This window comes from Veillonella montpellierensis DSM 17217 (assembly GCF_000426745.1).
Lineage (GTDB): Bacteria > Bacillota > Negativicutes > Veillonellales > Veillonellaceae > Veillonella > Veillonella montpellierensis.
This window is the reverse complement of record NZ_AUFY01000008.1, coordinates 57,672-115,342: the sequence shown is the minus strand read 5'-3', so window position 1 is coordinate 115,342 and position 57,671 is coordinate 57,672. Positions and strand designations below refer to the sequence as shown.

General features: G+C 40.2%; 39 protein-coding genes (1 of these 39 only partly in view). 32 read left to right on the top strand and 7 right to left on the bottom strand.

Annotation, left to right across the window (positions count from 1 at the left end; all coding sequences use genetic code 11):
* Positions 1 to 420: 420 nt before the first annotated feature.
* Together K357_RS0104170 and K357_RS0104165 are read right to left on the bottom strand one after the other, a co-directional pair.
* Positions 421 to 2,052: a sensor histidine kinase gene (locus K357_RS0104170; RefSeq protein ID WP_244869374.1), complete on the bottom strand. Its 1,632-nt coding sequence runs from the start codon at positions 2,050 to 2,052 to the stop codon at positions 421 to 423.
* Positions 2,030 to 2,704 carry a response regulator transcription factor gene (locus K357_RS0104165; RefSeq protein ID WP_028257586.1) on the bottom strand — a complete coding sequence of 225 codons (675 nt, stop codon included), beginning with the start codon at positions 2,702 to 2,704 and terminating at the stop codon, positions 2,030 to 2,032. Before K357_RS0104165 ends, K357_RS0104170 begins: the two co-directional genes overlap by 23 nt.
* A 1,462-nt stretch (positions 2,705 to 4,166) precedes the next feature.
* On the opposite strand from K357_RS0104165, the gene K357_RS0104155 reads away from it, so the two are divergent.
* The 10 genes from K357_RS0104155 to K357_RS0104110 all read left to right on the top strand — a co-directional run bounded on the left by K357_RS0104155 (position 4,167) and on the right by K357_RS0104110 (position 15,720).
* Positions 4,167 to 5,885 (top strand): FAD-binding protein, encoded by a 1,719-nt coding sequence (locus K357_RS0104155; RefSeq protein ID WP_028257585.1) that lies wholly within the window; start codon positions 4,167 to 4,169, stop codon positions 5,883 to 5,885.
* Between the two features lies 1 nt (position 5,886).
* Entirely contained in the window at positions 5,887 to 6,855 is a 969-nt protein-coding gene (locus K357_RS0104150) for a succinate dehydrogenase/fumarate reductase iron-sulfur subunit (RefSeq protein WP_028257584.1), read from the top strand.
* Positions 6,855 to 7,727 (top strand): CoB--CoM heterodisulfide reductase iron-sulfur subunit B family protein, encoded by an 873-nt coding sequence (locus K357_RS0104145; RefSeq protein ID WP_028257583.1) that lies wholly within the window; start codon positions 6,855 to 6,857, stop codon positions 7,725 to 7,727. Before K357_RS0104150 ends, K357_RS0104145 begins: the two co-directional genes overlap by 1 nt.
* Before the next feature lie 846 nt (positions 7,728 to 8,573).
* Positions 8,574 to 9,416 carry an energy-coupling factor transporter ATPase gene (locus tag K357_RS0104140; RefSeq protein ID WP_028257582.1) on the top strand — a complete coding sequence of 281 codons (843 nt, stop codon included), beginning with the start codon at positions 8,574 to 8,576 and terminating at the stop codon, positions 9,414 to 9,416.
* Positions 9,407 to 10,372 carry an energy-coupling factor transporter ATPase gene (locus K357_RS08815; RefSeq protein WP_081658400.1) on the top strand — a complete coding sequence of 322 codons (966 nt, stop codon included), beginning with the start codon at positions 9,407 to 9,409 and terminating at the stop codon, positions 10,370 to 10,372. Before K357_RS0104140 ends, K357_RS08815 begins: the two co-directional genes overlap by 10 nt.
* A gap of 2 nt (positions 10,373 to 10,374) precedes the next feature.
* Positions 10,375 to 11,175 carry an energy-coupling factor transporter transmembrane component T family protein gene (locus tag K357_RS0104130; RefSeq protein ID WP_028257581.1) on the top strand — a complete coding sequence of 267 codons (801 nt, stop codon included), beginning with the start codon at positions 10,375 to 10,377 and terminating at the stop codon, positions 11,173 to 11,175.
* Between the two features lie 49 nt (positions 11,176 to 11,224).
* Entirely contained in the window at positions 11,225 to 12,022 is a 798-nt protein-coding gene (gene truA, locus K357_RS0104125) for a tRNA pseudouridine(38-40) synthase TruA (protein ID WP_028257580.1), read from the top strand.
* Positions 12,023 to 12,294: 272 nt separating this feature from the next.
* Complete coding sequence (locus tag K357_RS0104120) at positions 12,295 to 14,040, top strand: 2-oxoacid:acceptor oxidoreductase subunit alpha (RefSeq protein ID WP_244869373.1); 1,746 nt, start codon at positions 12,295 to 12,297, stop codon at positions 14,038 to 14,040.
* Position 14,041: 1 nt separating this feature from the next.
* Positions 14,042 to 14,914 (top strand): 2-oxoacid:ferredoxin oxidoreductase subunit beta, encoded by an 873-nt coding sequence (locus K357_RS0104115; protein ID WP_028257578.1) that lies wholly within the window; start codon positions 14,042 to 14,044, stop codon positions 14,912 to 14,914.
* A 560-nt stretch (positions 14,915 to 15,474) separates the two neighbouring features.
* Positions 15,475 to 15,720, top strand: a complete 246-nt coding sequence (locus K357_RS0104110) for a hypothetical protein (protein ID WP_028257577.1) — start codon at positions 15,475 to 15,477, stop codon at positions 15,718 to 15,720.
* A gap of 471 nt (positions 15,721 to 16,191) precedes the next feature.
* On the opposite strand, the gene K357_RS0104105 is transcribed toward K357_RS0104110, so the two are convergent.
* Positions 16,192 to 16,416 carry a hypothetical protein gene (locus tag K357_RS0104105; RefSeq protein ID WP_028257576.1) on the bottom strand — a complete coding sequence of 75 codons (225 nt, stop codon included), beginning with the start codon at positions 16,414 to 16,416 and terminating at the stop codon, positions 16,192 to 16,194.
* A gap of 466 nt (positions 16,417 to 16,882) precedes the next feature.
* On the opposite strand from K357_RS0104105, the gene K357_RS0104100 reads away from it, so the two are divergent.
* Entirely contained in the window at positions 16,883 to 17,503 is a 621-nt protein-coding gene (locus K357_RS0104100) for a hypothetical protein (RefSeq protein WP_028257575.1), read from the top strand.
* 19 nt (positions 17,504 to 17,522) lie between these two features.
* Entirely contained in the window at positions 17,523 to 17,951 is a 429-nt protein-coding gene (locus tag K357_RS0104095; protein ID WP_211218945.1) for a DUF805 domain-containing protein, read from the top strand.
* A gap of 416 nt (positions 17,952 to 18,367) precedes the next feature.
* Here K357_RS0104095 and K357_RS0104090 read toward each other — a convergent pair whose 3' ends face one another.
* Together K357_RS0104090 and bioB are read right to left on the bottom strand one after the other, a co-directional pair.
* Positions 18,368 to 19,633, bottom strand: a complete 1,266-nt coding sequence (locus K357_RS0104090) for an MFS transporter (protein ID WP_028257573.1) — start codon at positions 19,631 to 19,633, stop codon at positions 18,368 to 18,370.
* 640 nt (positions 19,634 to 20,273) lie between these two features.
* Positions 20,274 to 21,386, bottom strand: coding sequence for a biotin synthase BioB (gene bioB / locus K357_RS08810; RefSeq protein ID WP_081658399.1), 1,113 nt, complete (start codon positions 21,384 to 21,386; stop codon positions 20,274 to 20,276).
* A gap of 849 nt (positions 21,387 to 22,235) precedes the next feature.
* Between bioB and K357_RS0104080 the strand changes: the two genes are divergently transcribed.
* The 4 genes from K357_RS0104080 to gltB all read left to right on the top strand — a co-directional run bounded on the left by K357_RS0104080 (position 22,236) and on the right by gltB (position 31,887).
* The gene (locus K357_RS0104080) at positions 22,236 to 23,483 is read left to right on the top strand and encodes a metallophosphoesterase family protein (protein ID WP_028257572.1); all 1,248 of its coding nucleotides are present in this window, start codon (positions 22,236 to 22,238) and stop codon (positions 23,481 to 23,483) included.
* Positions 23,473 to 26,391: an ATP-binding protein gene (locus K357_RS0104075; RefSeq protein ID WP_028257571.1), complete on the top strand. Its 2,919-nt coding sequence runs from the start codon at positions 23,473 to 23,475 to the stop codon at positions 26,389 to 26,391. Before K357_RS0104080 ends, K357_RS0104075 begins: the two co-directional genes overlap by 11 nt.
* A 134-nt stretch (positions 26,392 to 26,525) precedes the next feature.
* A complete protein-coding gene (locus K357_RS09715; protein WP_156004890.1) occupies positions 26,526 to 26,801 on the top strand; it encodes a hypothetical protein in 276 nt (91 codons plus the stop codon).
* 508 nt (positions 26,802 to 27,309) lie between these two features.
* Positions 27,310 to 31,887 (top strand): glutamate synthase large subunit, encoded by a 4,578-nt coding sequence (gene gltB / locus K357_RS0104070; protein ID WP_028257570.1) that lies wholly within the window; start codon positions 27,310 to 27,312, stop codon positions 31,885 to 31,887.
* Positions 31,888 to 32,348: 461 nt separating this feature from the next.
* Here the strand turns inward: gltB and K357_RS09870 are convergent, their stop codons facing one another.
* Positions 32,349 to 33,083 carry a tetratricopeptide repeat protein gene (locus K357_RS09870; protein ID WP_211218944.1) on the bottom strand — a complete coding sequence of 245 codons (735 nt, stop codon included), beginning with the start codon at positions 33,081 to 33,083 and terminating at the stop codon, positions 32,349 to 32,351.
* A gap of 92 nt (positions 33,084 to 33,175) precedes the next feature.
* Here K357_RS09870 and K357_RS0104060 point away from each other — a divergent pair, with 92 nt between their 5' ends.
* The 13 genes from K357_RS0104060 (at position 33,176) to K357_RS09350 (ending at position 50,868) form a co-directional block, all read left to right on the top strand.
* Positions 33,176 to 34,126 (top strand): glycosyltransferase family 52, encoded by a 951-nt coding sequence (locus K357_RS0104060; protein WP_028257569.1) that lies wholly within the window; start codon positions 33,176 to 33,178, stop codon positions 34,124 to 34,126.
* Between the two features lie 31 nt (positions 34,127 to 34,157).
* Positions 34,158 to 35,204: an N-acetylneuraminate synthase family protein gene (locus tag K357_RS0104055; RefSeq protein WP_028257568.1), complete on the top strand. Its 1,047-nt coding sequence runs from the start codon at positions 34,158 to 34,160 to the stop codon at positions 35,202 to 35,204.
* Positions 35,205 to 35,208: 4 nt separating this feature from the next.
* A complete protein-coding gene (neuC, locus tag K357_RS0104050) occupies positions 35,209 to 36,348 on the top strand; it encodes a UDP-N-acetylglucosamine 2-epimerase (protein ID WP_028257567.1) in 1,140 nt (379 codons plus the stop codon).
* Complete coding sequence (locus tag K357_RS0104045) at positions 36,349 to 37,056, top strand: acylneuraminate cytidylyltransferase family protein (RefSeq protein ID WP_028257566.1); 708 nt, start codon at positions 36,349 to 36,351, stop codon at positions 37,054 to 37,056.
* Positions 37,057 to 37,060: 4 nt separating this feature from the next.
* A complete protein-coding gene (locus K357_RS0104040; protein ID WP_028257565.1) occupies positions 37,061 to 38,179 on the top strand; it encodes an efflux RND transporter periplasmic adaptor subunit in 1,119 nt (372 codons plus the stop codon).
* 397 nt (positions 38,180 to 38,576) lie between these two features.
* Entirely contained in the window at positions 38,577 to 39,476 is a 900-nt protein-coding gene (locus K357_RS0104035) for a DUF2156 domain-containing protein (RefSeq protein ID WP_028257564.1), read from the top strand.
* A 748-nt stretch (positions 39,477 to 40,224) separates the two neighbouring features.
* Positions 40,225 to 41,673, top strand: coding sequence for a GNAT family N-acetyltransferase (locus K357_RS0104030; RefSeq protein ID WP_028257563.1), 1,449 nt, complete (start codon positions 40,225 to 40,227; stop codon positions 41,671 to 41,673).
* A 55-nt stretch (positions 41,674 to 41,728) separates the two neighbouring features.
* A complete protein-coding gene (locus tag K357_RS0104025) occupies positions 41,729 to 42,604 on the top strand; it encodes an RluA family pseudouridine synthase (protein WP_028257562.1) in 876 nt (291 codons plus the stop codon).
* A 976-nt stretch (positions 42,605 to 43,580) separates the two neighbouring features.
* Positions 43,581 to 46,421, top strand: coding sequence for an isoleucine--tRNA ligase (gene ileS / locus K357_RS0104020; protein WP_028257561.1), 2,841 nt, complete (start codon positions 43,581 to 43,583; stop codon positions 46,419 to 46,421).
* 735 nt (positions 46,422 to 47,156) lie between these two features.
* On the top strand, positions 47,157 to 47,387 hold the full coding sequence (locus tag K357_RS08800) for a DUF362 domain-containing protein (RefSeq protein WP_051212096.1): 231 nt from the start codon (positions 47,157 to 47,159) through the stop codon (positions 47,385 to 47,387).
* Between the two features lie 110 nt (positions 47,388 to 47,497).
* Complete coding sequence (locus K357_RS0104010) at positions 47,498 to 48,082, top strand: DedA family protein (protein ID WP_028257560.1); 585 nt, start codon at positions 47,498 to 47,500, stop codon at positions 48,080 to 48,082.
* A gap of 11 nt (positions 48,083 to 48,093) precedes the next feature.
* Complete coding sequence (locus tag K357_RS08795) at positions 48,094 to 49,707, top strand: ArnT family glycosyltransferase (RefSeq protein WP_051212090.1); 1,614 nt, start codon at positions 48,094 to 48,096, stop codon at positions 49,705 to 49,707.
* Between the two features lie 96 nt (positions 49,708 to 49,803).
* Complete coding sequence (locus tag K357_RS09350; RefSeq protein WP_051212088.1) at positions 49,804 to 50,868, top strand: uracil-DNA glycosylase; 1,065 nt, start codon at positions 49,804 to 49,806, stop codon at positions 50,866 to 50,868.
* 382 nt (positions 50,869 to 51,250) lie between these two features.
* Here K357_RS09350 and K357_RS0103995 read toward each other — a convergent pair whose 3' ends face one another.
* Positions 51,251 to 52,516, bottom strand: coding sequence for an MFS transporter (locus tag K357_RS0103995; protein ID WP_028257559.1), 1,266 nt, complete (start codon positions 52,514 to 52,516; stop codon positions 51,251 to 51,253).
* A 1,313-nt stretch (positions 52,517 to 53,829) separates the two neighbouring features.
* Here K357_RS0103995 and cysK point away from each other — a divergent pair.
* From cysK to bioA, 3 genes are all read left to right on the top strand, one after another.
* Complete coding sequence (gene cysK, locus K357_RS0103990; protein WP_028257558.1) at positions 53,830 to 54,765, top strand: cysteine synthase A; 936 nt, start codon at positions 53,830 to 53,832, stop codon at positions 54,763 to 54,765.
* A 932-nt stretch (positions 54,766 to 55,697) separates the two neighbouring features.
* The gene (bioD, locus tag K357_RS0103985; RefSeq protein ID WP_028257557.1) at positions 55,698 to 56,378 is read left to right on the top strand and encodes a dethiobiotin synthase; all 681 of its coding nucleotides are present in this window, start codon (positions 55,698 to 55,700) and stop codon (positions 56,376 to 56,378) included.
* Between the two features lie 253 nt (positions 56,379 to 56,631).
* Positions 56,632 to 57,671: the 5' portion of an adenosylmethionine--8-amino-7-oxononanoate transaminase gene (gene bioA / locus K357_RS0103980; RefSeq protein ID WP_028257556.1), read on the top strand. It continues 298 nt past the right edge of the window; 1,040 of the gene's 1,338 nt are visible here — the first part of the coding sequence; the start codon lies at positions 56,632 to 56,634; the stop codon falls past the right edge of the window.

The following is a 57,671-nucleotide window of genomic DNA, read 5'->3' as shown; positions in this document are numbered from 1 at the left end:
CATGTAAGATGGGATACAGTAAAATAACATACCATTGATGCATGCAACCAATTGATGCATTAATGATTGAATTAGAGATACATTAGAGATATATGTATAGCAAGACAGAATATATTTGATACTAGCAAGATAGAACATATTGATACGTAAAAAGGCGAATCCATTTGGATTCGCCTTTTTCATGTAAGGGGAGTGTTAGTATTATATCAAATGAAAGTTTTTAATCAAGTGTCTGTAATATAGGGAAAAATTACAGACCGCTTGGGGGAGATTAAAAACAAACAATAGAAAATTAGATAGGGGGTCTAATCTTCTTTTTCATTTGATAGGCTCATTATAATGAGAAAATGTGAAATAAAAATGAATTAAGTAATAAAATTTTAAAAAATCGAGTAGCAATCGATACATGATAGATATACGTTATTCGCATGAAGGTAATCGAATTTCAAAAGTAGCTCCTTTACCAATCGTGCTTTGTACTGATGCAGTGCCATTATGAAGATGCACCACCTTGTTCACAAAATATAAGCCCAATCCCACACCTTGATTGTCTTTTTTACTGCGCGACGTTTCGGTCTGATATAAACGTTCCCAGATTTTATGGAGATTTTCTTTTTCAATACCAATCCCATTATCGGATACGGTAATCACAACTGTATTCGTATCGCGGCGAGCTTTCACTTGAATGGAATCAGTCGTAAATTTTATAGCATTGTCAATTAAGTTGCCAATAGCGCGACGTAAGGCCACACTCTGAGCCTCTACGACTAGATGAGGGGCTATGTCGAAATCAATAGTAATATGTTTTGTTGTACAAATGCGAAGATAATCTTGTTCCAATTCACTTAGCATAGACGATACATCGAGCGCTTCTAGTTGTAACGTTTTAGCGTGATCTAGGCGAGCAATATCAAGGAGCTGACTAATGAGCGATGTCATGAGGCGACTTTGTTCAAAAATATGATTAAATCCCTCTTTCGCCTCCTCTATGGTAGTGCTATATTTTTTCCCAAATTCACTTTCCGCTTGGATCACTGCAATGGGGGTTCGCAATTCATGGGATATATCGGAACTGAATTGCTTTTCCCGATTCGACATATCTTCAAGACTGTCAAGCATCGAATTTAACGTAATACTTAGCTCATAAATTTCATCTTTCGCCATCGTATCAGTGACTAATAAACGACGGGATAAATTATTTTCCGCACCAATATCGCGCGCCGTTTGAGAGATGGAGTGCAAAGGTCGTAACCCTCGTTTGATTAATAAGTAACCGCCAATAGAACCGACAGCTAGAAAGAGGAATCCTGCTAAAATCAGTCCATACATCATGGCCGCTGTTTTTTTAGTCAAGTCCCGTATCGGTGCTATACCGCGAAGCCAACCGTTAAACCCAGCAATTTGGAAAGGAGAATCATAGTAATAATAGGTACTACGATTGATGGTTATCTCCGTAATATGGTGAGGTGATAATGGCGCTTCCCCTGGAAATCCATCAGGGATGGCGCCTTTGATAATGCCCCCCTTGTCGGAATAAACGAGAAAAAATATACCATTAGAAAACGGTTTGAATTGATGAATGTCGTCGGCCATATTCACCGTAGTACTTTGCAAAGTGTCCTTTAATTGCGACGTTTCCCACCGCTGCGTAAATTGAAAGACGAATACAGATAGCAATATGACGATGAGACTTAGGAATATAGTGTACCACGCCATTAATTTGAACGTTAGAGGAAATCGATCATAGACCTTTGAAAGTCCGCTAAAGAGCATTTTTTCATAATCCCTTAACTTTGTATAGGTAATGCCTTTTGTATGGTGCGCATTCGGGTCACACTTCGCTACGGGAGTGCTCGTTTCACCTGGAGAATCTTTCATTGTGCTACGCTCACTAGTACTAGTAGAGGTGGGTGGGGACACTTTATTTATATGCTGCGCCGCATTGCTTTCTGTATCAGTCTTTGTCTCCACTGGTGATGCACTGTAGGATGATTCACCAAGAACTTTAGAATCTGGCTTTACCGGCGCATTATTCTTGCGTTTTGAAGACATAGCCAACTCCGCGCACAGTATGAATCAATTTCTGCTGGTCATCAATATCTACTTTTTTTCGCAAATCCTTAATATATACATCAATTAGATTGGAATAACTTTCATAGTCATATTCCCATACATGATCTAAAATTTGCTGACGGGACAATACGATATTTTCATTGCTAGCTAAATAATAGAGTAAATCAAATTCCTTAGTCGTTAATGTTACCGGTGTTCCATTATATGTTACCGTACGGCTTTGCGTATTAATCGTTAAGGGCCCTACGACTAAATCATTTTTAGCTTGTTGTTTGCTCCGTCGCACTAAGGCGTAAATGCGAGCAATTAATTCTTCAAACTCAAACGGCTTTACTAGATAGTCATCGGCGCCACTATTCAATCCAGTCACACGATCTTGCAACGTGTATTTAGCGGTTAATAATAATACAGGCGTTTTATTATTATCGTGGCGAATTTGTCGTAACACACTTAGACCATCAAGCTTTGGCATCATAATGTCCATAATAATGACATCATAACTAGAATTATTGATGTACTCTAAGGCTTTCTCGCCATCTAAGCACGTATCAACAGTCATATTTTCTGCCCGCAAATATTTAGCAGTAATATTAAGGAGCATTTCTTCATCTTCTACTAATAAAATTTTCATACAACCTCCTGCGTATACGCATATCTATATAACTACATCAATCGATTACTATGATATATGACAGTCACAATAGTATGATGACTATCTATCTTATATATCAACTATTATACATCTCATGAAAGTATCGTCTACTCTCAGTATATTCGTACGGCACTAGCCTAACTTAGTAATGTATCGTTTATCTCGATTACATCTGTACGTATTTCATTATAGTTATATAGTATATATTCATACACAATTATACACTAACATGATGGATGACTCCATGCATAATATTTTCTGAAAGTAGGCACGTATGAATAGATGGTAAGTCGGTGATAGGGACGTATGAGCAACATAGAGGAAAAAGTAGACCCTTACTGTATAAACATATTAAAGAAATAAAATTAATCATCGTAATGGAAACATGCTTGAAAGGTGTAGGCCTCACGTTATAAACCTATCAAAGACATAAAGAGTAAGGCTATGAACTTACTTGCCTTACCATAGATAAATCTAAATGCGGACCAACGCATACCGTTATGAATTTACTTTTATTTGTCGTAAGTGCATCCAAATGCGGACTAACGCATACTGTTGTGAATTTATTTTTGTTTGTCGTAAGTGCATGTAAACGATGGAAAAGGGAAATGCGATGAACTTACTATTATTCGCCGTAGATGAACTCATGATATGGACATCGTCAAATTATATGAGATGGCGCGCTCGACGTCATAGGATAGACTAGGCGTCGATAAGAGCCTAATAGCCACTTATACGTGGTATATTCTGTGGTAGTTTTTTGATTACACGAACATTACAAGTTTATTTTATATAAAATGGATAGTTTTTTTCTAGTATGATTATAGTTAGGAGTCATATGACTGTGTTAGAGATTGATAAGATGGTTATGAAAATCTTTCATATAGAAATATTTTTACTAACACTGATTACATTTAAAATTCCTCTATAGAATAGTAGGCCTTAGTTGAGTTTTATGCATAGATAACAGGTTTTTATAAATAGTCCAAAAAACGTCCAAAAAAATATTGAGAAACATTATCATGAAAAATATTTTATATAAAAAATAAGAGAGAATAATTGATGATAACTTTTAGTTATATACTAATCTTGAAAAAATACATTGAATATTATATATGTAGTAGCATATATGTGGTTTGTTGTGATTTTTATCTCTTTGCTTTGTGTAGTTATACACAAAAAAATACAATATTATACAAACATAATATAAGAAATATGTTTGTTAACCCTATTAAAATACATGGGAATTAGTAACTATTAATAAACGATATGTATTTTCAATAAATGAGCTATAAATTAATTATGCATAATTGGCTTTAGACAAAGGGCGTTAATAGAGTCTATAATTATAAGTAATCAAGTGGAGGTTACAACCCTTGTATAGAGGGGTTGTTGTTTGCTCTAAATAAATAGGTATATAGGTACTTATGAGGAGGTAACTATGGAACAGTTTGATGTTCTCATTGTAGGTAGTGGTGGCGCAGGTATGCGTGCCGCATTAGAAGTAGGCCGTCGTAAAGGTCTAACTGTAGCGTTAGCTACTAAAATTTTCCCAACTCGTTCAGCAACAGCCATGGCACAAGGTGGTGTTAACGGTTGTTTAAACAACGTAGCTAAGGAAGATACTATCGAAACACATACATTCGATACAGTAAAAGGGTCCGACTATTTAGGAGACCAAGATGCGATTGAATTCTTCTGTCAACGTTGTCCAGAAGGCATTTTAGAAATGGACCAAATGGGCGCTCCATTCTCTCGTACAGAAGAAAACAAAATTGCGCAACGTAACTTTGGTGGTCAATCCTATCCTCGTACTTGCTATAGTGCGGATAAAACAGGCCATGTTATTTTGCATACCACATATGAACAATGCTTAAAAGAAGGCGTTCACTTCTTACAAGAATGGTATTTACTTGATCTTGTAAAAGTAGATGGTCATATCTGTGGTGCCGTTATCTGGAACATGAAAGAAGGTAAAGTAGAAACCATCAAAACGAAGGCAATCGTATTAGCCACTGGTGGTTCTGGCCGTATTTTCTGGACTCGTACCACAAATCCATTCTTGTCTACCGGTGATGGTATGGCAGCTGCATTCCGTGCAGGGGCTGCCTTAAAAGATATGGAAATGGTACAATTCCATCCAACTGGTTTAGGTAAAACTGGTATCTTAATGTCTGAAGCTGTTCGTGGTGAAGGTGGTTACTTATTAAACTCCGAAGGCGAACGGTTCATGAAAAAATATGCACCGAATAAAATGGAATTAGCATCTCGTGACGTAGTAGCGAAAGCTATCGAAGTGGAAATCGCTGAAGGTCGTGGCCTTGGTGGATCTGGTCTAGACGCTTATGTAGTAGCCGACTTACGCCACTTAGGACCAGAAGTAATTATAGAAAAATTACATGGTATTCGTGACTTGGCGTTTTCCTTCGAACATTGTGATCCATTGGTACCACCTGTTCCAATTCGTCCTACTTGCCACTATATTATGGGTGGTATCGACGTAGTAGACTACAAAACATGTGCTACTGAATTACCAGGCTTGTTCGCTGCTGGCGAATGTTCTTGTATCTCTATCCACGGTGCCAATCGCCTTGGCGGTAACTCCTTAGCCGACGGTGTCGTATTTGGTCGTGTATCTGGTGCTGGTGCTGCTGATTATGCTGCCACTCATGAACAAGTGGAATGTGCCGCTCAATTAGAAGAAAAAGCAGCTGAATGGGAAGCTAAGTTCAAAGAAGTAACGGCTCGCAAAACTGGTCGTCCTGTTGTAGAAATTCGTGATGCTCTAGCAAATGCGATGTGGAATAAATGCGGTATCTTCCGTAATGAAGAAGGTATGACCGAAGCGTTAAACGAAATCAATCAATTGATTGAAGACTATAAAACTTGCTACGTTGGTGATGCAGAACGTACCTACAACATGGCGTTTGTTAACTACTGTGAAATCAACTCCATGTTGACAGTAGCGAAAGCGATCGTATCTGGTGCTTTATATCGTAAAGAATCTCGTGGGGCTCACTTACGTGAAGACTTTACGAAGCGTGATGATGTAAACTTCTTAAAACATAGTTTACAATACTTACAAGATGACGGAGAGTACAAATTAACAACCCGTGATGTAGTATTCACTAAATATGAACCACAAGAAAGGAAGTACTAAGATGAGACAAATTACTTATAATATCACCCGTTATAATGAAGGCCGTTCTTATGTACAATCCTTTACATTTGATTACGAGCCAGATCGCACTATCCTTTGGGGCTTACAAAAAATCAAAGATACCCAAGATCCTACGTTAACATTCTTAGCAGCGTGTCGTTCTGCTGTATGTGGTGCTTGTTCTGTAAGAGTTAACGGTCAAGCTATGTTGGGTTGCGAAGCTAAAATCGATGAAGTCACAGAACGATTCCATAGCGATACGATCGATATTGCTCCTATCGGTAATTTCCGTGTAATTCGCGACTTGGTCGTTGATTGGGAAGCTAAAGTAGATCGTTTACGTACAGTAGCTCCTTGGATTTTCTTAAAAGAAGAATTGGCAAAAAATGGCGTTCGTCAAACACCAGCCGATTTCAAAAAATTCGTAGCTGGTACAGAATGTATTCTTTGCGGTTGCTGTGCATCGGAATGTAATAAATTGACTGCCAACGAAGAAGACTTCTTAGAACCATATGTATTTACTAAGGCAAATCGCTTTGTATTAGATAGCCGTGATGATGCACCATTAGCTCATATTAATCCTGCCTTAGCTCATGGCTTATGGAAATGCGTACACTGCATGAACTGTATTTCTCGTTGTCCTAAACATTTGAAACCAGCTCACGATATTTCCAATATGCGTAAAGAAGCTACTAAAGCTGGCTTGTTCGGCGATGGTTTATCTCCAAAAGGTCCTCGTCATGCGTTAGCTTTCAAAGACGACTTGAAGAAAACAGGTCGCTTGAAAGAAGTATCCATGAGCTTGAAATCCGATGGTATTGTAGATTCTTCAAAACAAATGTTCTACGCATTACGTTTGATGAAACATGCTAAAATCAATCCATTGGAATTAATCGTTCCTCAAAAACCAGTCAATGGTATTGATGGCGTTCGTAAGCTTATCAAATTAGCAGAGGAGGCTAGCAAATAATGAAATACGCATTTTTCCCTGGCTGCGTACTTGAAAGTGCAGCAAAAGAAGACTATATGGCAACCAAAGCAGTTGCTAAAAAATTGGGTATCCAAATCGAAGAAATTGACGGTTGGACTTGTTGCGGTGCCTCCCATGTGCAAGACATCGAACCATTAACAACCTTGGCTACCAACGCTCGTAACATTGCTTTAGCAGAAGAACAAGGATTAGATGTATTGACTGTATGTAATACATGTACTCTTATGCTTCGAGAAGCCAAAAAAGAATTAGATGAAGATGTAACAAAACGGACACAAGTCAATAATATGCTTGCCCAAATTGGTAAAGAGTACAAAGGTACTTCGAATATTACTCATTTCTTATGGGTGTTAATTCGTGACTATGGTTTAAATAATTTGAAAGCAAAAGTAGTGAAACCATTAACTGGTTTACGGGTAGCTGAATATTATGGGTGCCATATTCTTCGTCCACAAGAAACAATGGACTTTGAAGATTACCAATTACCAACTAGCCTATTTGATCTAATTACCGCTATTGGTGCTACACCAATTGACTTCTCTCGCAAATTAGATTGCTGCGGTTTCCATGCCGTATATCCTGCACATGATTCAGTTATGGAAATGACTGGTTCCATCAATGCAGATGCTGCTAAAGAAGGGGCTGATTGCGTGGTAACACCTTGCCCTCTTTGCCAAATGCAATTGGATATGTTCCAAAAAGAAGCAGAACAAACTGTAGCGAAAGATAAAGATATGCCAATCTTACACATGTCTCAGTTGATTGGCTTGGCATTGGGCATTACTCCAGAAGAAATGGGTATGCCATCTCGTCACTTAACTAGCACTGCTCCTATTCATAAATATATCTAAGGAAAATATGAATGAGCTATATGGAAGTCGTAAGGACGACTTCCAGTACTAGTAAGTAGGATATGTATTATATGAGCCATAGGGATTATGTAACGGATAGTTGATTTATTAATCAACTATCCGTTATTTTTGTGTGTCCATCAATGGTAAGGTGCTAGTAGAAAATCGTAATAAATTGTGAGCGTGCGATTATGCAGCATGGTTCTATTTTGATTAGTGGACATCAACTGTTAGTGAACTAGTAGAAAAGAGTACTGCCTAGGGGCGTGATGCGCAGTGTGTTGCATGTAATAGTTTTCCTTACAATATATAGATGGTATGTGATTGGAAAGTTTCTAAATAGATAGCTATTACATACAGAAATACTACATAGGGATTCTATGATTACAAAAAGACGGTGAAAAATGTGATATATAAGAATGGCCTTCCATGTATATGACAGGTTCATAGATCCATGTGTGTAAGAATTAGTATATAAAGAAGTGTGTAAGGATCAATATATAAAGAAACAGAGGTCGTTTCGTATCCTTAGTGGCATGACGGAGAGAACCATGCGTGACAGATTATGATAGAGATGGGAATACTAATGATTGATGAGCTGTTTTTGTTATTTTATAGAGTGGTTAATATCGACATTTTTCTATTGTCAACATACATGAAATTGTTGTTGTTTACTTTTAAGTCCTTTGCTATACTTAGATGATGAGGTAGTAATGGCAATTATCTAATAGAGTAGAAAGTATGGACATACGTCAGCGGATAGACGTGTCTATGCACGCTGATGAGCGAGCGTAGTTGTACTTTCAGTATGGTATAGAAATTGACTGACTTAGAAGAGGTAAGTAGATGAATAAACAAGATGTGATGATTGAAGTGAAGAACTTGAGTCATGTGTACGAAGATGAAAATGGTAATCCCGTAGCGGCGCTAGAAGATGTGTCGCTAACCATTCATCGAGGAGAATTTGTGGCTATTATTGGCACCAATGGTAGTGGTAAAAGTACACTGGCGAAACATTTTAATGTATTGCTACAACCGTCATCGGGGGCGTGTGTGGTTGCGGGCATGAACTCGATGGAAGCGGAGCATATATGGGATATACGCCAACATGTGGGCATGGTCTTTCAAAATCCAGATAATCAAATTGTAGCCGCCATTGTAGAAGAAGATGTAGCCTTTGGCCCTGAAAACCTAGGCGTTGCACCAGAAGAAATTCGTAGGCGTGTAACAGAGTCATTGGCAGCCGTCAATATGAGCGAATTTGCACATCATGCACCGCACCTTTTATCGGGGGGACAAAAACAGCGCATTGCCATTGCTGGCGTGTTGGCCATGAAACCAGATTGCATTGTGTTGGATGAACCGACGGCGATGCTAGATCCGAAAGGACGTCGGGAAGTCTTGGAAACGGTACGTCGATTGAATACAAAGGAAGGCATTACGGTTGTGTATATTACACATTTTATGGAAGAAGCGGTTACGGCGGATCGCATTATTGTTATGAAACATGGCAAAAAATTACAAGAAGGAACTCCGCGTGAGATTTTTTCACAAGTGGATGTATTGAAAGAACTAGGCCTTGATGTACCGGTAGCAGCGGAAACGGCTGCATCGCTAGTCAAACATGGCTTACCACTTCCGCCTGGCATTATTACGAATGAAGAATTGGGGGATGCATTATGTCGATAGTATTAGATTCGATTACCTATACATATGGACAGGGTACGCCCTTTGAAAAGACTGCTTTGCACGATGTATCGCTTACTATCGAAGAGGGAGAGTTTGTCGGCATTATTGGTCATACAGGGTCTGGTAAATCTACCTTTGTACAACATTTAAATGGACTTTTACACCCTACTAGCGGTCAAGTGACTGTGAATGGTGTAGATCTTGTGGGAAAGACAGAGGAAGCCAAGAGAATGCGTCATCAAGTGGGGATGGTGTTTCAATACCCTGAACATCAGTTGTTTGAAGAAACGATTGCACAAGACATCGCTTTTGGGCCACGCAATTTAGGACTTTCTGAAAGTGAGATTGATGAACGGGTGCGAGAAGCCATGGCCTTTGTAGGGTTAGAGTATGATACCTATGCAGATCGTTCTCCCTTTCATTTATCGGGTGGTCAAATGCGACGCGTCGCCATTGCTGGCGTGGTGGCCTTACGGCCGTCTTATTTGGTGTTAGATGAACCATCAGCAGGGCTCGATCCTTTTGGTCGGGAAGAAATTTTTAGTCAGATTATGCGCCTTCATCAAGAACAAGGGGTGACGGTCATTCTTGTATCCCATAACATGGAGGACGTTTCACGCATGGCGTCGCGCGTTCTTGTGTTTGATAAGGGAACGGTTGTATTAGATGGCAAACCGTTAGACATCTTTAATCATCATCGTGAGGAGCTACAAGCGGCCGGCGTGGATATACCGCCCGTATCCTTAATGCTTGCAAGTCTACGGGAACGAGGACTGGCGGTCAGCGAGGATTGTTTATCCGTGGACGATGCAGTCGATGCTATTTTGGCGGTGCCATGCATAGAGGAACGCTGTCATAGCAATGCGAATCGTTCGCAGGCGATTTCATCTAAAGCGCGTCATCAGTCGGCTAGCGCTGGAGATAGTACACATGAGCGTGAAGAAGGAGGTGTCTAGGCATGTTGCAAAATATAACGATTGGTCAGTACTTTCCAGGTACATCGTTTCTCCATAAAATGGATCCGCGGGCTAAAATTGTAGGGACCACGCTATTCATTGTAGCTATCTTTTTAGCCAATACGGCCATCGCCTATGGCTTAGTAGCCGCTTTTACCCTATTATGCATGGGCATATCGCGCTTGCCAATTCGCCTCTTATGGACTTCTATTAAGCCCTTATGGATTATTATCGTGTTCACCATGGGCATTCATGTGTTTACGACACCGGGCACAGTGGTTTGGGAATATAGCTGGATTCACATTACCTATGAAGGCCTGTCGATGGGCTTTCAAATGGGAGCACGATTAGTATTTTTAATCTTGTTTTCGTCCCTATTAACCTATACCACATCGCCGATTCGCTTGACCGACGGCATTGAGCACTTGTTGACGCCGTTTAAACGCATTGGCGTACCAGCCCATGAACTAGCTATGATGATGACCATTGCGTTGCGTTTTATTCCTACCTTGTTAGATGAAACGGATCGCATTATGAAAGCCCAATCAGCGCGTGGTGCCGATTTTGTTACAGGCAGCATTGTAAAGCGAGCTAAAAATATGGTGCCTTTGTTAGTCCCTCTATTTATTAGCGCCTTTCGACGAGCCGATGAATTGGCCACTGCCATGGAAGCACGTTGCTATCGAGGTGGCGTGAATCGCACGCGGATGAAAGAGCTATCCATTACTTCCTATGATTATATTGGTGTGGGCGTTGTTGTGGTGATTACGATTATCTTGGCCGTTCTATGGTGGCTTTCATAGAAAGGCCGATGGACCTCTATGGATTTCTAGGACGATGAGTAGGTGAGATATGAGAAATATTCGGCTAATTGTAGCCTATGATGGCACAGAGCTAAAGGGATATCAAAAGCAGCCACCCAATAAAGGCATAACGGTGCAGGGCTGTTTGGAAGAGGCCCTCACTAAGGTGTGTAATGAACCGATTCAAGTATATGGCGCTTCACGCACCGATGCGGGGGTGCATGCCAAGTTTCAAGTGGTTACGTTTTTTACGACGGGCACGATTCCTACGGATAACCTAGTCCGCGCATTGATTGCCCATATGCCTAGATATATCGTGGTGAGAGAGGCTAAAGAGATTCCCTTAGATTGGAAACCGCGGTGGCGCATTTATGGCAAAGCCTATTCCTATCAAATTCATAATGGCCTCATTGATAATCCTTTAACACAACGCTATCATTGGCATGTGAAAAAGCCGTTAGATGTAAAGCGGATGCGAAGTGCCATTCCTTTCTTGCTAGGAACACATGATTTTACAACGTTGCAAGGTACTAATTCTACGCCGGCGAACCCCGTAAAAACTTTGTACGATATAGTGATTTTACAAGAAGGCGAGAGGATTACAATCCATGTGATGGGCGATGGATTTTTATATCATATGGTGCGCAATATGGCGGGCTTGTTGGTGGATATCGGATTGGGTCGTAAGGCCGTAGAGGATGTAGCTATATTGTTATTGGCAAAGGATCGAAGGCGTATTGGTAAGACCGCCCCTGCCCAAGGTCTTTGCTTAGAAGAAGTATTTTTTACCAAGGAACGATTAGAAACCTATCGAGATGCCTTACACCGTAGCGATAGGAGTCGCTAATCGATAGAAGAGTAGCGGTAGGTTCCTAGCACAGCGATAGGTATGACTGGAACTACAAATGGGGTGGACTTTCATGCAGAACGGGTATAGAAAGATGGCGAAATCATGCCTTGATTCGTTGAATTGTTATTGATGGATTATAGTGTACATGTTACAATTTATACAGTAAAAAGGCTGTGACAAAATAGTATATAGTTACAATGTTTATAGTCATGGATATGTATAGTACATAGTCTGTTAACGCTTAGTATATCCTAAGGAGGGTGAAACACTTGCGTAAAGATTTTATCTGGAAAATGGGTGGACAACAAGGTGAAGGTATTGAATCTTGTGGCGAAATTATGGCTACAATTCTTGCCAAAGAGGGATATTCTCTATATAGTCAACGTTTGTTCGCATCTCGCATTAAAGGTGGTCATACCACATTTGCGTTGCGTATTGCTTTAGAGCAAATTATGTCGATTGGTGAAAGCATCGATTTCTTGGTGGCATTGGATCAAGAAACTGTCGATATGCATGGCGGTGAAGTCCGTGATGGGGGCTTTATTATTTGTGATAGTAAAGTTAAACCTGATTTTTCTAAGTTTGAAGGATCGAAGGTACACTGCTTAGCGTTGCCAATTTCTGAAACTGCATTGAAACAAGGGTCCTTGTTAATGCGTAATATCGTGGCATTAGGTATGTCCGTAGCATTATTGGGATTTGATACGGCGCCATTCAAAGACGCAATCGCCGCTAAATTTGCTAAAAAATCACAAGATATTATCGATAAAAACTTACAAGCCTTTGCCGATGGACATGCATTAGTGATGGCCTCAAAAGGTGATGTAGAAGTGGATACCTTACCAGCACCAGGCAAGAAAGATCAAATGTTCTTGCTCGGTAACGAAGCGTGTGCGTTAGGTGCTATTGCAGCAGGGTCACGCTTTATGGCATCCTATCCGATTACACCAGCATCGGAAGTTATGGAATACATGATTAAACATATGGATGCCCTAGGGATGACAATCGTACAAACAGAAGATGAAATCGCGGCATGTATGACAGCCATGGGCGGTGTGTATGCAGGGGTTCGCGGCTTTACCTGTACATCTGGCCCAGGATTATCGTTGATGGCAGAATCTTTATCCATGGCATCCATGGCAGAATTGCCAATGGTTGTCATCGATGTACAACGGTCGGGTCCATCCACAGGGATGGCTACCAAAGTAGAAACATCGGATATTGATGCGGCTTGCTATAATGCACATGGGGATTATGCAAATATCGTTATTTCCCCAACTAGCATCGAAGAATGTTTCTATGAAATTCAAAAAGCTTTTAACTTGGCAGAACAATACCAATGCCCAGTTATTTTCATGCCCGATTTGCAACAAGGACTTAACAAACAATCTGTACCATCCTTCGATTTACATCGCGTACCGATTGAACGTGGTCAATTGATGAAAGAAGAAGACTTGCCGCCATTAGAACGTCCTCACTATTTCAAACGCTTTCAATTGACCGATAGTGGCATTTCCCCTCGTACTATTCCAGGTATGAAAAATGGCTTATTCCTATCTACAGGACTAGAACATAACGAAGAAGGTAAACCAGCAGAAGCGCCAACTATGCACGTGGCACAAACGGATAAACGCTTTAGAAAATTAGAAACCGTAGCCGATCACTATGACCCATTCTTGGTGAACTGTCCTCATAAAGAGGCGGATGTATTGATTGTGGGCATTGCCTCTAGTCGTGGCGCTTTGGAAGAAGCGGCGGCTGAACTTAATGCAGAAGGCGTGGCAGTCAACCATTTACAATTACGCTTGATTAAACCATTCCCTAAAAAACAATTGGAAGCGTATTATAATACCGCTAAAAAAGTTATCATTTGCGAACAAAACGCAACGGGCCAACTAGCTAATTTGTTTAAAATTCATATGGATGATAAAACTAAAATTTCTAGTTGCTTAAAATATGATGGTAATCCTTTCACAAAATCCTATGTGAAAGCGGCCATTAAGGAGGTATTATAATATGACAACAGCGAATGATTATAGAAACGATATTCGACCTAACTGGTGTCCTGGCTGCGGTCATTATGGTATTCAAGCAGCGATTACCGATGCGATGGTGCAACAAAATATTGCACCAGAAGAATTGGCCGTTATTTCCGGGATTGGTTGCTCCAGCCGTATTGGAGGATATTTCTATGCCTACGGTGCCCATACGACACATGGCCGCGCTTTGCCATACGCACAAGGCGTTAAATTGGCGAACCAAGACCTACATGTAGTATGTTGCTCTGGCGATGGTGATGCGTATGCCATCGGCATGGGACATACCATTCATGCGATCAAACGAAACGTAAATCTTACCTACATCGTTATGGATAACCACGTATATGGCTTGACGAAAGGGCAAACATCGCCACGATCGGACATTGGGTTTGTGACGAAAACATCACCACGTGGCTGTTTTGAAAGTCCTCTTTCCGTTTGCGAAACTGCCATTGCAGCAGGAGCTACTTTCGTAGCACAATCGTATATGATTAACCGCAAAGAATTGGTGGATTTAATTATTAAAGGGATGCAACATGAAGGGTTCTCGTTCATCAACGTATTTAGCCCTTGCGTAACTTATAATAAACAAAATAGCTTTGATTACTTCAAAGAAAACTTGACTACCTTACCAGACGACTACGACTATACCGATCGCTCCTTAGCGTTTAAAACACTTAGCGATACAGATGGGTTGGTAACTGGTCTATTGTACCAAGACAATCAAAAAGAATGCTTTGAACGCAGTATGGCGGCCGTTAATGGGGGTATGCATAAACGAGCATTAGTGCATGATGTGGTAAAACCAGATGCGGCACTATTCGATGAACTATGTGCGGCGTTTAAATAAAAAATTTGCACATACGAGGTATTTATATAGTCAGAGTGAATGGGTATGAGAAGGTGATATCCTAAGTAGCATCGCACGATGTATGGATGTACACTGTTAGCTATATAGTAGGAGAATCAGTGTAATTTCGTATAGGGTACTCTTTTGATGAGGGTATACGCGAGCACTGTCATAGGATATGAAACCGTTTAGCCCCTACACTAGGGTTTATATGGAATAGAAGAATACATTAGTATATGATACATAAACAGGCAAGTAGCACTTATGTGCTACTTGCCTGTTCGTGTGTATACTATGGCATACATAGAGCTAGAGTTTACATTACATGGTGAATATATAGCAGAGTACTTTTTACATAAATCTTTGGAAGTTCGTAGTATACATGTTTGATTTTGTAGAAATATTGTTTGTTGTGCAATTATCATCAATTGTAGCATGGTATGATTGATGATATTACTTAACAGTAAAAGAGGTGTGCGGGTCAGAGAATTTATTTAATAATGGATATTGTAAGGGGATACCAGTATAAATAAAGAGTATAAATTTTATAAGGAGATAGTATGGATTGTATAGAAGCTCATAAGTATTCTTTTGCAAATAAAACTATGCTTAAAAATGAGAAGAAGTGTGGTTGTTTTTATTGCTGTAAAATCTTTTCTCCAAATGAAATAGAAGATTGGCGTGAAGATGAACCAGATTGTACAGCTATTTGTCCGTATTGCGGTATTGACTCTGTGATAGAAGAATCTATTGGATACCTACTAACAAAAGAGTCGTTAGAAAAAATGCACAAAGAATGGTTTTAGTAAAATGAATTAGCTACATTTGTTGGCAAACATTAAGGTCTTACACATAATAAGTGTGCTACTGTTGCCATATAATCACGACTATTATGTATAATGCATCCAATTCTAATCTGAACATAATCATACTACTTGTATCTAGTTAATGATTACGGTCATTGTGGATGCATTCATAATTGCAATTTTACCATTTTTATTAATACTTTTAAAAGTGATTTATTTCTATTATATAGCTGTATAATTTGCTTTTTGAACGATTTACGAAAGTCCTTTTAAAAGGCTTTCGTCATACTAGACATCTCTTTCTTTGATTCTGTGGTTGTCGTATATCGGATGGATTTGTCGGTTTTGTGTGAGCGAGGTAAGGTGGTTTTAAAGGCGTTCGTAGCTGGACTATCATCATTAAAACACTGTTAGAACAGCTAGATAGCAAACTATTGTTAGCCTCTTACTAGATAGGGTTATTGTATGCATCTAGTTTCCATCTAGGGCTAATAAATTTTTTTTCATGGGAAACGCATAGCCTATTTTTTTCCTGCCTTCAGTTTCAAACTGTATGATGATAGAAGCATTTTCTATGGATATGACAGTACCGCGTCCAAAGAATGTATGGTGTATCTGTTTTCCTATTATATCATCAGGAATAGTCGAAGAAATATTGAGGACCGATGAGGGACGAACTAATTTGCACATTACCAAGATGTAATACCTCATATTCTTTGATTTTGGGCAATTATGGGCGGTTTTAACGTAAAATACTAGGCTTATACTAAAGTTGCATTTTAGTAATGGTTGAACATTGTATATTTATTTTAAAAGATAAATAAATACTTATAGGATAATTATTATATAAATAAATAAGTACATAAATAATTACGATAAAAGTATGCTCATACTATACGTATGTACTTGGTCTGTGGATGGGGTCAAGTTATGTGGGAGCGTAATGTGTAAGGGGCATAAAAAATCATGGACAGCACCATACAGGCAAGTTGATTATGAAATATAGCGTTTTTTAACAAAACGCATAATTTATATATAGAATAGGCATATCGGATTGATAGGATATAACATTTTAGCTATAATTTTTATTGAAAAAGATTAATATCATTTTTCAAGTTTGTTGTATGCAATGCGTTTGATAGCAGGTGCTAGGAGGAGTAGAATGGGTAGAATGGTAGAAGTAGAAGCAGAATGTGATATGCCACAAACGTTGAAACGGTTTAATTCGCTAGAGGTGAAAGCGACTTCCTTAGGTGGAGTTCAGAGGGTAGTGATGGCAGCGATTCCCTTTTATGATAGAGGAATCGATAGTACACTCGTTGTTTATGAGGATGGAAATTTAATGATTGAGCATACATCGGTACGCCGTTTCATTCATCATATGGCAAAAATGCGAGGATTACGGTTGAGTTACGTGCGCCAGATTGAAATGGGAGACCATATTCGTGGCTATACACTGCCCTTTACCATTGACCCGTTGCATACTTTTATTATGATGAAATGTCGCAATCATCCGATTGGGCGAGATCCAGCATATGGTTATTTCAATAGTTATCTATTATTTTCTGGTTTATTTGCGTCCACCACGACGAAAGAATCGGCCTTTGTGATTAATAGAACGTGGCAGATTCCTATTTATTTAGGCTTGCGAAGTATTCATAGTAAATTATGGCACGCCTATGAAAGTCATCGCGCGTATATATGCGATTTAAAATATATGTTAGAGTTGCCATGCAATAGTCATGTATGTCATAATTATGGTAATCAATATATACAGTCGTAATGATAGAAAGGGGTCTATTATGAACACTACGGATTATGATAGTATGTACCCGTATACGGGTGGCAATCAGTATTCTACTAAATTTTGGGAAAATTTTGTGTATGTCACAACGCATAAGTATGCTGATTTTCATGGACGTGCTTCACGAGGCGAGTTTTGGCGTTATACGTTAGTCGTATTCCTTATATCCGCCATTCTTCCTCTATTGGCGAGGGCCATTTTTAGTGATGGTGTTGGGGATGCGTTGTCGGTTATCATATCCATAGCTTTGTTCTTACCGTCGTTGGCACTATCGGTGCGTCGATTGCATGACATCGATAAATCGGGCTGGTGGGTATTGATTCAGATCATCCCATTATTGGGCGGTTTATATTTGTTATATTGCAATGTCCGTCGTGGCGATCCTCAAGCCAATCGATTTGGTCCAAATCCGATTCCAGAAGAATAACAAGATGGGTCTACGCGTAGCATCTCGTGTTATTGGCTTACTGAGTTACTATAGAAATACATGCATGTTGCTGATGTTGAAAGTCGGCAATATGCATGTTTTTTTATTGTAGCATGGAAGGTCATGGATATGACTTTCATCAAAAGTGGGCGCCTTATCATAGAAAAGAGGGCGTGCATAAGGTGCGTGTATGAGTGCCTTGGTAAGCGATGGATTCGTTTATACCTTATAGACGCAAAAGCACCGATTGCTCATGATAGAAAGGGGGGGGGAGAGCAATCGGTGCTTTTTGCATACTATATAGTTAGGTGTTATATAGTTCATCAGTTATTGATACATATATAGCAGATAATACCTATATAAGCTATATCTATGGTAAATAGATAATCGTAGGAGTGGTAGATTATCTATGAATATTAGTCGAGTGTATTGGATTCAGTTTGCATAAGACCTTGGGCATTACGGAATTCAATGTCTTCTTTTTGAGCTTTTAATGTAGGATCCTTAGGCGTACCGAGTAGACGTCCATAAAGGAAGTGGTAGGCAAGGAACGCTACGATTGATACGATGGCGGTCAATAGGAACATGTTGGTGAAACCGACGATTTCTTTCACACCGCCTAGTATGTAAGGTCCTACACCGATACCGATATCAAGGGCGATAAAGTATGTGGAAGTGGCGATGCCGATGCGATGGTAAGGAACCATCTTAACCACAAGGGCTTGTCCGTTTGACATGTACGTACCATATCCTAACCCGACAAATACAGCGGATAATAGAATCATCCAACTAGCGCTAGCATAGGCAAGTAAGATAATGCCGATGGCAAGGGAAATGAAGCAAGGGTATAAGACAAAGTTTTCCCCTTTTTTATCAAATAGAATGCCAAGACCAGGACGGGTAATGGTAATGATAACAGCGTAGACTACAAAGAAGAATGTGCCGGCTTGTACCATGTTGATTTCTCGTGTGTAGGATGCCATGAAACCGAGTACACCGGAATAGGCTAACCCAACGAGGACAGAAATGAGGGTAACAGAGTTTACACGAGGTTCTAAGTAATCTGAAATGTGAAATGCTGTATGTGCGCCTTTTGGTGCGGAGAAGGTAGGTTCTTTAAATTTCATTAAGAACGCACCGATAATACAAAGAATAACTAAGGCGACACAGAAGTAAATGATAAAATCAAAACTTGTTAAGTGTAATAAGAAAATGCCAAGGAATGGACCGATAGCGGCGGCCAAACTTGTGCTAAGACCGTAGTAGTTGATACCTTCGCCACGGCGTGCTTTTGGAATAACGCTAGCGATAATAGTACTTGTTGCTGTGGAAGTAATACCATAGGCAAAACCGTTTATAAAGCGAACGATATCAAGGACTGCAAGGTTTGGTGTGTAAAAGTAAAGAATGGTGGACACCAAATATATAAATAAACCGCCGTATAAGACTTTTCTACATCCGAGCGTACCTACAAAGCGACCAGCAAATATACGAGCCACGACGGTACCAATGATGTAGATGCCGACTGCTAACCCAGCTTGACTAGCACTGGCGTGAAAGTTATCTTTAGCAACCACGGCGATGATTACCATGAGTAAGTAATAAATTAAAAATACTAATAAGTTGATGATTGTATCCAACACAAAGGGCATTGTCCACAATCGTTCTTTTGAATCAGCCATTGTATAACACCTCTATTTTCATATTTTTTTCTATAGTTTTTAACTGATGTAGATGATTATAAGACTAAGAAAATAACTTGTAAAATGATAAAATGAGAATACAGTTATAATATTTTTTTATAAATTAATTATAGGCGTGTTGAAAAGTAATATTCATAAAATAAATTAATAGATTGACGCTATAAAAAAAGAAATGGGTACACAATCGTTGATAAAATATAATAGTGTAAGGGTGTGTTATTTTTTGTCATTGCAGATAATTCTGCATAGATTTTATTAATAGCATATCTTATATGTATAAAAGTTGCTTGCAAATAAGAAAATAAATGCCTCTGTTTTGTCAATGTTTCTAGGCACTGGGGCGGAGGTATATTTGCTATGCATAGAGGATGAGTGTATGAGCGTATCATTCGGCATAAAACAGCGAAAACCCGTTGTGATAGGGATGGTATCACAACGGGTTTTCTCCGTAGATAGGAATATATGATCGTTCATGCGCTGCGTTTGATGATTGAAAGGTTACAACTCATGAACGATATGTCCAATATAATGATGCATCAATGTAGCCTAAGTAGCAGAAGAACTCACAATCGATAGTAAGTGTTATTATTTCAGTGCCTTTACTGGATAGGGTTATGGATTAGGCACCAGCTCGTTGGGCTGTTTGGATTGGTTCTATAGGTTGTACATTTTGCGTAGGTACAGTACTAGCCACTGGCGTTGCGTTTGGTACGTCTGGTGTAGTAAGGCCTAAGGTCAAGTCTTGAATCATCTGTAAATCTTCTAATGGTGAACGACCGCCTGTTGTCAAATAGCCACCAACCATTAGACCGTTTAAGCCACCAGTTAAGGCGTAGGCTTGTAAATCACGAAGATTTACTTCGCGACCACCAGCGGTACGAATTAATGCTTTTGGCAATACGAAGCGGAATACGGCAAAGGCACGAAGTATTTCAAAAGGAGTCAATCCTTTATTATGTTCAAAAGGAGTGCCTTTGATAGGATTTAGAATATTTAATGGCACCGAATCAATGCCTAATCGTTTTAGCTCAAAAGCCATTTCTACTCGTTGGTCTAAGGTTTCATTCAAGCCTAAAATACCACCGGAACAAACGCGAATACCTGCTTTTTTGGCATTTTCAATGGTACTCATTTTATCTTCATAGGAATGGGTGGTGCAAATGTCTGGGAAATGGCTTGGTGCCGTTTCAATATTGGAGTGATAGCGAGTTACACCAATTTCTTTTAGGGCGAGAGCTTGTTCATAGGTCAATAGTCCAAGGGAACAACAAATTTCAAGACCCACTTCGTTACGAATGCGTGTTAAGGCATGGAGAATTTGATCAAATTCATTAGGGTTGGTGGTGTTTCGTCCGCTAGTAACGATGGAAAAGCGAACGGCACCAGCTTCTTTCGCCTTTTTAGCCGCATTGACGATATCATCTTCTTTCATAAATGGGTATACAGTAACCCCTGTATCGTGATGGGCCGATTGGGCACAGAATTTACAGTTTTCTGGGCATTTGCCAGAGCGAGCGTTGACGATGGCGCAAATATCTACCTTGTTATCGTTGTAGTGTTGACGAATTTTGTCGGCCATGGCCAATAAAATCATTGTATCTTCATCGGGTGTGCGAATGAGTTCACGCGCCTCTTCTACGGTGATTTCACCACCGTCTAATACCTTTTTTGCATATTGAATAATTGTTTCGTAATGACCGACTTGGGCTTTAGGATGATTTGTGTCTCTCATAATTTTTACCTCACATATATTGTTAACCTAACCTATTGTTTGTAGGTTGATAGTATAAGGCTATTATATATCTCATAGGTGTAATCGTCAATCATGAAAGAAAGCAAAGGTTAACATAAAAGAAAACCAGACTTCCTGTTACGGACGTAAGAAAAAGAGAACTAGTGGTGAAAGACAGAGGAGTTTTATGCTATAAGTGTATAGAACCGATGAGGCGTGAACGGAATGTGTGAGCATTCGTAGCACTGCGCGTGAAGAAGCGACTTTCAAAATGATAGATACGAAACGCCTTACACGACATAAAGGTAACCCTTACATGATATAAAGGTAACCCTTATATGATATAAAGCTAAATAAGGCTAAGTCTTACAGGATATATAAGTAATTCATCATGTATCACGAAATGAGTAATCATTAAAGCTACATCTTACACGGTATCAAGCTAAATAAGGCTAAGTCTTACACGATATGAAACTAAAAAAGCATTGTTTGTCATATTGGAAGCGGGTTCATCAAATACAAGGGGAACGTTTACATAGGGCCTATGAGTTAGTTGTTAAACTTTTACAGAGGATACATGACTAAGCATTAAACTTTTACATAGGAATATACGTCAGCATCAAACTTTCACATAGGAACATGGACAGTCATGGATCGGTCTATTCATTTCTTATAGGTCTATGTGGTACAATACAGGTACTAATGAGTGTGTCAGTAGAACGTGGCGATTGGCACGCAACGATTACGGATAAGTAGTAGATTACCATGTATGGGTGTACCACGTATGGTATAGATGATTATGACGACCATGATAGGTCGTAGTAGATAGAATTGAGAGAGGATGATTCGATGCAGCCATTTCGTTTTATTCAATGTGGCGATTTACATTTGGGTACGCCTTTTTCCTATGTGAAGATGGATAATCCACAAGTTAATCAAGTGGTGGCTACTTCGACCTATCGGTCATTTGAGCGTATTGTAGAGCTAGCTATTGTAGAAGGGGTCGACGCTCTATTCATTACAGGGGATGTTTACAATAGTGCGGATCATAATTTAGCAGCTCAGGTGCAATTTGTTCGTTTGTTGCGCCCGTTGGAAGAAGCACAGATTCCCGTTTATATTGTGCAAGGTAATCATGATCCTGCTGAAAGTTGGCAGGCCCATATCGCCATGCCGAGCAATGTGCATATATTTTCCGATACCGAGGTGGAACGGATGCCGCTTATGGTAGGAAATGTTGAAATTGGTGGTATTTATGGTATCAGTTGTGGTCACGGTAATGAACGAGTGTCGCAAGTGGAGAACTTTCAGAAATGGGATAGGGATGAGTTTAGTATTGCCATGATGCACGGCACCGTAGGAGGCGTTAGCGCGGAGCATATGACGGTGAATCCTTGTACGCAGGGAGCACTGCTAGATAGGGGCATGGATTATTGGGCGTTAGGTCATATTCATAAGCGGAGTGTAGTACATCAACAGCCGTATGTGGTGTATGCAGGCAATCCGCAAGGGTTACATAAGAAAGAAACGGGACCGAAAGGTTGTTATGTGGTACAGGTGGCCAGTAATGGTCATTGTGAGTTGACGTTCAAGGAAACGAATGCGGTGCGTTTTGAACACGTGGATATTCCGATTGACTCACTTCATACAGAAGCGGAAATGGTAGAAATGATACGTCATCATAAAGAGATGATACGAACGAAGGTGGCGGTACCTGTGTTGCTAGACATTACATTGACGGGGATGGGCCCTATGTATCGGTTGTGCGCAGATGAACAAGTGCGCCAAAGTTGGTTGGTTGCATCGCAAGAAGATGAAGCACATCGTCATCAATTTGTCATGCCTTATGAAATACGAAATGCATCTGAGCCAGAGATGGACCTTGCTATACGCCTTCAGGGCGCTGATGTGGTAGGCGACTATTTGCGGGCCTTTATGACGATAGGTGAAGGACGACAGATTATAGAAGAGCGACCTGAAATGAAACGACTAGGTCCCTATCAAGCATTATTAACAGATGAGTTGATTGAGAGGGCTTTACAGCGAGCAAAAATAGAGGGTGCCATGCGTTTAGCAGGAGAGAGCGATGAAGATTAAACAGTTACAGTTAGAAGAATTTGGACCCTATCGAAATTGGTCGTTTACGGCTGGTCAAAAGGGGGTACAACTGATATATGGAGCCAATGAAAGCGGTAAAACATCGCTGTTAGAAGGAATGCGTACCATTTTGTTCGGAGGCAAGGCCAAAGGGTATGCTACTTGTATAGGCTCTATGATTGTGGAGCATGAAGGACACGATTATTATATTGGTCGCCATCAGAAACGGCTTGACTTTTATCCGCTTGGTGAAAGTCCGATTACCCAAGAACCTGCGGCGTATTGGTGGCATGGGTTGAGTAAAAAAACATACAACCGTATTTTTGCCTTAACCTTGGCCGATTTACAAGGGGTACAAATCGTACAAGAAGTAGATGTACGAACACGTTTTTTTGGCGCCGAAGGTGGAGAAAGTCTTAGTGCGGTGGTGCAGAATATTGAAAAGGCGTCACAAGAGTTATTGGTTACGTCGGTGAATGGAAAACGAAAAATCAATCGTTTAGTAGAAGCGTTGCAGCAAAATCAATCGCGGATTGCGGAATTATCCGCTCACGAGGTGACGTATCGGCAATTACAACAACAACTGGACAATACGGTTCTTACAGAGCGCGAATTGTTAGACCAATTACAAGAGCGACAAGAGTATATTCACAGTATTGATTTGGTGTTACAAGCGTGGGAAACCTATGGACGTGCAGAAGAGGCAAAGAAGCAAATTAGCATGTTAGCATCGGTTAAGCAGTTAGAGCGCGATCGCTTTTTAGCGTTGGATCGTGAGCTTAACCAATGTCGCGAACATATGCAGATTTGGAGAGATAAAGAAGCGGGACTTATGCCGGATCATTTCAGTCCTCAATCCCCATTAGGTATATATGCACAAGACATTGAAGAATTGTATCAAGAGGTGTCTAAATGGGATCAATTACGGAAGGAATGTAAACAAGGCGAAGCCTATTTAGAGAAAGTACAAGAGCAATTAGCCTTGTCACGGACATTGCATTCTGCTTGGCGCAGTGATGTGCCTATGGATACGGACATCAACTGGTATGAAGGAGAGCGCTTGGCCAACCAATTGCGCATAGCCACCGCCAATTATGAACAGTGGCAAGCAAGAGAACCAGTATTGCCGAAAGAGTTAGAAGGTCATGAAGTGGTTGTGAATGGTTCGCCTAGGCCAACTGTATCGCCTGAGGCGGTACAAGATATACGCCGAGCCTATGCGGCGCTACAAGACGTACGTGCAGACCAGAAAGGATGGACGAGCAAGAGGAAATGGTGGCTCAAGGTTACTACAGTCGCATGGGGTATAGCGGCTATCGGCATTTTTATGGTCCTTCTTGGCGTAGCACTAGCTATGATGCCCCTATGGATAGGGATAGCACTCTTGGTGATAGGGAGTAGTGGAGGCCTGTATAGTTATTGGCAAGGCCATAGAGCGAGTACGAATCAGCAAGAGATGGCAGTGTCTGTTGCACATAAAGAAACAGCTCTTCGTCAGTTAGCTCAGCACTATGAGGTGCCTATGCCGACGAGCGAAGCGGATTTACAAGAGATAGAACGGACTCGTGCCGTTACTGCTTCTATGACGCAAGACGTGACCTTGATGAAAGCCCATGCCTATCAGGAACTATGTGCACACTGGCGAGAGGAAGGAAAGACCTTAGAAGGGGTGAAAGCAGAGGCGCTACGAGCTTGGCAACATTGGTTGCCAGCGGCAGCTAGACGGACGCTAGTGGATACAGATTTTTTTGCTATGAAACAAGAATATGACCGCTACCTAGAACAACTACACCTTTTTAAAGGCTATGAACGTCGCATGGAAGAACATCGAGCGGCACTCAATGCCATTGAAGAGAGGGCACATACGCTATGGGACAACGTGGGGATGAAAACCGCGGTGACCCCGAGTGAAATGAGGCGCTTATATCGCCTGTTAAAAGAGTTTCGTCAAAAAAAGATACGATGGGAACAAAAGGAATCGCAACGGAAAAATTTCCGTGAAGAATTTGATCAGTGGAATCGAAAAGAAAAAGATGTATTACTTGCTCAAGATGAGTTAATTCAGCGTAGTGGATTGCAGTCTGCTGCAGAATATCGACAACAACTATTGCGTTACGATCAATTGAAGCAATGGGAAACAATTTACCATCAGAGCCGCATTCAATTAGATTTAATTGCAAAGCAAGATGATAATCCAGATATTCTATATCGTCGATTGCGTGAAGGAAACTATGATAAATGGGTGTCCGAATCGAAACATAATGCAGATGAAGTGGCGATAGTAGAACAAAAACTAGCAGACCTCTATGAAAAACGGGGAACGATTACGGAAGCGATGCGCACGTTGGCGGATGATGTAGTCTTGGCAAATACGTTGCAAGAACGAGAAACGTTGGAAAGTGAATTATCTGAGGCCTTAGAAGAATGGGCTACACAAGTATTTATGCATCATGCCATGGATCTAGCACAACGTGAATATGAAGTGCATAGCCGACCGCACATGCTCTCGCTTGCATCGGACTATGTATCCAGTTTGACTAATGGGCAGTACACGTTAGAACAGGATAGAATAGAAGAAACGGTGTATGTAAAAGATTGTCATGGTCAGCGGAAGGATAGTCGCTATTGGAGTAGCGGCTTAGGCGATCAAGTCTATTTGGCGTTGCGCTTAGCCTTGGCCACTTCCTTTTCAGAACGGGTAGAACCATTACCACTGGTGCTAGACGATATTCTAGTGCGCTTTGACCAAGATCGACAAGAACAAGCGCTTTCTTTGTTACGTCGTATAGGGGCCACACAGCAAGTGTGGATCTTCACTTGCCAACGAGAATTGCTTTCTATGGCGCGTAAACAAGATGGCATTGATACCTACGTGTTAGAGGATCAAAACGTGGTAGCTCTCAGTTAGCACAATGAGTCAGTTTGCTCCTACAAACCTTTTTATCGAAACGCGAGAGACCTAGGTATCCCTACTTGTTATAGGCGTTACAGTTTTAGTACGGCACACGTTTTTGTAACGATGAAACGAGTGATACGCTGTATATGATTCGCCCAGAGCATACCAAGGCTAGGCGTAGAGCGACGTATAGGCCGCTATGCATCGTAGCGTCAGCGGGGCGACTTGTTTGTATCAGTCGATATAAATCGCAGCGACTAGCGGTGAGCAGTTTAGTGGGATATGGGAAAGATGAAACAAGTGATACGCCGTATATGATTCGCCCAGCGCATATCAAGGCTAGGCGTAGAGCAACCTGTAGGCCGCTGTGCATCGTAGTGCCAGCGAGGCGACTCATTTGTATAAGTCAATATAAATTGTAGCGACTAGCGGCGCGTCGTTTTATGAGGTATCGGATGTGTGTCATTGTGTATACAAAAAACAATAATGTTTTAAATGCATGGTATTATGATGAAAAATCATAATACCATGTTTTTTATATATTTTTCTTTTTCAGTAGACTTTATTATACTAGTAGTAGACATTTTCTATAGAATTTATAAATATGAGTGTGACTGTACTCTCCGTTGAGGAGAATTATAGGGACGTGGTTAATGTATATACAAATATAGCTTTGTATATATATTAATAATTGTATAGTCCTATTATGTAAGAAAGTGTAGAGCAGAACTGAAAAATGAAAAATGTGATACATATACATACGACATATTTATACTAAATCTATAGATGAGTGAATCCATGTACATAGGTTATGTACATGGTATAGTTAGTAATACTATGAGATCCAGTAGTATGTATCATATGATACAGTAGTAAGAGAGAGGTTGTTTATAGATAAGGCAATACCTATAAACACGGAAGGAGTCTAGTATGGCAGAAGACAGAGACTGTATAGAGCAGCAACAAGGAGTATGGGAAGAAAATGGCTTATATGATCGCCGTTTTGAAAAAGATGCATGTGGCATGGGCTTTGTGGTTAATATTAAAGGGAAAAAATCACATGACATCATTGACGATGCGTTAGGCGTATTGGAGCGACTTGAACATCGTGGCGCTAGTGGTGCCGATAAAGATACTGGTGATGGTGCTGGTATTATGGTGCAAATTCCTCATGATTTCTTCCGACGTGAATGTGATGTGTTAGGCATTAATTTGCCACCTGCTGGAGAGTATGGGGTGGGCATGGTATTTGCTCATCGGTATGAATCGTTTAGAAATGAACAAAAATCGATTTTGGAAGATATTGTTCGTGAAGAAGGGCAAGTTGTATTAGGTTGGCGTGAAGTTCCCGTTGATTCGGGGGCAGTGGGCGCGAGTGCTGCTGCCATTCGTCCGTGGTTTTGCCAAATTATTATTGGCAAAGGTAAGGGTGTTACGAATCAAATGGAATTTGAACGGAAGTTGTATGTGATTCGTAAATTGGCAGAAAAACGAATTATTCCTATTTCCAAGGCGCAAAGCAGTGACTTTTACATTGCGTCCTTATCGTCGAAAACCATTGTGTATAAAGGCATGTTGACACCGGCACAATTACGTGAGTTTTACCTAGATTTATCAGATTTAGATTTTACCTCCGCCTTAGCCATGGTGCATAGTCGGTTTAGTACGAATACATTCCCTAGTTGGGCGAGAGCACATCCGAATCGCTATCTAGTACATAATGGAGAAATTAATACGATTCGCGGTAATATTAACTGGATTAATGCACGGGAAGAACGAGCAGAATCACCGTATTTCCCAGATATTAAAAAAGTGTTCCCTGTTGTAGATGATACGGGATCCGATTCAGCCATGTTTGATAACACGTTGGAATTTTTGCATATGACTGGGCGCAGCTTGCCTCATGCGATTATGATGATGATTCCAGAACCATGGGAAAAACATACATTGATGGATCAGGCAAAGCACGATTTCTATGAGTTTAACAGTTTTATGATGGAACCATGGGACGGACCAGCAGCGATGGGCTTTACGGATGGTAAAGTAATCGGTGGTATCCTTGATCGCAATGGACTACGACCAGCACGGTATTATGTAACGAATGATGATCGTGTGATTATGGCGTCTGAAGTGGGCGTTGTAGATGAAGCGGATGAGAATATCCGCTATAAAGGCCGTTTAGAACCAGGTAAAATGTTACTCATTGATACAGAGGAAGGGCGCATTATTTCCGATGAAGAAGTGAAACATCAGATTGCCACCGAACGACCTTATAGTGACTGGGTGAAAGAACATATTATTCATTTGGAAGATATTGAAAAAGCAAATCATCAGGATATTTCTGTGGTAGATGATGTATTCTTAGCACAACAAGCATTTGGCTATACCCAAGAAGATATTGTGCGCATGATTACGCCGATGGCAAAAGACGGAAAAGACCCAGTAGGTGCCATGGGGGCGGATGCACCGTTGGCGATTTTATCGGATAAGCCACAGCTACTGTATACGTACTTTAAACAACTGTTTGCGCAAGTGACGAATCCACCAATCGATGCGATTCGTGAAAAAATGGTTACCTCTACGCGCGTTATGCTCGGCAATTGTGGCAACATGACAGAACCTAATAAAGTAGGCACCTATGCGATCAGTTTGAAAACGCCTATATTGACGAATGAAGAATTAGCGACCATCAAGCAATTAGATTGTCGGCGTATGAAAACAATTACCTTGCCGATTTTATTTAATCCTGCTGAAGGGGAACAAGGCTTGCGAAGCGCCTTACAAGAGTTATGCTTGAAAGCTGAAGAAGCGGCTCGTGGGGATCAAAATATTCTTATTTTATCAGACCGTGGCGTCGATAAAGATCATGCAGCCATTCCAGCCTTGTTAGCGGTGGCAGCGGTACATAATCATTTGATTCGTAACACGTTGCGTACGGAAATTGGCTTGATTTTAGAGTCTGGCGAACCGCGAGAAGTCCATCATTTCTGTACCCTTATCGGTTACGGTGTTACCGCCATCAATCCATACTTGGCCTTAGAAACAGTAAAAGACTTAGTGGGTAAAAAACGACTTGGTGCGATGACCGTAGAAGAAGCAGAACAGAACTATATTAAAGCGGCCGTAGGGGGCATGATGAAAGTTATGTCTAAGATGGGGATTTCTACGGTGCGTTCTTACCATGGGGCACAAATCTTTGAGGCTCTAGGCTTGAACAGTGATTTTATCAATAAATACTTCGTGAATACACCAACACGCATCGGTGGTATTGGTACTCGCGGTATCGCCTTAGAAGCGTGTGCTAGACATGAACGGGCCTTTGGGGATAACGCCCCTAGCGTATTAGCGCCAGGTGGTTTCTACGGTCCTATGAAAGATGGAGAAGAGCATTTATTTAATCCTAAATCCATTGAACTGTTGCAACGCTCTTGCATTGATAACGACTATGCTGCATATAAAGAATATGCCCACGATATTCAGACAAACTATCATGTGACGTTGCGCAGTTTACTAGAACTTAATTTCCCTGTAGGCGGTGGTATAGCCATTGAAGAAGTGGAACCAGTAGAAAGCATTATTAAGCGTTTTAAAGCAGGGGCTATGAGTTATGGCGCTATTAGTAAAGAAGCTCATGAAACTATCGCCATTGCTATGAACCGCATGGGTTGCTTGTCTAATTCGGGCGAAGGCGGCGAAGATGTGGCTCGCTTTACCCTATTGCCAAATGGGGATTCCATGAATAGTGAAGTGAAACAAGTATCGTCAGGACGATTTGGGGTTACCGCTAACTATTTAGTGCATGCACAAGAATTGCAAATTAAATGTGCCCAAGGTGCTAAACCAGGGGAAGGCGGTCAATTGCCAGGGAAAAAAGTAGATCCCGCCATTGCCCATGCACGTCATTCTACACCGGGCGTAGAACTTGTATCACCTCCACCGCATCATGATATATACTCTATTGAAGACTTAGCGGAACTCATTTATGACTTGAAATGTGTGAATCGCGATGCACGGGTATCAGTAAAATTAACATCAGAAGCGGGGATTGGTACTATCGCAGCTGGTGTAGCAAAAGCCAAAGCGGATAATATTTTAATCAGTGGTTATGATGGCGGTACAGGTGCTGCAGGGCGCACATCGGTAAAACATGCTGGCGTACCTTGGGAATTGGGCTTGTCGGAAACACATCAAACCTTAATGCTCAATCGCTTGCGTGATCGTATTATCCTAGAAGTGGATAGTAAATTGATGACCGGTTTTGATGTGGTTGTAGCGGCTCTATTAGGGGCGGAAGTATTCGGCTTTGGTACATTGCCATTGGTGGCGGTAGGCTGTAAGATGGCTCGTGTATGCAACTTAAATACATGTCCGTATGGTGTGGCCACACAAGATGAAAGATTACGAGCTCGCTTTACGGGTAAACCTGAATATGTAGTGAATATGTTCCATCATATTGCTCGTGAAGTTCGTGAAATATTAGCACGCTTAGGCTTACGGAGTATGGAAGAGTTAGTCGGTCGTGTAGATTTACTTCGTCAAAAATCCAATGATGATAGTTTTAAATTATCTCGTGTCGATTTAAAGCGGATTCTCTTCCATCCGTATACAGATCCATCCATTGGTCATTTCCATACACAGAAACAAGATCATGAATTAGGCAAAACACTAGACGTGTCTAAATTGTTGCGCATGTGTCGACCTGCCATTGAAGAACAAAAACCAATTCGTGCTAAATTGGCGATTAACAATACGAATCGCGTAGTCGGTACCGTAGTGGGATCCGAAGTTACACGCAAATATGGTGAAGCCGGCTTGCCAGATAATACGATTAAATTGAGTTTTGTAGGTAGTGCGGGACAAAGCTTTGGGGCCTTTATTCCTCATGGCATTACATTGGCGTTGCAAGGTGATGCGAATGACTATGTGGGTAAAGGACTTTCAGGGGGGCGCATTAGCGTGTTCCCACCAGCAAAAGCAACCTTTGAAGCGGACGAAAATATTATCATTGGCAATACCTCTTTCTATGGCGCTACATCAGGCGAAGGATATATCAATGGTCGTGCAGGCGAACGTTTTTGCGTGCGCAATAGTGGTATGACTACCGTAGTAGAAGGTGTAGGTGACCATGGTTGCGAATATATGACAGGCGGGGAAGCCTTGATTCTAGGTTCTATCGGTCGTAATTTTGGTGCTGGTATGTCGGGTGGCTATGCGTATATTCTCGATTGTGATACACGGTATATAAACCAAGAATTAGTAGAACCACGCCCAGCGACAGAGGAAGATGTGGCTCATATTAAAACATTAATTGAACAGCATGTACTCCATACGAACAGTAAAAAAGGCCGTCATATTTTAGATAATTGGCAAACCTTTGCGAAACGATTTACAAAAATTGTGCCACTCGCCTATGAAGCCATGCAAGCCGCCATTGCTCGCCATATGCAAGATGGCTTGAGTCAAGCCGAAGCGGAAATGGCAGCATTCAAAGAAAAATATGCGAAGTAATATTGACATGCTATAGAGTTAGACTCTGTGGATAAGACTCGATTGACGTACGCTCATGTGCGTGCGAAATTTTCTTGTGGTGTCACGATACATAGACATACTGCCTTTCTCTATTGGTAGGGAGATATAAAAATCAGGGATACGTAAGCATCCCTGATTTTTTATTGGTATTGACAAGTGATAGGCAAGGCTTATTAGATTGCATTGTGAATAGGGTGATGAGTCTACGCGTTAGGCATAGTGTTATGGGTAAGATCGTATGTAGAGAACGGTCCTTTGCTATACGCATTACACAGATTCTTGATGATAGCACTTGTATTGTCATACTATGTTGTATATAGACGTAGTAATATATGCTGTCATAGACCGCTAGCTATTTAGTTCTGGTATTCGTAGGTGTTGTTATAGGTGCATGGGACTGTATCGATTCAGCGTGTGGTATTCCTAGCATGACTTGATTCCTACTGCACAAGACGTTCAAAGGCGGGATCACCGTGAAAGGTGGCAAAGTGATCTTGCGTGCGTGCTACTTCTTTCACAGTAGGATCTGTGTCAATAGCACGCTTTAAATAGGTTAAGGCTCGATCGTGGTCGTGGGTGTCTGCATATATGGTGGCCATACCGTAAAGAGACCACGTGTGCGCGGGATCAGTGACGAGCAATCGTTCAAACCATAGGCGTGCATCCTGCAATTGACCGTTTAATTTATAGACCATGGCCATATTGTAAAAGTTGGCTACATACCGCGGTTGCAACTCATACGCATGAGTCGTGTTCGCAAGGCCTTGTTGCGTGTCACCTTGTAGGGCCTTAGCTACACCTAATAAGGAGTACGCCACATAATTAGTAGGATTCATCTGAATAGTTTTCTCTGCCAGTTCGATGCAATGTGGATAGTCGCCTTGTTGAAAGGCTGTAGTAGCCGCTTTGGTTTCCTCAGTTAAACGAGTTAGCTCATGTTGCTCGTCAGTGGATAGAATAATTGGTGTAGACCAGTCAGGCGAAGTAGTAGTACTATCTTTTTGAGATAGGGATGCTTGCTTTTTATCTTCAGTGACTCGTGGTGCCTTTGTGACTATTGCAACTAGGCGATGAACACTTGATGATAGAGTGCTACTTTCAGTATGCCAAGCATAGAGACTGGTGATTAGTAGGATACAGACTAGGATAAGAATGGAGCAATGCGATGGTTTCATGGGGGACCTTTCTGGTATATAATAGGTTGTAGAATGTTAAAAGTATTACTAGTTAGGTACCTAGTATATAGTGCGATAGTAAGGAGAGACACGTGAGTAATTTATATATTTGTATGACATTATATCATATATTTTATACAATTCTTAGACTTAATGAGACAGACAATAATCATTTAATTTTAATGGAACCTATTGAGAATCGAGAGGAGCTAAAACACTTATTAGTAGAAACAGGTTTATTTGATAAGGTTAGTTTATTAGAAGAATTAGATGATAAGTTTGTGTATACAGAAGACGTTATGTCTCTATGCTGGAAAGAATATTTTAAAAACTTCAATGATATATTTCTTTTTAATGATAGTAATATAATGGGCGATTATATTCATTGCCATGGAATAATATATAGATTATTAGATGATGGTCGTGATTCATATTTGGCTCGTGGGAGTTATCATAAAAATTATTTAAAACGAATTAAGTATTATTTTAGGAACAGGTATTGTAATAGAAAGCATTCGTGGGGTTTTTCTCCATATTGTAAATCAATTGAAGTTAATAATAAAATGATTTTAGAACGAGATAAGAGATGGAATAAGTATATAGAAGTTCCTTTTCAGCAATTGATTGAACATGCAAGTAATATAAAAATTAGTGCACTTACTAAAGTATTTCCTATGCCTATAATTAATAATACTAGTAGAAAAAAATTATTATTATTAACACAGCCTCTTTATGAATCTCGAGGTGCATTTTCGATTTTACGTAAAATTACATCGCTAGATAAGCAATTAGAGTTTTACAAGAGTGTAATCGAATCCTATAAAGATAATTATGATATTTATATAAAACCGCATCCTAGAGATAATTGTGATTATTCGTCTTTAGGTGGAATTATTATTAATAAGGCATTTCCTATAGAATTGATAGAGTATATCTCTACTATTGAATTTGATATAGGTATTACATATTTTTCCACAAGTCTTGCTAATTTATCTTGTGTAAAAGAAAAGATCATGTTAGTAGAGTTGAGAAAAGTGTACTAATAATAGTAGAAATATTTGAAAGGATCGTAGTATGAAAAAAGAAATTTTATTAGGAGACTCTATTTATATGGGGGGGGACCATAGACCTGTTATTATTCCAGAAATAGGAATTAATCACGGTGGTAGTTTAGATGTGGCCAAAAAAATGGTAGATGCTGCACATCGTGCAGGAGCTAGACTGATTAAACACCAAACGCATATTATTGAAGATGAAATGAGTGCATATGCTAAACAGGTCATTCCAGGTAATGCAGATATATCAATATATGATATTATGAAATCATGTGCTTTAGAGGAAGAAGAAGAACTGGAATTAAAGCAATACACAGAATCATTAGGGATGTTATTTTTAAGTACACCTTTTTCGCGGGCTGCGGTAGATAGATTGCTAAAGTTTGATATAAAGGCTTTTAAAATTGGATCAGGTGAAATGAATAACTATCCACTTATAGAATATATTGCTAGTAATAAGAAAACAATGATTGTATCTACAGGTATGAATGATATTAAATCCGTATGGAAAACAGTTAATATAATGGAAAAATATAATGTGCCGTATGCGTTAATGCATACAACGAATTTATACCCAACGAAACCGGAACAGGTTCGTTTAGGAGCGATGCAGGAACTTATGAGAGAGTTTCCAGAAACGCCGATAGGTTTATCAGATCATACATTAAATAACAACTCTGCGATTGCGGCGATAACATTAGGTGCGTCATTGATTGAAAGACATTTTACAGATCATAAAGATCGACAGGGACCAGATATTTTATGTTCTATGGATGAAAATGAGTTAGCATCGCTAATTACAGCTTCTAAAGAAATTCCGAGTATGCTTGGAGGCAAGAAAATGGCCTTGCCAGAGGAACAAGTTACTATTGATTTCGCTTTTGCTACAGTTGTGACGATTCGACCAATTAAACAAGGCGAGACTTTTACAGAGAACAATATTTGGGTAAAACGACCAGGGGTAGGAGAATTATCTGCAGAAGAATATTGTAATGTGTTGGGGAAAAAAGCAACACGGGATATTGAGTCAGATGTACATATAATGTATGACATGATAGAGGAATAAGTATATGGCTAAAAAGATTGTTTTTATTACAGGCACTCGTGCAGATTATGGTAAAATAAAAGGTTTTATTAAGGAAAGTAATAAAAAAGATATAGACGTCCACATATATGTTACGGGCATGCATTTGTTAGAGAAATTCGGAAGTACATATCATGAAATCGAGAAAGATGGCTTTAATAATTTATATCTTGCATGGGATTCGTTAGATTATTCTAATACACCATCTATGAGCAAAAATATATCGAGGATAGTTTATAGCCTTTCTTTATACATAGAAACACTACAACCAGATATAGTAGTTGTACATGGCGATAGAATAGAGGCACTGGCAGGTGCTATTGTAGGAGCACTAAATAATATTTCTGTAGTTCATATTGAGGGGGGAGAGCTATCAGGAACTATCGATGATTCTCTTCGGCATGCTATTACGAAGTTATCCCATATTCACTTAGTAGCAAATAGTGAGGCTAAAAAGAGAGTTATGCAATTAGGCGAACCAAAGCAACAGATTTATGTTATTGGTTCAGCAGATATTGATAGTATGTTATATGCATCCTTACCAACATTAGCAGAAACAGTCAGTCATTATGATATACCATTTCTTGAGTATGGTATTGTATTATTTCATCCTGTCACTACTGAATACAATACTATGAAAAAGCAAGCAGAAATTTTAGTTGAAGCACTATTAAAAAGTGAACATAATTATATCGTTATTTACCCTAATAATGATTTAGGATCTCATTTTATTATTGATGCATATAATCAGTTACAAGGTGAAAGATTTAGGATTTTTCCATCTATACGTTTTGAATATTTTTTAACTTTACTAAAACATGCACAATTTATTATTGGTAATTCTAGTGCAGGCATACGTGAAGCTGGTATATATGATATTAAAACGATCGATATTGGAACAAGACAACACAGAAGATATAATGTGGATAATGATGCGCATATTTTTCATGTAGATAGTGATGTTGAGCAAATTTTAGAGGCTATTAGACAGCCCTATAAAGGGACCGATTCTTTTGTAAATAAATTTGGAAATGGAGATAGTTGTGAACATTGGAGTAAATTGCTAGATAGCAATCATTTTTGGCAAACTGCTTTTCAAAAGCGATTTGTAGATATGGAGGATTGAATGATAGAAGGAAAGAAAGTGCTAGCAATTATTCCTGCTAGAGGAGGAAGCAAAGGCATTCCTAATAAAAATATTATTGATTTAGGTGGAAAACCATTAATTGCACATTCCATAGAAGTAGCTAAACAAAGCAACTATATTGATGATATTGTTGTTTCTACTGATAGTAAGCCTATTAGTGATATAGCAAAAAAGTGGGGAGCGGATGTTCCATTCTATAGACCTTCAAAATTAGCCAGTGATACATCAAAAACTATAGAAACAGTTATATATACTATTGATGAATTAAAAAAAAGGCGTAGATTATATGATATATTAGTTTTGTTACAACCAACGCAACCATTTCGTAAAGTTTCTGATATTGATGCAGCGATTAAATTACATATAAAAACTAATGAAGATATAGTATCTGTTTCTTCTGTTAAAGATAACCCAATTTTGATTCGGTCATTAGATGACAAAGGGCACCTAAAAAATTTATTGCCCTGTAGTAGTACAGTTCGTAGACAAGAAATGCCTATATATGTTCGTGTAGATGGATCAATTTATATTAATAAAATTAGTACATTAACAGAAACTACTAGTTTTAATGATAATCCTATGGGTTATCTTATAACAAATTCATATATGGTAGATATCGATACTAATAGAGATTTAGAATGGGCACGGTATCTCTACGCCCATAAAATGGATATAGATAAGGTGTGATGCTATGAAAGATAGAAATCGATGGTTCTATAGTTGTCTATGTGTGTTGATAGGTTTTTTTGCATTAGTAACGGCAGGCTGCGGCACTAAGACGGTACATGTGGCTTCGGTAGAAATGAAAGACATGCCGGTTCATATTAGTACTGATGCAAATGTAGTTTCTTTACATCAAGCGACGATTGAACCGACCGTATCAGGACAAGTGGCGACGATGCACGTCAAAGTAGGCGATCAAGTGACGGTGGGCCAAGTGATTGCTACCCTCGATACGGCGCCATTACAAGCACAGTTGGCTAGTTTAGAGTCGCAATTAGGAGCGCCTGCGGTAAGCAGTGGCACAGACATCAGTACTGTTGATCCAGTTATTAGTAATGCCCAGGTAGCACAAGCAAAACAGTTACGAGAATCAGGGGCGATTACGCAAAAAGAATATGATATCATCGTATCCCGTGCGACGCCAACTACAGTGGTGCGGACTACACCTTCGGCACCGAACAGAGATACGTCGGGGATTACAGCAGCGATAGCACAGATCGAGCAACAAATCGCACAATCTACGATTGTATCGCCTATGGCTGGGACGGTGAGTGCTATTTATAATGAAGATAGAAAAATTGCGATAGCAGGACGGCCGTTTGCTATGGTACAACAGGCAACGCCTGTAGTGGCATCAGTTACGATTCCTCAAGAATTTGCTAAAAAATTGGCGATGCCGGAAGGACAAGCCACGACTACGGTGTATCTTAAAGTAGATACAGATACGATTCCAGGGGTCATCACCTATATTGATACAAATGCCATTAAGACTGTACCTAGCGTATTAGTGAAAGCTACGTTCGATAATGCATTGCAGAAAATACGACCAGGTGAGTTTTACACTTTAGTAATTGAATCCAGTGCGACAGCACCCATCTTAGTAGTACCACAAGAAGCGGTTCACACCAATAATGATGGCACCTATGTATATGTAGTCACTGATGATAATACGATCGATGTGCGTGCCGTCGAAACGGGTGAAACCATAGATGGATATACGGTGATTCTTTCTGGCGTAAAAGAACATGAACAAGTGGTTACGTCTAAAGGAAACTATCAACTAGGGGACCGCGTGAAAGTTAGTTAATTGCGACTTGATAGAACGATGTATCCTATGATTGGGCATACTTTGAAAGTTGAGACCGTTCTAGCACATATGATGGCTTACGTATCGTGATGATGCATACATTAATGACCTCGCGTGTGTACAGATGACCAAATCACCAATGGTGATGAGATGCAAGTTAATGCATCTTGAGTATATAGATGACCAAATCTTACAACGGTGATAGATAGAACGATCCCTATAGAGATTGATAGCATTCTTAGAGACTTTCATAGCGATTAGAAAGAGCCTTGTAGGATTTTTAGTCCGTTTCTATCCTATAGGTTGATAAAAAATGTAAAAATGGATATAATCAATTGTATTGAAGATTATAGATATAAAATATAATCAGATCTAGGAAAAGCAGGGGGCGAGACTCATTTTAGAATTTAATCGATTTGAATTATGTGACAAACCAAAAATAGATAAGTATTTTGCAGAACATCATTATGAAGCTTCTGATCAATGTTTTACTACATTATATATGTGGCAGGATGCATATGGCATTGGCTGGGCAGAAGATAGAGGCATTTTATTTATCAAAGGTGGCGGCAAGCTAGAGCATCCATTTTTATTACCACCATTTGCTAGTAAAGAAGCTAAATTTATGGATGGCGTTGAAAAAGCTAGAGAATGGTATGAAGCGAATCATATTCCCTTTGTATTTCGTGGTGTTAGCGCGGAAGTGAAAACGTTATTAGAAGAACTATATCCGAACCAATTTGAATTTACGCCTGATCGCGACAATTTTGAATATATTTACAAGACCGATGATTTAATTCATTTGGCAGGGAAGAAATTTCGACAAAAGAAGAATCATCTAAATCAATTCCGAATGCAAAACACGAATTACGAGTATGTACCAATTACAGATGATATTATCCCTTTATGTCGTGATACAGCAGCGGCTTGGCTCAATAATCATGAAGACAAAGAAGATGGTGCAGATGATGAATTAGTGGCGATTAATTTATTATTTGACCACTGGCATGAATTAGGCTTATCTGGTGGTGCTATTGTCATGTATGGTCGCGTAGAGGCGTTTAGCATTGGTGAATATTTGAATGATAAAATAGCACTCATTCATATTGAAAAAGCAAATCCTAATGTGCGCGGGTTATACCAAGCTATTAATAATGAATTTATTCGTCACTCTTTTGCGGACACAGAATTTGTGAATCGTGAGGAAGATATGGGGATTCTCGGCTTGCGACAAGCGAAAGAATCGTATCATCCAGATCATTTTGCAGAAAAATATGCGGCGGCCTATGTGGGCTAGTGGTGATGTTAGTAAGAAAAACATGTGATTAGGTAGCTATCTGCTTACCGTAAAAGGATAATCGGGTTTATCATAGAGATGTGTATGTTCTACAAGATGTGTACACATCTATAGTATTTCTCATATAGATGATATTCCGTTGTGAGACCTACACACTGTGGGCAGTATAAAAGGCTATTTTTACATAGACGCATGTATATAACAGTATAAAATAGAAAAACTACACGAAACAGGCTATGAAAGCTGTGACGTGTAGTTTTTGTCTATTCGTTCACTATTTTTACTAGGAGTGATGGTTAGACATGGTATTTGTTACCATAGGAATCTTGGTAGGTGCAGTGCCTTAATGCATTTTCATCGATGAAGGGAAGTTTCTATGTTCAATGATAGTCGTTTTATACATCTCTTAGGATGCACTTTCTAGGGCGAGCCGTGTATAATAGATAGTATAGATGGTGTAGACATTCTATGGTCTCTATAGAGGGAGAAGACGTTACGTGATACATGGTAGAGTGATGCGTGTGGTAGACGCGATGTGATGAGGCGCCATCGCGACCATAACGGCGTTTACCAGTTAGTGTAGTAGAAGCACTGTGATGAGGCACTTTAGAGATAGAACATGTGAAAGCAGTAGTTGCCTAGTAGAAGCAATGTGATAAGACACGTTCGTAGCTTTTGATAACGATAGGAAAAGGCGTATTAGATTAGACGTGGTGCGTATCCTAGAAAGTAGGTGTAAGGAGATATGATGCAATTTAGACTTGCAGGAGTAAACGATACAAAAGAAGTAAAAGCGTTATGGGCCTATTGCTTTGAACCAGCAGAGGATCCATTTTTTAAATACTATTTTACGCATTGTTATGAACCTCTTCATACGATGGTAGGTGTTGACCATGGGCATGTGCTTAGTACTGTTCATTTGCGACAATATAGATTATGTACGCGGGGAATGATTCAGCCCGTTAGTTATATGGTAGGTGTAGCGACACATCCAGCGGCACGCCGTAGTGGAATCGGCGGTGCTTTATTGAAAGCCGCCTTAGAAGAGTTGCGACGTCGACAACAAGGAATCACCATATTAATGCCGTCCAAAGCGGCTTTCTATCAACAGTATGGATGGGAATTATATTGCCACCAATGGGTACAAACAATGCCGTTAGAGTCATTGCACCCATTAACAGATAGAGAATTACATTTTGGGCTCGTTACCGAAACAGATCAATGGCGGTTACTGGCGCCCGTATATGAGCGTTACACGCGAGGAATATCGGGGTATGCGGTGCGTGGTGAAGCGGAATGGACACGGTTATTAGAAAGCTTTTGGGCAGAAGGTGTACAAGTAGTAGTGGTGTATCGAAAAGAGGAAACGACGAGCGACGTGGACTTTCACAGAAACGAACCTGTGGAGGACATGACCGTAGCACCAATGTTTGGTGAAGATAGTCTCATAGAAGGGTATTGTGTATATCGATTAGGAGAGCGTGAAATTCCGGTGACGGAAATGGTCTATACGTCGAGGCAGGCACAAAAAGCGCTACTTAATTATATGTATAATCATCGTTCCCAAGGAGATTCGATTCGGTGGAATGAAGGGTTACACGATGAGGGGTATCGGTTTTATCCCGATGGTAAGACCGGCCATAGTACGATGCCGTATATGATGAGTCGGGTGGTGGACGTAACATGCGCCTTAGAAACTATGCCGATCGCATGTGTACATGGTGAACGGTTACAGTCTATGCCTACACCGTGGACGTTGGGCATTACCGATCCATTGGCACCTTGGAATGAAGGCACCTATGAGATACGTGTAGAGGCATCTTCGATGGGGGCTACTGTTGATAAGAATGAGTATCGTTGTGATAGTGGTACCCATATACAGAGTGTAGAAGCACAGCCACGTGATGAGCACGTGCGTGCTATCGAACGAGAAAATTCGCCTATGAGTGAAAGCGATGGATGCCATACTTATTTAGATGGAAAGGCGATGGCTCTAACCGTTTCAAAAATAAGTGATACCGTGTTACCTACAGCAGATGTAACTATGACGGTAGGGGCGTTAAGTCTATTACTCATGGGAGCCGTATCGGCACGAACACTGGCTTTTGAAGGTAAATTACACGGCAGTGATGAAGGGATTTCTTATTTAGATGCCCTGTATCCCGTAGTGCCTACGTTTATCAATGAGTGGTGGTAATGGACTATTTGTAGTGAGTAGTTGGAATCGATGATAAGGAGTAACTAGACATAGTATGGGTTGGAAAACATATACCAATAGAGAATGTGAACCTATGACGGTAGCACAGTATCTACGTGATCATTTTCACGTATCTGCTCGTGATGGGCAGACCCTGTTTCGTAAGAAACGGGTTAAAGTCAATGGGCGTGTGGCACATTCCAAGCGTATGGTGAAAGAGGGTGATCGCATCACGTGGCAACCATTACAGGATACGAGTTATGGTGTGACGGTGGAAGAGGGACCTGTTGACGTGCTCTATGAAGATACCTATACATTGGTAGTGAATAAACCGCCGTACATGGTGGTGCATCCTACGGGACAAACGATGACGCATACGTTGAGCAATTATATTGCAGGATATTACCACGCAAAAGGGGAGATCCATACGATTCGACCCGTTCATCGTCTAGATCGTGATACGTCGGGCTGTATAGTATTTGCTAAAACGAAGGAAGCGCAACGCTATTATACAGAGCAATTAGAACAAGGTGGTATACATCGGGTGTATCGAGCATTGGTGCGAGGCTCTATGAGTGGAAGTGATACGATTTGCGCACACATCGGTGTCGATCCGCTGCATCCCAATCGACGTATGGTTGTGGCTGGCGGACAAGAGGCGATTACGCACTATACGGTTCTTCTTCATGATGATGAGCAAAGTGAGTTAGAATTTACCCTTTCTACTGGACGGACACATCAAATTCGCGTGCATTTAGCACATATAGGACATCCTGTGCTAGGCGATGGTATGTATGGTAAACGTGATGCGAGTTATACGCGTCAGTGCTTACATGCAGTGGAGCTTCACTTTACACCGTTTTTAAAGGAGAAATCCATTGTGGTAGTAGCACCGGTGCCAGCAGATTTTGGAAAAGAAAAACGAGTTTGACCCTAAAGTGTATACATCGTGTTTAGTGAATAGAGTGCCGATGGTAGCAGTTTGAAAAAAACTAAGACCTAGGACGTTGTGGATAACTCGATTTCTTTGATGAAAGTCAGGTAATAACTGATTTACTTGAAATATAATGAGTTATACACTAAAATCTGTGGATAACTTGTGGATAGGGCTTTTGAAAATGTGGAAAATAGGGTATTTATAGTGGATAAGTTGTGGATTATGTGGATAAGTTAACAATTCTAAGGGGGGAAGAGAGTAGAAAATATATTGTATGTGGCGCTGTGGATAGCTGTGGATAGCATGATGGATAACTAGGCTACGTGTACATTGTGATGGTGCATATATCGTAAAAGATTGTGTCAGTTGATGGCGGACGATTTTACAGAAGAAAATTTACAAGTCTTGATGCTTTTTTTAAAGCACATCAACGATATGCAAGTAGATATAATAACATAGTGCAAAAAGTATTGGGGTTTACATTACCTAATGAATATATAGCAGAGTACTTTTCACGTACATCATTAGGAGTCTGTGTCACAAATGTTTGATTACTACAGACATTTTTGAGTAGTTTTTAAAAGATACTCTATACTCTTAGTATGTGTTGTGATATACTGAACAAGAATAGATGCTAAGGCGTCGATTTATTAATTATTGATACATTGCGATGACCAAGACGGCGAGTGGATAGATACTTTCAGAGAGCTAACTAGATGGTGTGAGGTTGGTAAGTAGTAAGCGAGCGGATCACTTGTGAGCGAGCAGGATAACTGACGGTGCGCACCGTTATATGCTAGAGTGATGTTATAACATCGTCGCATACATTGTTATGTGTGCTAGACGGTCGGTGTATATAGGTATACAATAGGACTGTGGCGATTGATTGACATCAGTAGGGTGGTACCACGGACATTGCGTTCGTCCCTTCGGGGATGAGCGTTTTTTTTATTGAGAGGAGTTATACAGTATGGATTACGGTAAAACATTACATCTTCCTGAAACGGAATTTCCCATGCGCGGAAACTTGCCAAAACGAGAACCAGACATTTTACAATTTTGGGAAGATAATGAGATTTATAAGAAACGATTAGAATTACGCAAGGATGGGAAACCATTTATTCTTCATGATGGTCCTCCTTATGCGAATGGTAAATTACATATTGGTCATGCGCTTAATAAAACGTTAAAAGACATGATTATGAAATATAAAACCATGCAAGGGTATTACACACGCTATATTCCAGGATGGGATACGCATGGACTTCCTATTGAACATGCAGTTATTAAAAATACGGGCTTGAATCGTCATGAAATGGCACCATTAGATTTGCGTGATAAATGTAAAGAATACGCACTATCGTGTGTGGAAGAACAGAAAAAAGATTTTATTCGCTTTGGCGTGCTCGGCGAATGGGATCGCCCTTATTTGACATTGCGCCCTGAATTTGAAGTGAAACAAATTGGCATTTTTGGAGAAATGGCGAAACGTGGTCATATTTATAAAGGGTTAAAAACTGTGTACTGGTGTACTCATTGTGAAACGGCACTAGCTGAAGCGGAAATTGAATATGCAGAGAAAAAATCGTTCTCCATTTATGTTAAGTTCCCCTATATGCATGAAATAAAACGCACGTTGCCAGAGGGCATTGACACAACAAAAGCCTTTGCCGTTATTTGGACAACTACACCTTGGACTATGCCGGCAAACCAAGCAATTTCCGTCAATCCAGAACTATCCTATTCGTGGGTACAAGTAGGCGACGAATATTATTTGATGGCTACTGAATTAGTATCGTCCGCATTGAAAGATTGCGGTATAGACGATTACACCGTATTGAATACATTTAGTGGTGCTGATTTAGAATTATCTACCTTTAAACATCCATTTATCGATCGATCTGCCATGATCTTATTGGGCGATCATGTTACACTTGATGCCGGTACAGGTTGTGTTCATACGGCTCCAGCTCATGGGGAAGATGACTTTGTTATTTTCAAAAAGTATGGTGATGAAGGCCATATTGATGGCACAATCATATCCTTGGTAGATCCAGAAGGTAAGTACACTGCCGATGTAGACAACGGCCGTTATGGCGATACAGAAGTATCCTTAGCAGGTGTAGAAATTCATGATGCAGAAGTGCCAGTGATTAAAATTTTGGCACACAATGGCAATTTATTGCATAAAGGTTCGATTCGTCACCAATATGCCCATTGCTGGCGTTGTAAAAATCCTGTTATTTACCGCGCAACAGAACAATGGTTCTCTTCCGTTGACGGCTATCGTGAACAAGCGTTGGAAGCTATTGATAAACAAGTGCAATGGATTCCTAAATGGGGTCATGATCGCATTTATAACATGGTTGCTGATCGCAATGATTGGTGTATTTCTCGTCAACGCGTATGGGGCGTGCCAATTCCAATCTTTTACTGTAAACATTGCGGTGAATATGTGATTAATGATGATACCATCGGCCATTTACAAGACTTATTTGCAAAAGAAGGATCCAATGCTTGGTGGGCTCATGACGAAAAAGAACTTATGCCAGAAGGCTTTACGTGCCCTCATTGTGGTCATGATGAATTCCGCAAAGAAACAGATATTATGGACGTTTGGTTTGACTCAGGGTCTTCCTGGGCGGGCGTACTTGAAGTGAATGGGCTAGATGTACCAACAGCTATGTACCTAGAAGGGTCGGATCAACATCGTGGTTGGTTTAACTCGTCCTTATTGACCGGTGTGGCCACTACGGGCAAAGCACCGTATAATTCCGTATTAACGCATGGATTTGTAGTTGATGGAGAAGGTCGCAAAATGTCTAAATCCGTAGGGAATACGGTAGCACCATCCGATATTATCGATGTGTATGGGGCAGATGTTATGCGCTTATGGGTGTCTTCCGCCGACTATCAAGGGGACGTACGGTTATCGAAAGATATTGTGAAACAATTATCGGAAGTATATCGCAAGATTCGTAATACATTCCGTTTCTTATTGGGTAATTTAGATGACTTTAATCCAAATACGGACAAGGTTTCCTATGATCAATTATCTGAAATTGATCGCTGGGCATTGCTTCGTTTAGAAGAAGTGCGACAAAAAGTAACGAATGCCTATGAAAATTATGAATTCCATATTTTATATCATACAATTCATAATTTCTGCACCGTTGATTTAAGCTCTATCTATTTAGATATTTTAAAAGATACGATCTATGCTGAAAGAATGGACGCACCAACTCGTCGCAGTGCACAAACGGCGATTTATGAAATCTTAAAGACCTTAGTATGCATGGTAGCACCTGTTCTATCTTTTACAGCTGAAGAGGTTTGGAAATATATGCCGAAAGAAGAAGGCATGGGCATTTCCGTTATGCTAGAAGATTGGCCACAAGGTCATCCAGACCATGTAGACCAAGCATTGGCAACAAAATGGAATCACTTGTTATCTCTTCGTAGTGAATTAACAAAGGCGTTGGAATTAGCACGACAAGAAAAAACAATTGGTCACCCTCTTGATGCAGCGGTTACAATCTATGCAGATGGAGATGCTTTCACAGCACTAGATGCAATGGGAAATGATCGCTTGGCAGCGTTCTTGATTGTGTCAGAAGTAGAGGTAGTTGAAGGCCGTAAGAATGCACCAGCGAATGCATTTCTATCCGATGAAGCCGAGTTAGCAGTAGTAGTGGCTGCGTCTACGTTGGAAAAATGTGAACGTTGTTGGATCCATCGTGATTCGGTAGGCGAGGACGCAGAACATCCAACTGTATGTGCCCGTTGTGCGAGCGTATTGAAACAACAATAGACGTCTAATGTGACGATACATGGCACAGTACAAAGCAGACGCATAAGGCCGATGGACGTTTACACGTTGCATTGTGCGATGATGGTGTGCATAGTGAACGATGTATCAATTGTCGGTTACGCAGAATACGATAGTCATCATTGACGGCACTCTAGTAACCACTGTTGATGGGTTGATTGTAACTTTAATGTGTATGAACGATGTATTTATTTCTGATTACATAGAATACGATAGTACTGGCATCATTGATGCGCCCTAGTAACCACTGTGATACGTCGATTGTAACTTTATAGATTTACACAAAACGCCCCCTACAAATATTTGTAGGGGGCGTTTCATATCAATCGTTCGATGTAGCGAATTTGTTAGAAGCGAATACTACATTTCCTTAGTAAGAGGTAACGGCGTTGTTATATACAAAACTGTTTGATATATAATAAAGGCATACAACATGTAGTGTATAGAATAGATGATGACAGGTAGATTACCTATATCGCTTGGACGGTATGTGTTATCGTATTCAATGATTCATGATGGAGATACAATAGCGATTAGCATATGGTAGGTAGTGTACGTCGGTAGGAGAATGTATTATACTAACAGTAACATGATAGGGTAGTCTTTAAAAGTGTGTATATTTCATTCATAGGATAGAAGAGTAGCAAGTTGTGACATAGATAATTCCTGGTGATAGAGAGTTATAGTCGTAGCGACATGGATGAACGTGGAGAAGGTATGAAATTTAGAATTACTGATCACTGTGTAAAATGTGGTGCCTGTGCCATGGATTGTCCAAGACAGTGCATCACACAGTTACCATTACAATTTTATATTGGTGCAGGATGCATTGGATGTGGCGACTGTTATGAAATTTGTCCTGTGGGGGCCATAGAAATTGTAGAAGATGACGCCATAGAGGACATAGATATTCCTAAGTCAGAAGCATGTAATAAGGCCTCTGACTAAATGGATGATAGCTTAGGTATATGCATGTATTGGATAGGTTATTTGGTACTTACTGATAAGTATGGTACAATAAATGAATATGAGTGTATACTGACATAGGAGCGAAATTAATGGAATATATTATTATGTTTATGCAAGAATGGGGTTATGCAGCATTATTTATTACGATGGTGTTGGAAAATTGTAATATTCCCATCCCTAGTGAAATTATTCTAGGCTTTGCAGGCTATTTGATTGCTACGAATGTATTTGACTTTCATATTACCATGATTGTGGCTACCGTTGCCGGTGTGGTAGGATCCGTTCTTTCCTATTATATAGGCGAGCATGGAGGTCGGCCGTTATTATTGAAATATGGTAAATATATTTTCTTTAATCATCATAAATTTGAATTGGCAGAAAAATTATTTAATAAATACGGCGGTGCTGCCGTATTTATTGGACGTCTGTTGCCTGGAGTGAGAACCTTTATTTCCTTTCCTGCAGGGGTTGCTAGGTATCCGATGGGACGTTTTATTATATGGACCTTACTGGGTACAGTCCCTTGGACCATATTACTCGTGTATTTAGGAAAACTATTAGGAGAACATTGGCAAGATTTGATTGCCTATAATCATGAATTTACGATTGTCGTAGGCGTTGTATTGGTGATTGCCGTGTTGATAGGATACATGAAGTATAAAAAAAATAAATAGAGGTAAGCGTTATGAAACTACATCGATTAACAATAGTACTTATGGTTCTATCATTTATATTCTTTTCCGTCGGTAATACAGTATTGTCTGTTACCGATCCTGTGGAATCTAACTATGCATTGACTGCCAAAGAAATGGTGTTGTCGAGCGATTGGTTATCGCCACAAATCTATGGACATTATTGGTACGATAAACCGATTATGATATATTGGCTCATTGCCGCTTCCTATAAAGTATTGGGCTTTACTGATTTTGCGGCGCGCTTGCCTAGTACGTTGTTTGCCACTTTCACAGTCGGCTTATTATATCAATTAGTGCGATCCTTTGCAGGTCGTCGCCTATTAGCGTTGTTATCTGCTACCATATTAGCTACATCGCTCTTGTTTTGGACAGTGGCCCATGGAATTATTACCGATATGGTTCTTATGTTTGCCACTGTCGGGACTATGGGATATGCCTATAAAGGTCTTATGAAAGATAGGACGAGTTATATGGTAGTGGCCTATGGATTTGCTGGTTTAGGCGTATTGACGAAAGGGCCCGTCGCCTTGGTATTGCCTGGTATATTACTATTGCTCTTCGTGTGGTCTATGAAATCACGGACCATGTTAAAGCGATTATTTGCGTGGCAAGGAATTTGTTGCTTTCTCCTAGTCGCCATGCCTTGGTACGGTTATATGTATCACGTACATGGACAAGCGTTTATTGATGGCTTTTTAGGACTGAACAATGTGGTGCGTGCCACTCAATCAGAACATCCAAAAGATAATGTGTGGTGGTATTATTTAGCCGTCTTTCTACTCGCTTCACTGCCTTGGACTGGTTCCGTTATGTACGGCATGGTAACAGGATGGAAGAAACGGTTACCATTTTATAAATTTACTATGATTATGGGCTGGGGAACGATTCTTTTCTATAGCCTCATGGCTACCAAATATCCACTGTATACGTGTATTAGTCTAATTCCTTTCAGTGTGCTAGGCGCATCAGGTCTGATTCAAGCGTTGCGGCCAGGCAGTTCGAGACGGGTGTGGTGGACCTTGTTAGGTCCTACATTTCTATTATGGATCCTGTATGTAATCGCTTCATTTTTTGTGTCCTGGGGATTTTGGTACCTTCTGTATGTAGTGGTCGCTACGTGCATCGTGGTTTCCATATGCTACTGGATTAGCCAAAATCGCTATATGGTGCCTGCCGTGGTGGCACTGGGGACAGTGCTTATATCTTCCATTGTAGTCACCGAAGGATTAGAGCCCTTACTCTATCAACGATCTGCTAGAGAATTGATTCCTGTAGTGCAGCACTATAAGGGGCCAGTATACTTTTATAATACATATGCTACATCCCTCGTGTATTACACGGGTGTTCATGCCATTAAGGTGAATGCGGCGCATCCGAAAAAGAATGAAGAGGGGCGTAAAGAGCGTTCTAGTGCTTGGGAAGGCAAGTATCGGATGGATCAAATTGATGATGCCATGTTAAAGGACGTCATCACTAGAAACGAGCCACTACTCATAGTGGTGCCACGTAAGGAAGAAGAATTTTTTTCTACGGACATTTTACCGGAAGGTACGGTTCCCTCTTATCAATCTGATGAGTACGTGGTGTATGCGATACATCAATAATTGTATATAGAGGTTATAACGAGGTATGCTTACGGTTATAACCTCTTTTTACTAGGCTGTAGGCGTTTTAGACCTAGGAAATAGGAAAGGTGTAGTATGAATTCTTTATTTTCTCTCACGATAGATGAATATATAGGCCACTTTAGTGACACTCGCAATCAGCTAGTAGATGCGTATCTTGCCTCTCTAGCAACCTATGAGGGACATAATGTATATAATCCGTGGCGAGACTATGACCCACGCTATGATATATCTGAGGAAGCAGCAAAATGGCGCCTGGATAATTTAAAAGCCTATCTTTTACCACGATTAGGACGGGCGTCGCATATAATTGTGGCAGAAGCGGCTGGCTATCAAGGTTGTCGATTTACGGGCATCCCCATTACCTGTGAAAGAATGATCTTAGGCTTTCATAACACGGTAGATCCGACTATGATTAGTCCTAGTACGTTATACCGCACCAGTCATCCTACTAGCATGTATATTGATAAAGCGATTCAGCGGGATAAAGGGTTTAATGAGCCAACGGATACGGTCGTATGGAAAGGAATCGTGGAGAACCACTTGGATCCTTACGATGTGCTACTGTGGAATATGTTTCCTTTTCATCCGCATAAAGTAGAACAGGCGTTGTCGAATCGCACACCTACATCGCAAGAATTGCAATGTGGTTGGCAGTATGTTAAAGATTTGTTGGTCCTTCATGAACGCCTACGTTACGAGCAAGGGGCTCTTTTATCGGATACAGAGTATGACACGCATGGTATGACGGGTACAAACTGTGCAGTACATCCTAGAAAAACCAATAATGATAAGGAACGGATACTTTCTGATACGCATGCTACTAGTACAGAGCATAGGATGCTTTCACCAGTTATCAAACATTATGACGGTGAAAATTTAGCTAGTACAGGGCGTACGATGCTTTTACCTAGAAATGGCGAGAAGACTAGCGAATCGAGGGATACATTAGGTAAGAAATCAGAGGTGCCTAGGGTATCCGACCTTCATATCTACGGCGTAGGACAAAAATCGGCAGATATATTGGCACAATTTGGGGTGACGGCCATAGCCCTTCGCCATCCAGCTAATGGTGGGGCCCGTTTATATCAAGAGGGATTTGCTCGAGCCGTAGCAGCGTATAGGAATGAATCGGTATAAGATGGTATATAGGTGAGCTGTTTATAGAGAGTGTGTGCGAGATATGAGGCATATAAGACGACCTGGATAGACGTGTAACTAGCTGGCTAGATACCTATTGGGTGGTGAAAGTATAGAATCTATTGCATGGGACGGTGCTACAAACGGTAATTGTATAGGACAGATTCATTAGGAATATGAACGTATTAGGTAACTACTAAATGACATGTAATCATAGGGATTCTTATTGGCCCTTATGATGTGTATAAAAAGATTAGACCAACTACTAGCATCATCGGTGATGATATAAAGTAGGTGGTCTTAATTTTAAGGGAATTGTTTGTATGAAGTTGTTACGCGGCTAGAATAGACAAAGGGTCGTTGGCGTGATATATTGATCGGATTAGTCTAATGTAGTATGTTCTAGTTCCATATGCCCTTGCGCATTGCGGTATTGGATTTCCTCTTTTTGCGCGAATAGGGCGGGATCGTTAGGCGTGCCAATTAAGCGACCATAGAGAAAGTGATACGCGAGAAACGCTAGCATGGCAATAGCGGCCGTTACTAGAAACATGTAGGTAAAACCGACGATTTCTTTCACACCGCCTAGTAGGTAGGGACCAATACCGACACCCACATCTAGAGCGATAAAGTAGGTAGAGGTGGCCATACCAATACGATGATAGGGTACGATTTTAACCACAATCGCTTGTCCATTCGACATATAGCTACCGTAACCTAAACCGACCAATACAGCAGAGGCTAGAATCATCCAGCTGGAACTGGCATACGCCAGGAGAACAAGACCGATGGCGAATAGAATAAAGGAAGGATAGAGGATGAAATTTTCTCCTTTTTTATCGAACAATTTGCCCAGAACAGGTCGTGTAATGGCGGTGGTAACGGCGTAGACGATAAAAAATAAGGTACCTGCTTCAATCATATTAATTTCCCTAGTATAGGATGCTATAAATCCGATAATACTAGAGTAGGCTAATCCGACAAGGGTAGAAATTAATGTAATTGCATTAATCCGTGGTTCCACGTAATCTGAAAGTTGAAATTTTTTGCTAGTCCCTAAAGTGGTAGTCCGTGGTGTTTCCTCGTAGGAAAGTAGACATGCCGCTATTAGACATGGTATGACTAAGGCTACAGCAAGGTAAATGATGACGTTGAAACCTAGGGTATGAAATAAGAAAATGCCTAGGAAAGGACCAATAGCGGCGGCTAAACTCGTACTAAGTCCATAGTAGCTAATACCTTCACCGCGTCGTGATTTAGGTACGATGGTACTGATGATGGTACTAGTTGCCGTAGAGGTTACACCATAGGCGAAACCGTTTAGAAAACGCACCATATCTAGGATGAGTAGATTAGGGGCATATAGGTATAGTATGGTAGAAACTAGATATAGTCCTAGTCCCCCGTACAGGATATTTTTACAACCGATGGTGCCGATGAAACGGCCTGTCATGATGCGAGATACTACAGTGCCGATGATAAACATGCCGACTGCGAGTCCTGCTTGGCTAGGACTCGCGTGAAAATCATCTTTAGCAATAATGGCGATGATGACCATCAGCATATAGAAAATTAGAAACACGAATAAATTAATAATCGTGTCTAGTATAAAGGAACGAGTCCATAAGGATTCCTTTGTAGTCGTCATTGTATGCCCTCCTCGTGTGAATCATATTCATGGTTACCATATACAGTGTGCAGCGTATGACATTCATAGTATACAGTTATAGAAAGAAATGTATAAGTTCCTTCCTAGGATCGTTGGATGTGTACTAACATAGACGGCAAGGATATATTGTTGTACCCCATACATAGATGTATATTAGTTTAGGATACGGTTATACTCTGTAAAGCACTTACATCCTTGAGCGTGTAAAGCAATGATACATTCTATGTACTCAGAGGTGAAGATCTAGTAATATGTTCGTCATAGACTATACATTTTTATGCTAGTAAAATAGTGTGATATAAAAATAATCGTATTTTTTATTATAAATTAATAAATGTAGCATGTAAAACAATAAAAAAGAATAAACTTAGTAAAAAAGTTGATAGTAAGGAGCTCTTAATTAGGGATTTATTTTTTTAAAATTTAATCGGCGTGAAGGGATTACCCTTTGTGCCGATTTTTATATGTCAATTTTCTCTATAAAGTTCCTATATATCCAAATTTGTAGTAGGCAAACATTTGTGACACAGACTCCTGATGATGTACGTAAAAAGTACTCTGCTATATATTCGTTAGGTGCTGTATACCCCCTACTTTTTGCACTATGTTATTATATCTACTTGCATACCGTCGATGTGCTAAAACAACTCCTTGGTATAAATAGTTGGCAGGGAGTTTTTTCACCTAAAGACTCTCTGAATCATTTTTTCAAAGTCCCCAATTCAATGAGTCTTATGGGTGCTTTTTTGGCGGCTTTTACTTTGCGTGTATACTGTGTAACCTAACGTGATAGATCTAGTAGGCGTAGATGTTTATAAAGTAACTATGGCGATAGGTAAGGCGTAAACTAGGTTCTTAGCGTATGTGTAGTAATCGATTTCTCACATATATACCTTACTTCATCGGTAAGGGGGATAGCGTTTCATAATTTTTCTAATTAGAACTGTTCTTTTTATAGTAAGTATTTGTTTATAGGTAATGTCATGTTATGATTAATATAGTCCGTGGTGCATAGTTCATTTTGATTTTGACAGATAGATGAATCATAGTAAGGGCGGTTGCTATGGACGGGTATATTACTGTAGATTCGTTGTATCGTATCTCTTGGCGGTGCTAGTATGTTAGCATGTGCCATCCTATATAGATAGTTATGTATATGCATGACAGTTACTGGTAGCACAATATATGTATGATGGTTACCATGTAGAGTGATGGTATTCTTTGCCAAGAGAATTGTATGAGATGATACTAGTATCGATTATATGGATATAGAATAGGAAGGATGTGTTGGTATGGGACATATAGCAACGTCAGTGACAGAATTGATTGGGCATACGCCATTATTGCGGATGGGGCAATTTGAAAAAGCAAATGGTGTACAAGCCATATTATTAGGAAAATTAGAAGCTACTAATCCTGGTGGTAGTGTAAAAGATAGAGTGGCAGCCGCTATTATTAAAGAGGCTGTAGAATCAGGAAAATTACAACCAGGCGGTACGATTGTAGAGGCTACCAGTGGCAATACGGGAATTGGATTGGCTGCGATAGGTGCTGCGTTAGGCTATCAAGTTGTTATCGTTATGCCAGAAACTATGAGTATTGAACGACGCAAACTTATGGGCGCCTATGGGGCTAAATTGGTGCTGACTGAGGGTCGGCTAGGTATGAAGGGAGCGATTGCCAAGGCGAAAGAAATTGTGACGGCTACCGCCGGTGCTATCGAAGCGGGGCAATTTTACAACCTTGCTAATCCTGCGATTCATTATAAGACGACAGGCCCTGAAATTTGGGATGATACGGATGGCACGGTAGATATAGTGGTGGCTGGTGTAGGAACAGGTGGCACCATAACAGGCGTGGGTTCCTATTTGAAAGAAAAAAATCCTCATGTAGAGGTTGTGGCAGTTGAACCAGTGGACTCACCAGTTCTTTCCAAAGGGCAAGCAGGTCCGCATGGCATTCAAGGCATTGGCGCCGGATTTGTGCCAGACATATTGGATACATCCATATATGATGAAGTGATTGCCGTGTCGACGGAAGATGCTTTGGCCAGTGCTCGACAATTAGGCCGTATGGAAGGCGTATTGGTAGGTATTTCTTCAGGTGCCGCTTTGTGGGCAGCCGTAGAAGTGGCAAAACGAAAGGAAAATAAAGGTAAAACGATTGCGATTATCTTGCCAGATACGGGAGAACGGTATTTGTCGACAGATTTATTTTCTGACCTATAAAAGATGATATATTCTATTTCGTTAGCCATCGATGTGTGTCGACAAATTTGTGTCTAACTTATAAAAGATGATTTACTCTATTTCGTTAGCAACCGATTATTCAATGATAGTGTTATTTTCTAACTTGCAGAAATGTATAGGAATTGTAGATTCATCGTTACTATTATCTCTATATTTTTTCTAGACTATACCCTATCCATTATTAGGTTAGGGTATTTATATGTATTAGAATATAGCTCATATTAATAGAGTCATGTTAGACTAGAATATATATGTTAGAATATAGCTTATGTACATAGGTTGATGTTAGAATATAGAATGTGTTTATAGGTAGCCCTAGATGATAGTGTCTGAGCCTATGAAAATAGAGAAAGATACTACACCAATTGAATACCGTGGCCATAAGCCGATATGATGCCGATGCACTAGTAAAGACTAGGGCATCGGTTTTTTGTGCGTAAATACTGTCTGTATGAAGTAGTAATTATGAGTATGTATTTGTATGGGAGATAGTAGCTATGAGTATGTATCTGTATAGTAGTAGCTATGAGGAATGTATAGTCTATGGATAAGGCTTTGAGCCTATAAAAATAGACGAAGATACTATAGTAATCGAATACTATGGTATGAGCCTATATATAGCATATATAGAGCATGTATAGTTATAGAATGATTCTGTTCTACCATATGTTAGTGTGTTAGAGGCATAGAAGATTTTCATGTAGCAAGAAATTGAGGACACAGTAAGGATAGACGGATCATATGTGTAGAGTAGTCTTTATGCTTCTTTTCTAGGCACAAGATACTACTTGCACGATAAGAACAATGTAAACTGACAATAATTTGTTCAAGTTGACAATGTAAATTATGTGTGATTAAATGATAATAGCATAAAAGATAGGTAGTATATTATTAATAAAGGAGCTAATATCATGAGTCGAGGACTATTTGTTACAGGAACGGGAACGGATGTAGGTAAGACCTATGTAACCGCTTTATTAGCCAAAAAGATGAAAGAAGCAGGCTATAAACTTGGATATTATAAAGCCGCTTTGAGTGGAGCTGATACGATTGAGGACAGTGATGCAGGTTTTGTTAATCGTATAGGAAACTTAGAACAAGAGAAAGAAACATTGTTATCCTATTTGTATGAACATGCGGTATCACCACATTTGGCGTCTAAATTAGAAGGCAATCCTGTAGAAAAAGAGGTAGTGATAGATGGCTTTCATAAGGTGGCTAGTACGCATGATTATGTAGTGATGGAAGGCAGTGGTGGCATTGTTTGCCCTATTCGATATGATGCAGATCACGTGTATTTATTAGAGGACATCATACATTGGTGCCAGTTGCCAGCACTTATCGTGGCTGATGCGGGACTAGGTACGATTAACTCAGTAGTGCTCACTGTTGAATATATGCGTTCTCGTCATATTCCAGTGAAAGGGATTATTTTAAACCATTATGCAGGTGGCGTTATGGAAGAAGATAATATATATATGATAGAACAATTGACGGGTGTATCCGTCCTAGGATTGGTAAAAGCAGGCGATACAGAGCTAGACATAGATCCTTCCCTATTGGCAAACTTATTTGATGATGTATCGAAATGATGTATCTTGTAGCGGTACGGTGACATAGGAGAATAGCTTGCCGTGGTATACAAGTCGTACATAGTATAGGCGTAGATACTTGTAACTTGATATACAGAGGCTGGCGATAGCTTTACTCTAGGACTATGTGCTAGTATTCGTAGTAAGTTAGATATAGGTTACACAGGGGATAATCAGCGAGTGTATGAGTGATAAAGTAGTAGTGTATAGTATATATATATACGCTAGGTGCGTTTGATGAGGTGGTATAGTAATGGATTGGGTAGCAGAAGATTTACGATATGTGTGGCATCCTTGTTCACAAATGAAAGATTACGAAGAATTAAAACCGATTATTATTGAAAGGGGGCATGGGTCCTATTTGTACGATAATACGGGGAAAGAATATATTGATATTATTAGCTCCTGGTGGGCAAATTTATTGGGCCATACGAATAAACGTATTAATGATGCTATCAAAACTCAATTAGATACATTGGAGCATGTCATTTTTGCTAATTTGAGCCATAGACCGGCAATTACACTTTGCCAAGAACTTATGAAAGTATTGCCCCCAGGGCTTTGTAAATTTCATTTTAACGATAATGGGTCAGGCGCAGTAGAAGTAGCGTTGAAAATGGCCTTTCAGTATCATTATCAGACGGGGCATCCAGAACGACAAAAATTCATGTGCCTTACAGAAGGGTATCATGGAGAAACCATCGGAGCCTTATCCGTAGGGAGCATGGATGCCTTTTCTAAAATATACAAGCCTATGATGATGGACTCATTTCATGTAGAAGCACCCGATTGTTATCGTTGCCCGTATGGAAAGACGCGAACTAGTTGCCAATGTGAATGCATTGAAGCGGCAGAAAAGATGTTTGCCGCGCATGGCCATGAAACAGCCGCGTTCATTTTAGAGCCATTAGTACAAGGTTGTGCAGGGATGCGCATCTATCCGCCGTTGTACTTAGAAAAAATTCGCGCCTTGTGTGATGCCTATGGGGTCTTGTTGATCGCCGATGAAATTGCTACTGGATTTGGTCGGACAGGCAAAATGTTTGCGTTCAACTATACTAAGGTGAGTCCCGACATCATGACCTTGTCGAAAGGCATTACCGGCGGTTATATGCCAATGTCGGTTACCGTTACAACACAACAAATTTACGATGCCTTTTACGATGACTATAGCAAAGGAAAAGCCTTTTTACATAGTCATACCTATGCAGGTAATCCGGTGGCATGTAGTGCGGCCTTGGCAGTCCAACAGATTATGCGAGAGGATCATATATTAGAAAAAGCGAATGACAT

Bases quoted from the DNA above. Each gene is read 5' to 3' on its own strand.
- K357_RS0104170 (WP_244869374.1), bottom strand. From the start codon at position 2,052: ATGTCTTCAAAACGCAAGAATAATGCGCCGGTAAAGCCAGATTCTAAA.
- K357_RS0104165 (WP_028257586.1), bottom strand. From the start codon at position 2,704: ATGAAAATTTTATTAGTAGAAGATGAAGAAATGCTCCTTAATATTACT.
- K357_RS0104155 (WP_028257585.1), top strand. From the start codon at position 4,167: ATGGAACAGTTTGATGTTCTCATTGTAGGTAGTGGTGGCGCAGGTATG.
- K357_RS0104150 (WP_028257584.1), top strand. From the start codon at position 5,887: ATGAGACAAATTACTTATAATATCACCCGTTATAATGAAGGCCGTTCT.
- K357_RS0104145 (WP_028257583.1), top strand. From the start codon at position 6,855: ATGAAATACGCATTTTTCCCTGGCTGCGTACTTGAAAGTGCAGCAAAA.
- K357_RS0104140 (WP_028257582.1), top strand. From the start codon at position 8,574: ATGAATAAACAAGATGTGATGATTGAAGTGAAGAACTTGAGTCATGTG.
- K357_RS08815 (WP_081658400.1), top strand. From the start codon at position 9,407: ATGTCGATAGTATTAGATTCGATTACCTATACATATGGACAGGGTACG.
- K357_RS0104130 (WP_028257581.1), top strand. From the start codon at position 10,375: ATGTTGCAAAATATAACGATTGGTCAGTACTTTCCAGGTACATCGTTT.
- truA (WP_028257580.1), top strand. From the start codon at position 11,225: ATGAGAAATATTCGGCTAATTGTAGCCTATGATGGCACAGAGCTAAAG.
- K357_RS0104115 (WP_028257578.1), top strand. From the start codon at position 14,042: ATGACAACAGCGAATGATTATAGAAACGATATTCGACCTAACTGGTGT.
- K357_RS0104110 (WP_028257577.1), top strand. From the start codon at position 15,475: ATGGATTGTATAGAAGCTCATAAGTATTCTTTTGCAAATAAAACTATG.
- K357_RS0104100 (WP_028257575.1), top strand. From the start codon at position 16,883: ATGGGTAGAATGGTAGAAGTAGAAGCAGAATGTGATATGCCACAAACG.
- K357_RS0104095 (WP_211218945.1), top strand. From the start codon at position 17,523: ATGAACACTACGGATTATGATAGTATGTACCCGTATACGGGTGGCAAT.
- K357_RS0104090 (WP_028257573.1), bottom strand. From the start codon at position 19,633: ATGGCTGATTCAAAAGAACGATTGTGGACAATGCCCTTTGTGTTGGAT.
- bioB (WP_081658399.1), bottom strand. From the start codon at position 21,386: ATGAGAGACACAAATCATCCTAAAGCCCAAGTCGGTCATTACGAAACA.
- K357_RS0104080 (WP_028257572.1), top strand. From the start codon at position 22,236: ATGCAGCCATTTCGTTTTATTCAATGTGGCGATTTACATTTGGGTACG.
- K357_RS0104075 (WP_028257571.1), top strand. From the start codon at position 23,473: ATGAAGATTAAACAGTTACAGTTAGAAGAATTTGGACCCTATCGAAAT.
- K357_RS09715 (WP_156004890.1), top strand. From the start codon at position 26,526: ATGATTCGCCCAGAGCATACCAAGGCTAGGCGTAGAGCGACGTATAGG.
- gltB (WP_028257570.1), top strand. From the start codon at position 27,310: ATGGCAGAAGACAGAGACTGTATAGAGCAGCAACAAGGAGTATGGGAA.
- K357_RS09870 (WP_211218944.1), bottom strand. From the start codon at position 33,083: ATGAAACCATCGCATTGCTCCATTCTTATCCTAGTCTGTATCCTACTA.
- K357_RS0104055 (WP_028257568.1), top strand. From the start codon at position 34,158: ATGAAAAAAGAAATTTTATTAGGAGACTCTATTTATATGGGGGGGGAC.
- neuC (WP_028257567.1), top strand. From the start codon at position 35,209: ATGGCTAAAAAGATTGTTTTTATTACAGGCACTCGTGCAGATTATGGT.
- K357_RS0104045 (WP_028257566.1), top strand. From the start codon at position 36,349: ATGATAGAAGGAAAGAAAGTGCTAGCAATTATTCCTGCTAGAGGAGGA.
- K357_RS0104040 (WP_028257565.1), top strand. From the start codon at position 37,061: ATGAAAGATAGAAATCGATGGTTCTATAGTTGTCTATGTGTGTTGATA.
- K357_RS0104030 (WP_028257563.1), top strand. From the start codon at position 40,225: ATGCAATTTAGACTTGCAGGAGTAAACGATACAAAAGAAGTAAAAGCG.
- K357_RS0104025 (WP_028257562.1), top strand. From the start codon at position 41,729: ATGGGTTGGAAAACATATACCAATAGAGAATGTGAACCTATGACGGTA.
- ileS (WP_028257561.1), top strand. From the start codon at position 43,581: ATGGATTACGGTAAAACATTACATCTTCCTGAAACGGAATTTCCCATG.
- K357_RS08800 (WP_051212096.1), top strand. From the start codon at position 47,157: ATGAAATTTAGAATTACTGATCACTGTGTAAAATGTGGTGCCTGTGCC.
- K357_RS0104010 (WP_028257560.1), top strand. From the start codon at position 47,498: ATGGAATATATTATTATGTTTATGCAAGAATGGGGTTATGCAGCATTA.
- K357_RS08795 (WP_051212090.1), top strand. From the start codon at position 48,094: ATGAAACTACATCGATTAACAATAGTACTTATGGTTCTATCATTTATA.
- K357_RS09350 (WP_051212088.1), top strand. From the start codon at position 49,804: ATGAATTCTTTATTTTCTCTCACGATAGATGAATATATAGGCCACTTT.
- K357_RS0103995 (WP_028257559.1), bottom strand. From the start codon at position 52,516: ATGACGACTACAAAGGAATCCTTATGGACTCGTTCCTTTATACTAGAC.
- cysK (WP_028257558.1), top strand. From the start codon at position 53,830: ATGGGACATATAGCAACGTCAGTGACAGAATTGATTGGGCATACGCCA.
- bioD (WP_028257557.1), top strand. From the start codon at position 55,698: ATGAGTCGAGGACTATTTGTTACAGGAACGGGAACGGATGTAGGTAAG.